Here is a 57671-nt window from a genome sequence, read left to right as displayed (position 1 = left end):
CACCGCATCGACTTGGCTAGTCGGCGCCTTGACCCAGATCGCCCCGACGCGATCGCGGTAGAGGCCGAAATTCTTGTCACAACTATAGGCGACGATCGCCGCGGGCACGCTCTCGACGAGCAGCCGCACCCCGGCGACGTCGGTTTCGATATCCTGTCCTAAGCCGTGATAGGCGAGGTCGACAAAGGGCAGCAGGCCGCGCTCGGCGCACAACGCCGCAATCGCCTGCCACTCGGACAGGCTGAAGGAAACGCCCGTCGGATTGTGACAGCAGCCGTGAAGGAGCAGGATATCGCCTGGTTTTGCCGCTCCCAGGTCGATCATCATCGCGGCGAAATCCAGGTCGGATTCCTCGGGATCGAAGAAGCGATGCGGGCGCACCGCCAGCCCCGCTCCCGCCAGCAATGGGACATGATTGGCCCACGTCGGCGTGCCCACCCAGATGCTGCGGCCCGGCGCCGCGCGCGCGAGCAGTTCGGCCCCGAGCCGGAGCGCCCCGGTTCCGCCTGGTGTCTGCAAACCGACCAGATCGCGTGAACCGCCGGTGCGTCGCCCAAGCGCCAGCTCGGCGAGGAGCTCCGTGAAACGGACATCGCCTTCCGGACCGAGATAGGATTTGCTCAGCTGGGTCTGGGCGAGCCACAGTTCGGCTTCCTTCACCGCCGCGAACACGGGGGTCGCACCGGTGGCATCGCGGAACACGCCGACCCCGACGTCAATCTTGGTCGGTCGCGGATCGGCAGCATGCAGGCCAATGAGCGCGAGCAGCGCATCGGGCGCTTCGGCTTTCAGCGTCGAGAAAATCGTGCCGTCGAGGGCCACACTGGTAAGCTCGCCGCTCAAGCCGCCGCCGCCTTGCCGGTCGCATAATCCTGCGTGCCCTGCGTGAAGACCCTGTCACCGGGGAGCAGTGTGTCCGTTGCGTAGGCACGCGCGTCGGCGAGGTCCGCGTAGAGCGGCGCGAAATCGGTATTCAGCGTCTGGCTCAGCAGATCCTCGAAACTGTCGATCACGAAGTAGCTTTGTTGATAATCGTCGATCCGATAATCGGTCTGCATCAGCCGCTTCAGGTTGAAGCCGATGCGATTGGGCGACGCATCGTCGAGGGCAAAAATCGACTCGCCATAGGAAGAGACGATACCGGCCCCGTAGATGCGCAGGCCATCAGCCGCCTGGATCAGGCCGAATTCAACCGTGTACCAGTAGAGGCGGGCGAGATTTTCCAGGCCCCCATGGCGCAGCGCTCGCTGCCCGCCTCTGCCATAAGCCTCCATATAGTCGGCGAACACCGGGTTCGCGAGCAGTGGCACATGGCCGAAGACATCGTGGAAGATGTCCGGTTCCTGCAAATAGTCGAGCTGTTCGGGGGTGCGGATGAAGTTCCCCGACACAAACCGGCGGTTTGCCAAATGGTCGAAAAAGACATCGTCGGGAACCAGGCCCGGCACGGCAACCACCTGCCAGCCGGTCGCTTTCGTCAGGCGCTCGTTGAGTTCCTCGAAATTGGGGATGCCTGGCTTCGAGAGCCTGAGGATATCGAGGCCGTCCAAAAACTCGGGCGCGACGCGGCCCACGAGCATCTTCGCTTGCCGGTCGAACAGCCGGTCCCACATCGCATGCTCGGCAGAAGAATAATTCTCCCATCCTTGCCGGACCGTCCAGTCTTCTCCCGCCCCTTCAGGGCGCTGTATGTTCTCGCTTGCCATGCGGGCTTTTTTCCACATTCGCTGCGAAAATTCATTTCAAACTGATCGATATATCGATATATTCTGAAAAGAATGATTCAGATTTCCATAGAATATGAAACATATTTATGATTGACCCGATTGATCGCCGCATTCTTGCAGAATTGCAGGCCGATGCATCGCTCAGCAATGCCGAGCTCGCCGAACGTGTCGGAAGTTCCGCGCCGTCCTGCTGGCGGCGTGTGAAGGCTCTGGAGACTGCCGGGATCCTTGGCCCCGCAGTCCGCCTCCTCGATGCCGCAAAGGTCGATTGCGGCGTCAGTGTCATCTGCAATATCCGAATGCGAAGCCACGCGAGCGACAGTACTTGCGCCTTCGAAGCCTTCGTGCATAGCCGCCCCGAGATCATGGACTGCTATTCGATGTCTGGCGACTGGGATTATCTTTTGCGGATCGTGGCGCCGGACGTCGCCGGCTATGAGCGCTTCCTGATGCGTGTTCTCCTCGGGCATCCCAGCGTCGCCACCGCGTCGTCCCACTTCGCTCTGTCCCAGACAAAATATAGCACGCGGCTCCCGCTTTAATATTCTCGCGCTTCGAACGGACATTGATCTCAGCCCCAACCGAGGAGGCGGCGTTGGTCGTCGCACGGATCGCTCCGCGGAAAGGTTCTGACATCGATGTAAAGCGAGCTGGAGCGCACTGCGTCGAGCTTGAACGTCCGCAGCCATAGGCAGAGCATCGGCTCCTTCCACTGAGGAGTCGGCGGACCACAGCTTGGGCGCGGATCGGTCGCATTTCGCGCTGTCTCAGACGAAACATATGACAAAGCTTCCGGGTATCTCGCAGTCATCGCCGCGAGAAATGGCCTTTGCGCCGCCGCCGAACGAATACGCTCGTCATTCACCGCCTCCAGGCCGCCAGGCGACTCCGAATGGAGTCCGCACATCCGGGATGGCGATGCAAGAAAGCGCCCCCGATGTCCCCCTAAGGGGCGCTTTGCCTCGGCGGCTGACCGATCTCGGCCACTACCCCTATGCCTCTCGAGCCCGATCAGCGAGCGGTTGAATATTATATTTGATCAAATTTGTAATTAGCCCTAACCTGCCCCCTTGTCGAGTCGAAGAAGTCCATCATGCGCTGAAGATGGGGCAAGTTTCGGTACGACATCGGGATCCCGCGCCTCGACGGCCGGCAATAATTATTTGATCTAAAGGAGAGCGAAATGCGACGCGCAAAAAAGGTCATCATAACCTGCGCCGTAACGGGGTCGATCCATACGCCGACGATGTCGCAACATTTGCCCATCACGCCGGAGCAGATTGCGCACGAAGCGGTTGCAGCGGCCGAGGCCGGCGCGGCAATCGTGCACCTGCACGCCCGAGAACCGCTAGACGGTCGTCCGACCGCCAACCCCGACCTCTTCATGGAATTCCTGCCGCGTATCAAGCAGCAATCCGATGTCATTATCAACACGACTACCGGTGGCGGTCCAGGGATGACTATCGACGAGCGGCTGGCCGGCCCGCTCCGCGCCGCGCCCGAACTTGCGTCGCTGAACATGGGCACCTTGAATTTCGGCGTGTTCGGACTAGCCGATCGCTATAGCAAGTGGCAGCATGACTGGGAAAAGCCGTTTCTGGAAAGCACGCGGTCCGGATTCCAGAGCAACACCTTTCAGCAGATCGAAGAAATTATTGTTCGCCTCGGTCACGGCTGCGGGACGCGCTTCGAATATGAATGCTATGACGTCGGCCATCTGTATTCGCTCGCACATTTTGCCGATCGCGGGCTGATCAAACCGCCTTTCCTCATTCAGTGCATTTTCGGCATCCTGGGCGGGATTGGGGCCGATCCTGCCAATCTTCTCCATATGCGGGAAATCGCCGACCGCTTGTTCGGCGATGATTATTATCTTTCCTGCTTCGGTGTTGGCCGTGACCAGATGCCGTTCGTGACCATGTCCGCGCTGCTCGGCGGCAACGTCAGGGTGGGGCTGGAAGACAGTCTCTATATCGCGCGCGGCGAGCTCGCCGAAAGCAACGCGGCACAAGTCGGCAAGATTGCACGCATTCTTCGTGAGCTGGGTCTGGAAATTGCCACGCCAGCCGAAGCGCGCGAAGCGCTCGAGCTCAAGGGCGGCGACCAGGTTGCCTTTTAGAGCCATGATGGAGACTTATCGAGGCGTTGCGCATCCCTGGCTTTGCGATGCGATGGGCCACCTCAACACGCGCCACTATCTGGCGATGTTTGACGACGCGCTGCATCATTATGTCAGCTGCTGCGGGCACAGCTTCGGCAATTCCGCGCGTGGTTTTGCCGACGTCAGCATCAGCCTGGTACTCCGATCCGAGGTGAAGCCTGGAAGTCTGCTCACGATCCGCAGCGAAACACTCAAGATCGGGCGTACGTCGCTGTCGTCGCGCCACTGGATGTCCGACGCGGAGAATGGCGAGGCGCGAGCCGTCTGCGAAATCGTCAGCGTGTATCTCGACATGGTTGAACGTCAGCCAACGCCGCTCACTGCGACCATCGTCGCAGCAGCGCGTTCGCTCCTGCCCGATGTTCAAGCGACAGAGGCGGGCGGGCCACGCTGAGAAGCGCCTCAACACGAGGTGCCTGAACAATATGTTATCAAGCGGAGTATCGGGCATGTCACGACTGCAAGACGTTCAGGCGGAGGCGGCAGCGGATAACGCGCTGGCACGTCACCTTGGTGCCTGGGACCTGGTTCTGCTCGGCATCGGCGGAATATTGGGCGCCGGTATCTTCGTGTCGACCGGTGTCGTCGCGGCAGACCACGCGGGACCCGCGATTGTCCTGTCGTTTCTCATTGCGGCTGCGGCCTGCTTCTGCGCGGCGCTATGCTATGCCGAGTTCGCCGCCATGGTTCCTGCGTCTGGCAGCGCCTACAACTATGCGCATGCGGCGTTCGGGCGCTTGGTTGGATGGTTCATCGGATGGTGCCTGCTGCTGGAATATCTGATGGCCGCAGCGACGGTCTCGGTTGGGTGGTCGGCCTATCTGGTCAATCTTCTGCAAAGCTTCGGTATCGTAATCCCGCCGCAACTGTCGAGCCCACCGATATCGGCCGAGAATGGCGCGCTCGCATTCGGCGCTCCGGCAATCAATGCGCCTGCCCTGATGATCATACTCTTGCTCACGTTCGTCCTCGTGCGCGGAGTCAAGCTTTCGGTTCGCGTCAACAGCATATTAGTGGCGATCAAGGTCACCGTGATTGTCCTGTTCATCGGGGTCGCGTCTTTGTCCATCGATGTTGCTAACTGGCAGCCCTTCCTGCCGCCGAACAGCGGCACCTCAGGCGAATATGGGTGGAGCGGGGTCTTTCGCGGCGCAGCCATCATTTTCTATGCTTATCTGGGGTTCGATGGCGTTTCGACAGCGGCGAAGGAGGCCAAGAATCCACAGCGCAGTGTCCCCATTGGGATCTTGGGTTCGCTGCTTTTCTGCACCGGGCTCTATATCCTGTTCGCCCTCACCCTTACTGGGATCGCGCCCTATCCCGTACTCGACTCGGCAAGTCCGGTAAGTACTGCGCTCGATTATGCTGGCAGCCATCTCGCCTGGCTCAAGATTACCGTTGCCGCGGGGGCCGTCATTGGACTGACGTCGGTGCTCGTCGTCCTGCTGTTCGGCCTTAGCCGAATTCTATTCGCCATGGGGGCTGACGGCTTGGTGCCTTCGTTATTTGCACGCATATCAGAGCGGAGCCGCGCGCCGACGGGAGGAATCGTCGTCGCAGGCCTCGTCGTTGCGGCAACCGCAGCGACATTCCCTATTCAAACACTCAGTGAGCTGATTTCGATGGGAACCTTAGTGGCCTTCGTTTTCGTGTGCGCGGGCGTGCTTTACCTGCGCCACCGCGAACCAGACGTCTCGCGCCCGTTCCGCGTTCCGTTCGCGCCCGTCGTTTGCACGACCGGCATTCTCGTTTGCATCTATATGCTTTTGAGCCTCCCGCAACGGACCTGGCTGGCGTTCCTGATCTGGACCTTGGCGGGCGCAGCTTATTATGCATTGCGACGGCGGCACAAGGGAGCGGCAGCGCGTCCGGCGACCCCATCGGTCTAAAGCGGCTCGGCTGCGAACTGATGATGGCGGTGGTACCACGCCGCCGAACCAAGGATGATTTCGCGAATTACGGCCTCTGCGGCCTTGCCGTCGCGTTGTTTTAGGGCATCCAGAAGCCGTAGCTGGTTGTGTTCGTGGCCCAGCACCCATTCGGCGCGCACCTTGGCGGGCTTCTTGAAGGGAATCGAGAGAAGCGGGCTCACGCGCAGCCAAAGACTGTCGATCATCGAAAGCAGGTGCGGCGATCGCGCCGCTTCATAAATCGCGAAGTGAAAGACATAATTGAGGTGAACGATCTCGCCCCATTCGGTGTTGCCCGTCGCCACTGACATCAGCCGCTGGTGGGATAATTCGATCCGGGCAAAATCTTCGTCGCTCAGTCGAATGGCTGCATTGCGTGCTGCAAGCCCTTCGAGCCGCAACCGGATTTCCTTAATTTCGTCGAACTCGTCCGCGGTGAAAAGCGGAACCTTCACCCGCCCGGTTGGCAGGTTGATGAGCGCACCTTCGGCCGCCAGTCGCTGGATCGTTTCGCGTATCGGCATCGTGCCGCCCCCGAGCTCCTGTTCGAGGAGCTTGACGGTGATCGACTCGCCGGGTTCGAATTTGCCCTCCTGAAGCGCTTTGCGAAGCTCCTGATAGATGCGCTCCTTGAGCGTCTGGCGCCGGATGACGCGAAGTCCGCGCGTGCTAAGTGCACCGCCAGCGTCGCTCGCTGGATGGTCCGAATTGTTCTCATCCGCCCGTTTCGCCACAGAAATTTCTCCTTTGATACCCTGCCAAGCTGCCTTCCTCCGACACAATCGGCAAGCCTCCATAGGCCGTGATCCATAAATTATCAATTATAGGAACATCCTTCCTTGAAAGAATAGCTCCATTGTGTATGATATTTGATCAAATATCTGGAGATTATGGAATGAGTTTGGGAAAGGCCGCAATCGTCGGCGTTGGCACGATCGGCCGGGGCTGGGCGCTACTTTACGCCAAAGCGGGATATCGCGTTTCGCTTTTCGACCCCAGTGTCGCTGCAATGGATGCTGCACTTGGCGCCATCGCGACCTCGCTCGACGATATGGCGGCGTTCGGCCTCGTGCGGGGGCGCGACAAAATCATGGCACGCATCTCCATTGCCTCCACCTTGCGCGATGCCGTTGCAGATGCCGAAATTATTCAGGAGAGCGCGCCGGAAAGCCTCGATGCCAAGCGCGAAGCGATTGCCGAAATCGGACGTGAAGCCGCCCCGTTATCAATCATCGCCAGTTCCTGCTCCAGTCTTTTGCCGGCCGATATATTCCAGGACGCTGCCGGACCCGATCGATGTATCGTCGCGCATCCGTTCAACCCGCCGCACCTGGTACCACTCGTCGAACTGCTTGCCGGACCTGCGACAAGCGACGAAACCATTGAACGCACCCGCGCGATCATGCTCCAGCTCGACCAGGCGCCGATCATTCTGCGCAAGCCGGTGCCGGGCTATGTCGCCAACAGGCTCCAGGCGGCCGTGATCAATGAATCGATGCATCTGGTTGCGAACGGCGTGATCAGCCCCGACGATCTCGATCTCTGCATGACGGAATCGCTCGGTCGGCGCTGGGCTTTTCTCGGTCCGTTCGCAACCATGGACCTCAACGCCGATGATGGTGTCGCGGGATATGCCCGGCGCTTTCGCGAAGCCTATCAGGAGCTCGGCCGCGATCTGGGTGTGGCAGAACCGTGGGAAGAAACCGCCATCGCAGCCGTGACCGAGGCATGCCGCGCGCGGACCCCAATGCTGGACCTGCGCAGCAAACGCGAGTGGCGCGACCGTCAGTTGATGTGGTCGCTGGTTCGCAGCCGGTTAGGCCCGCGTGACGATGGAACGGCTGCAAAGGAGAAGGCATGATGGCGGCGGGCTCCCAATTCTACCTCACGACGGCGACAGCGCTGCTGGCGATCGCCGGATTCCCGCTGACCAGCACAGCGGCGCCGGCGCCGATTACCGAGGTTCAAACTCCACGCGAGCCTGGCCCGCTGATGGCCCCGGGCAAGTCAAACATATTTCGCGACGAATGGGGCATGGCCCATATTTATGCCGCGCGTGAAGAGGATGGTTTCTTCGCACTCGGCTTTGCCACGGCCGAAGACAGGATCGATCAGCTGCTGTTGATTTATCTTGCCACCAAGGGCGAACTTGCCGCCAATTTCGGTCCGGGGCCGATCGGCGCCGACAAGGTCACGCCTCACCTGGCGAATGCGATCAAGGACAGCGTCGCCTCCGACGTCGCAGTCCGGCGGTTCCGGATCCTCGAAAGCGCCCGCGAGAATCTGGCGCAGCTACCCGAACAATACCGTCGCAACCTCGATGCCTATATTGCGGGAATAAATCGCTACCTCGCCGACAATCCCGCCAAACGCCCTGCCTGGGCACCCGTACTCGAGCCCGCAATGCCGCTTGCAGCATTCAGCCAGCTTGTCGCTGAGGCCGCACAAATCTGCCCGTCGCGGATCGCCGCACTCGAAAGCAAGGCGCCGGCGCCGGCAGAACCGGCGCTCAAGGGGTCGAACGCCTGGGTTGCTGGCCCAAGCCGCGTCGCGAACGGCGGCGTTCTATTTTCCTCAGACTCGCACGGTCCGTGGAGCGCGATCGGAACCTTGTTCTATGCCTGGCGCATGAAAGCCGGCGACTTCGACTTTCAGGCTTTCGAGCCCACGGGCACTGCGATGCCATTCTTTGGCCACAGCCGGGATTTCGCCTGGGGCTGGACCGAGGGTCCGCGATTTGCCGGCGATTGCTACCGCGTCGAAACGCTCGCAGACGATAGCTCGCGCTATCGGTTTGATCAGGAAACGAGGCGTTTTGAAACGATTCCCTACCGGGTCGAGGTCAAAGGTGCCGCGCCGGTGACCGGACAGTTCGAATATACGCGCCATAACGGCCTGCTTTCCCCCGTCGTCGAGCGGCGGGGCCGGAATGCTTTTGTCGCGAGCTATGCGAGCATCGACCGCGTCGGCTTGGGACATGGCCGGATGTACAATATGGCCAAGGCGCAGAACCTTGCGGAACTGCGGGCCGAACTTGCAGCGATGGACATTTATCCCGCCAATCTTCTGATCGGCGGCGCCGATGGATCCATATTCTACGTCCGTCCTGGACGGATTCCGATCCGCAAGCCCGGTATCGATCCGAGTGGGGTTGTCGACGGGAACAGCGCGCGCACGGCCTGGCAGGGCTTTGTGACGCTCGACCAGACGATCAAGGTCGAAAACCCCGCTCAGGGATATGTCGTGAATGACAATGTCAGTCCGGACATGATGTACCCTGAACGGGTCATCATACCCGATGAACACCCTCCCCATCTTGCGCTCGAGCCGGGCCAGACAACTTTGCGCCAGCTGCGGCACATGGAGCTGCTCGAGAGGGCGGAAAAACTGACCGATCAAGATGCAATCCGCCTGACGATGGACGAGAAGATCTATGCGTTCGACCGATGGGCAACCCGTTTGAAATCGATCGACGATGCGCAGTTCGGATCCGGCAACGGCATCGCCGAATTCCTGGCACAACTTCGCGCGTTCGATGGCCGTCTTGTCGAGGACTCAGGTCCGGCGCTCGCCTTCAGCCTCTTCATTGACGCGCTGAACCGGATTGACGGGAATGCAGCGTATCAGATGGCGCTCGAAATCGTCGACGGTAAGCCGATCGCGTTGGAGCGTGATGGATTGTTCGTTGCCGCGGTGAGAGCGGCGCAAGCCGATTATGCCGAATTTTATGGATCGCTACGCCATCCGGTTTATGGCGACCGGCACAAGTTGAGCCGTGGCGGCAAGCGATGGCCCGGCGCCGGCGGATCCTTCGTTTTCACCGGCATGGAACGGCACCTGGACCTGCAAGGCGGCTGGAACAGTCGGCCCTTTATCGCCGCGCCGCCGCGCACGATGCGTTACCGGGCAGCGACGGACCGGGCGTCTGAACTCACCGCCTTTTGCTGCCAGCGCGTGCCTTTCGTTGTCGCATTTCATCCCGGCGGACGCCTCAATTCCTACTCGCAGTTTCTGCCCGGGCTTAGCGACGATCCGGCATCGCCGCACTTTGACGACCAGCTTGCGTTGGCGAGTAGCGGCACGCTTCGGTCCAATCACTTCGAACTTCGCGAGCTCTTGCCTGCAGCGCAGAGCATGAAAATTCTGTCCGTCACCCAATAAGCGACGACGGAATCCGAACTGGAGGAAAAATGATGTTACGTTTCATACCGCTGACCCTTGCCCTCGCCGCGCTTCCGGCGTCTCCGTTGTCTGCGCAATCGGCGGGCAGCGCGGCAGCGCCATCCGCACCTGCCACCACTGCCGTCAGCGTTGCCGAGGCGCGCGCAATTGCCGAGGCCTTTGCCGCGACATTGGAGAGCAATTTCCTCTTTCCCGAAACGGCCACGCGCTATGCGTCGGCGCTGCGCACCAAGGTCGCGGCCGGCGGTTACGACAAGGCTGTGACCCGGGAGAAGCTGGCCGACATGTTGACGGCCGATGTTCAGGCGATCGCGCCGGACGGACATCTTCAAGTGTTTCCCACGGCATTTGATTTTAAAACGCCGGCCAAGCCGAAGACGCCATCGGCGCCCCCGCCGCCCGAGGTCGAACAGATGCGCTGGATCGCGCCCGAAGTCGCTTTTGTCCGATTCAACAGCTTTCTCGGTACGCCCGAGTCGATCGAGGCAACGCGACGCTTCGTCCGCGAATTTGGCGAAGCCCGCACGTTGATCCTGGATCTTCGCACGCACCGCGGCGGCGGGCTCGACGAAATGGATATCCTGCTTTCCGCCGTCTTCGCCAAACCAACCCGGCTTCTCATGATGGAAACGCGCGCCGCGATCATCGAACGGGACGGCGATCCACTGGCAGCGTTTCCAACCATCAAGACGATCCCCTCGCCTGCCGACGTCGTTCGCCAGGAACATTGGGCCTTGCCGTCAGCTGAGAAGCAGCCGATTGCCAGGGCCACTATCTATGTGCTGACCTCGGGCGCGACAGCATCGGCGGGTGAACATCTCGCGTTGGCGCTCAAGCGAACGCAGCGCGCCACGCTAGTCGGCGAACCAACGGCCGGCGCTGGCCATTTCGGTGACATCTTGCCGCTTGCGCATGGCTTTACCACCTTCATGCCGGTGGGGCGCACCTATGATCCTGAAACCGGCATAGATTGGGAAGGAGCCGGGGTTGCACCGGATATTGCGATCACCGCCGACCGGGCCCTAGCCGAGACGTTGCAACTCGCGGGAATTGAGAAGGTCGCAGCCGAGCAGCTTTCGGCCCAGCTGACCCCGCAGCGACCGATGGCCCGCCGCGCAAGGCGTGCTTTTTAAGCGGCGATGCGCTGCACTTTGCGGGCAACAATAAAGCGCAGCGCCTAGCTGCTGGCCCCAATTGCGACTGTTCGTCAAGTCGACCATTCGTCAGCGCGCGCAGGCTCCCCCGCACCACGGGCCGCAACCCCCACCCCCAGGATTGCCCACCCCGTCAGAACGGCCAGTTCCAATGGGAAGCCGCCCGCCTCGGCAACCGCATGGCCGAGCGAAATCACCATAAGACCGAGGCTGAGGGCCAGCGCGAGCCAGGCGGTCTTTACACCACCGGGAATTTTGAAGCTGCGGGGAGCATCGGGTTGCAACCGGCGCAGGCGGATCGCGGACCCGGCCGCGATTGCGAACATCGCAACGAGCCCCAGCGCCGACGTGGCGACGATCGGCCCCACCGCATTTCGGCCGCATATCGCCCCCAACGAGGCGAGGACTGCGCAGAATATCGTGGCATTGAAATAGGATCCGGTCGCAGCGCTCCGTCGGCCGAACCATGAACCGATCATGCCGTCTTCGGCGAGTACCGCCAGCACGCGCGTTGCGGCAAAGAAGGTCGCGTTCCATGCCGAAACCAGCCCGAGCAGTCCTGATATCAGGACGAGCTTGCTCATCAGCGACGACGAGAAGGCGTGATCGAAAGCGGCGGCTGCCGGGAGATCCGCATTGAGGAGCAGTTCGCGCGGTGCACTCATCGCCGCAGAAGCAATTACTCCGGCATAAAAGACGATCGCTCCCAGAATGGAGGCCACGAGCACGAGTCCGACGCCGCGAAGCGATACGCTCGCATCGCGTTCGTCCACGGCCTGCAGGGTGGTATTGAAACCCGCGTAGAACAGCGGGGTCATCGACAGGACCGAGAAAAAACCCGCCAGTTCGATTGCCCCATCACGGCGCACGAAAGCAGGCGCGAGATTGGCCGGATCGCCAAATGCCAACCCGGCCGAAATGAAGATAAGGGCCGCGATCAACTTGGTGATTGTCGAGAAATTCTGGAGCTTCTCGATCCATTGGCTGCCGCGGAGATGGAACAGCGCAATGATCAAGGTTCCACCAACGCCGATCAGCAACGCACCGAGATGGACGTCGGCGCCGAGAACCGAATAAAGCGTCGGGCCGAGCAGGGCTGGAAACAAAATTCCCGCAATCCACGCCACCGAGATCGCTTCGAAGGCCACGACGCCGAGAAAAATGAGCAAGAGGATCCAGCCCGCACACATGGCCGCGCGGCGCCCGCCCGCGGCGCGGGCAAAGGCAATCTCGCCGCCCGTTGCACCGGTGATCGACAGCGCCTCCCCATAGCAGAAGACAATCGGCAAGATGATCGCTCCGCCGAGCGCGAAGGCGAGAATTGCGCCGATCGAGCCTGCCGCACCCAGCCAGGTTCCGAGAAGTGTGATCCAGCCGACGCCGATGATGGTGCCGATGGACAGACAGAAGAGCGTGAGGAGTCCGATACCGCCCTTAGCGCCCTTGTTATGCATTGCAGATTCCTTTCCGGTGCGAACTGGATCGCACGCCTAGTTCTCCCAAGCCGCACACCGCGGCGGCAGACTTCGGGTCCACCGACGACCGCCTCCTAGTCATGCGTACGAAAAACCTGGAGATCGGGTTTGCGGACCGGCCAGATCTGCTCCAGATCGGCGCCGCGATAAAGAATGCCGCCCTTCGCAACAAAAGCGATGTCCAGCGTGTGACGAATATTCTCGAGCGGATTGCGGTTCAATATGACCAGATCTGCAAGCTTGCCGACCTCCAGCGATCCGATCTCCTGATCAAGGCCATGAAAATAGGCACCTTCGATCGTCGCTACCTTCAGCGCCTCGATGGGTGCGAGCGCCGTGGCATAGGACCAGATCTCCCAGTGCGAGCCAATACCGCCCTGCTCCGAATGCTCACCGATGGCGCCCCGGCCGCCGGCGGCGCGAATGGCAGCCAGTCCCGATGCGACGATCGGGAAGCTGTAGGCGGAAAAGCCCGTCGGGCCGGCTGCGCCGATGGGCGCCGGCAACGACCCGGCAGCGCTAAACCGACGATATTTTTCGTCGGACGCAAAATCATGGCGGTCGCGAAAAAAGTCCACTCCTCCGCGAGGATGTCCCGACACGCCCGACGTTGGAGAATAGACCATATTTGCCTGACCCAGGAATGTACTGACATCCTTATGGACCGGGAGATTGGCGATATAATGCTCCCACCCCGTCTGTCCGTCCATCGCCATGCCGATGACATATTCGATCGGTCCGCCTTCGGCGGTGATCGACAATCCCGCGCGGCGCGCGCCTTCGGTGAGCTGCTGCATCTGACGGCGGCTCGTCATGCGAAAGGATTTGAGCGCAACCGCACCCCATTCGGCATTGCGGCGGGCGATGCGCTCGGCGTCCGCCAGGCTGCGGATTTCAACATGATCGCCAAAGCCGGCAGCGCGGCCGGATGTCACAAGATCGCCGACACCATAGATGCGCGGCGCTGCGAGAAAGCCCGCATCGGAGAGTTCCGCCAGCGGCAGGATGGCAGCCGCATCCGATGCGGGATCGACCGTGGTCGTGACGCCATAGGCCAATTGCCGCGCCAGCTCGGGTGCGAAGCTTGGCACGACGCCTTCGGGCACTTCGGTATCATGGGTATGGACATCGATCAGTCCCGGAATGATCGTTTTCCCGGTGGCGTCGATGACCTTGTCCGATTTCCGCAAGGTGCATCGGCCGATACAGCGGATGCGGTCGCCCTCGACGACCAGCGTCCCGCGCTCGATTACGCCCTTCGAACCGAGCGATATAATCTTCGCGCCAACGAGAGCAAAGGCTCCATTGGGGACTGGGCGCGGCACTGAGAGTTCGACGTCACGTTCGCGGCAAATCAGGTTGTCCGCAGTGCACGAAAATAGCGTGCGGCCCGATACGAATTCGAGCGTCCCGTCGCGCTGCCATCGCGGATAAACGCCGCCCGCGCGAGATACACGGCGCGCATCAGGCGACGGTTGGTTGGGGTTCGTTTCGATGAAGGGCGCGGTTCCTTCGGCGGACCAGTTGGCGGGTGCTATATAAACCTCACGTGCGGCCTCGAAAGCGACCCACCGTCCATCTGGCGAAAGCAAGGGGCGGTTTCCGGCACCGAACGCGCGAGAATTCCTTGCCGGAAATGCCGCGATGCGCTGCTGCGGCGCGCCGGGATCAGGGCGCTGGGCGACGATCGATACTTTTGCATCATATGCATCGGCAGAAGGGAAAGGCTGATAAAGTCCTTGCGCCGCGGCGGCCTGCTCTTGCCGCTCGAACGCCAAGCGCCCGTCCGCCAGGAAGTAAACGGGCCGGGCCGCGGCAGCCGTTGCCAATATGACCCCGTCGCCCCCGGCGACGGGAAAGCGAACGACGTCCCACTTGCCCGCTTCCCAGCGACCGGCCGCCGCTTCATCCGACTGCCCCCGCATGGCGACAATCGATTTCCCGTCGGGCGAAAAGGTCGGAAAAATATATTCGCCCGCGGGCAGGGCGATACGGCGCGCGGAGTTTGCGCCTTCCTTGATCCATAACCCGCCGCGTTTGCCCGACTCCCAGTTCGCGAACACGAGCGCATCGCCGCTGGCGGACCATGACGGTGTCAACTGGACGCCCGGCACGTCCGGGGCGACGGGATGAAAACCCTTGCCCTCGCCCCCCCCGGTCCAGACCTTGCCGACCGCAACGAAAGCGATCCTGTCGTCCGTCGGCGACGAAGCGGGCCACCGCAGAAATTTGACGGGAAGACTATTCGTCATCCGGGCCAAGCGTCCGCGGACCTGTCCGGAGATGCGCCGGTGAACATGCGCCGTAAAGGGGATGCTCCGGAGGCTCCTGGACCGAAGATCGACGCGCGCGATCTTTCCGCCAACCGACAAAATGATCGCGCGTGAATCGGGCGTCCAGGAAAATCCGGGCAGGACGCGATGCGAATACATAGCGTGCGCCGACGACAGATCGCGCGTGATCGGCGCGAGCAGCAGCTGCTCATGCCCAGTCGCAAGATTTCTGATCCACAAGCCAGTGCTGCCGGCAAGTCGGTGCCCGGCAATCTGTTCATGCGTGCCGGGCATCCGGCGCGCAAAAGCAAGCCAGCGACCGTCGGGCGATACGCGCGGCTGAATGTCGGCCGAAGGATTTCCGGGCACCTCTGATGCGGAGAGGTCCGGCGCGGCGGGGGGCGACCCGATCACATCCCGGAGTTCGGCGCCCGAAAGTGCGACCGATTGGACATGGTGTCCTATTTGGGTGCCATAGCGATTGCCGCTGAAATAGGAGGTGTGGAAATAGATCCGGTCGCCATTCGGCGACGGCGATGGCCCATTATACTGCGCCTCCTTTCCGCCCACGAGTTCACGCGCCGGGTCCTTGCCATCGACAGGAAACAACCACACGCGCGTATTCTGCCGGTGCCACCCGCGGCCGGGCGTCGGAAAGGCACGCACAGCTGCAATATGCTTTCCGTCGGGAAGCCAGGCGGGCTCGGCAATGCGGGTTTCATCGTCCTGAAAAAGCAGCCGGGCATTGCGGCCATCGGCATCCATGACCCAAAGGGCATTCTGCCCCCCTCGGTCGGAAATGAAAGCAATCCGCGAGCCATCGGGCGAGAAGGTCGGATGAAAATTGAGCGCCATGCCACTGTCTTGGGTCAAGGCCTGTGCCTTGCCGCCTTCGATGCCCATGAGATAGATGTGCCCAAGCAGGTCGAAGGCGACCCGTCGCCCGTCGGGCGACACGTCGACCGACATCCATGTGCCTTCATCGGTTTCGAAATCGATCACGCGCGCTTCGCCGCGCGGCATCGTTGTGTCCCACGCCGACAAGTCCCCAGCCACAACAGGGGTGGAAGTACTCCCGGCAGCGGAGGCGCATATAAGCGCGGCAACAGCCTGGCCCAAAGGCGACCTCCTCGCGCATGCATTGATTGTTTTGATCATTTATTCCGACCCGATGATTGCCTTGATTACGCAATAATATGGCGCTCTCATGGGATTTTCAACGAAATATTCCAACTTGACATTTTGATCAAATAAATTGCAATCTGCCCTCAACTGAAACGGGAGACTTGACGATGCGGCGCTGGATGTTGGCGGGATTATGTTCGATTCTTGCCTGCGGCGGAGCCTTGGCCCGCGACGCAGTGCCGCTCACCGACCTGAATGCACCGGCGCGCGCTGTCGAAGCGAGGGACGCCGAGCTATTCCTCGACGGAGTCATGACCCAGATGCTCGATACCGAGGCGGTGGCGGGCGCAACTGTCGCGGTTGTCGAGAATGGGCGCCTGCTGTTCAGCAAAGGCTATGGTTTCAGTGATGTCGACGCGGGACGCCGCGCTGAGGCGGCGACGACCCGGTTCCGCATCGCTTCCGTAACCAAGCTATTTACGTGGACTGCGGTGATGCAGCAGGTCGAGCGCGGCAATCTCGACCTTGACGCGGACATCAACCAGTATCTCGATTTTCGCGTGCCTGCCACTTATCGCCAGCCGATCACGCTGCGCCATCTGATCAGCCACACCGCAGGCTTCGAAGACAAGCTATTTGGTCTCGCAACGCGCCAGCCCGTCCGCGCGGATATGACGCTTGGCCGCGCGTTGAAGGAGGGGCTGCCCGAACGCATCGCCCCGCCGGGTCAACAGATTGCCTACTCCAACTATGGAACCGCCCTCGCCGGCTATATTGTCGAGCGCGTCGTGAAGGAACCGTTCGACGCCTATGTGACAAAGAACATCTTTGCCCCACTCGGCATGACTCACACGACCTTCAGGCAGACAACCGGTGCGAAGCTGCCGCCCGACCTGTCGCGATCCTACCGCTTCGTCGATGGGGGGCTGGCGGCGGCCCCGGTCGAACATATCTACATCTATCCTGCCGGAGCGGTCACATCGACTGCGGATGACATGGCGAAGTTCATGCTGGCACATCTGCAGGACGGCGAACTGGGCGAAGCCCGAATCCTGCGTGCTGAAACGGCGCAGCAAATGCGCAGGCCGCTAGCCCGTAACGCGCCCGGCATCGAAGGCATGGCGCATGGCTTCTACGAAGTGAATATCGACGGCCGGCGCCTGCTTGCGCACGGAGGAAAAATTGCTGGCTTTACCAGCCTGCTAATTATCGCGCCCGACACGGGCACGGGGCTCTTTGTGTCTATGAATACGCTTGGCCGTGTCATGACCGTCGAGCAGGTCGCTCGCGCCTACATGCGGCGCTTCCATCCCGGGACCGCGGCGCGCGCCGCACCGATACGGGTCGCAGAGGCCCCTGTCGATGCCTACCTCGGCTCCTACCGCCCTAACATCAGCAATTTGTCGAGCATCGAACGCATCGGATCGGCCTTCGCGGCCGCTTATGTAACGAAGAGCGCGAACGGCGGCGTCGTCGTGAGCATTGGTCGAGATGTTTCTCGATGGATTCCAGTCGGGAAGGATCGCTTCGTCCGCGCCGAAGGGGCAGAGCGGCGAGACCAACTTGTCTTCACGCGCGACAATCGCGGCCGCATCGCCTCCTTCGCGATCGGATGGCGTCCATTCGTGGCGTTCAATCGCATTGCCTGGAAAGGGACGCCAACCACATTGTGGACACTGTTGGCGATTGGGATCTGCGGTGCTCTGGTGATCCTAGGTACCGCCATGACCGCCTTCCTTCGCCGTAAGCGAACCGCGCCCGGACGGATCGTCCGGATCTCACTGCATCTGGCAACCGTCTCGGCGGTCTGCATTATCCTGTCATCGGCTCTCGTCGCGGTCGGTGCCATGTCATTGTCGAACCTGCCTGTAGCCACGCCCGCTCCGCTGGTGATCGCCAAGTTCGTTGCGCTCGCCGCGCTATCAGGCATCATCACTGCGATTCTTCTCCAGATCGCGGCGCGCTGGACGAAGCGGACATCGACCCGTTCGGTCCTGATCCTCTTCATCGCATCGATGGCGACCCTGCCCTTCTTTGCGGCGCTGAACATGCTCAACTGGCTACGCTGGTAGCCCGCGGCCCAATTTCATCTTCGCTTGTCCAGAAAGGAATGCCAGCCCCGTGTCCGACAATGACAAACCGGTCCCCGCGAAGCTCTCGCTCGACGAGATCGAGGCAACTCGCCAGCGCCTAGGCGATCATATCATCGAGACCCCTGTCTATCGCTGGCAGGGTCCCGAAATTTCTGCGCTCGTCGGACAAGATACGCAGGTCATGCTCAAGCTTGAGCTTTTGCAATATGCAGGCTCGTTCAAAGTCCGCGGCGCACTTAACAACATCATGCAGCTCTCGGGCGCACAGCGCAAACGCGGCGTAACCGCGGTCAGTTCGGGTAACCACGCGGTTGCCACATCCTATGCCGCGAAGACGCTGAGCACCAACGCCAAGGTCGTGATGATGCGCGGCGCGAGCACGTTTCGCATGGCATTGTGCAAAAGCCATGGCGCCGAGCTTGTCATTGCCGACAATGTCCACCAAGCCTTTGAACGCGTCGCCGAATTCGAAAGGGACGAGGGCCGCTATTTTGTTCACCCGTTCGAGGGGCGGACGACTGCTCTGGGTTCGGCTACCTTGGGGATGGAGCTTTGCCAGCAGGTACGGGATCTGGACGCGGTGATCATCTCGATTGGCGGTGGTGGGCTGTGCGGTGGCATGTCGAGCGCGATCAAGCTCCTTTCGCCCAGCACCAAAATCTACGGCGTCGAGCCTGATGGCGCGGACTCAATGCATCGCAGTTTTGCCGCAGGCCGAGCGATGCCAATTGAGCAGGGTGCGACAATCGCCGACAGCCTGAATGCGCCTTATGCAGCTCCCTTCACGTTCAGCCTCTGTCAGCAGAATGTCGATACCTTGATCAAGGTTAGCGACGCAGACATCCGCCGTACTATGCGGCTCATGTTCCGCGAAATGAAGCTGGCGGTGGAGCCTGCGGCGGCGGCGGCAGCGGCAGCGCTGTGCGGTCCGCTGGCGGAACCCTTGCGGGGACAAAAGGTGGGCGTACTGGTCTGCGGAACGAACACCGATATCGAAACGCTTGCCGCCCATCTTCGCGAAGACTGATGCGAAAAAGGACCGCTTGTAACGAGAGAGAGGGCAAGTCGTTACAAGCGGCCCAAGCTGACCCTTGCAACTGGCCCCGTCAGTCTTTCATCAAAGCTTTTTTGAGCACGTAATGGGCCGCCGCGATATCCTCGACCGGCATGCCCAGGGACTTAAACACGGTAATTTCGCCCGCATCGCGGCGACCCTCGCAAGTACCTGCCAGCACCTCGCCGACCTCGCCGACGATGTGGTCCGCCGTCACCGCAGCCTCTTCGACCGCCTTTAGGAACTCACCTCCCTCGCGAAGGCACATCGGGCGATAATCGACGAAGAACCGCGAACGGACGACGGCGCGCGTGTCGATCTCGCGAAAGCGCGCCATGCTCGATCCAACGACGTTCAGATGGCAACCCGCCGGTATCCAGTCGCCTTTGAGAATGGGCTTTGCCGCCGCCGTCGTCGTGCAGACGATGTCGGCATGCGCAATCGCCTGCTCAACGTCTGGCGCAATCTCCACGGCGACCGCGTGCAGCCGTTGCTGTTCCTCGGCAAAGGCGCGTGCCCGCCCAGCGGACCGGCCCCACACTGTAAGCTTGTTGATTGGTCGCACGGCGCGCATCGACGCGACATGCATCGACGCTTGCCGCCCGTAGCCCAGAACCGCCAGATGGCTCGACTCGCCTCTGGCCAAAGCGTCCGTCGCTGCAGCGCTTGCCGCGGCTGTCCGAACGGCCGTAATCTCCCCCGCGTCCAGCATCGCCACGAGCTCGCCGTGTTGGCGCTCGAAGAGCAGCATGACACCCTGATGCGATGGATATTCAGTGCCAAAGTTGGCTGGAAAGACCGAGTTCACCTTAACACCAAAGACATTGGGTTCGGACATATACCCTGACATAGTCCCGAAGCATGCGCCATCATCGCCGGGCAGCATCAGTACACTTCGCAGCAACTGACCCGTCTCGCCCCGCGCAACCGCGAGAAAGGCGTCCCGCATCAGGTCGATACATTCCTCGACCGGTAGCAACTGCCGCACCTGCGGCGCGTCAAACATACGAATCTGCATAGCAAGGCCTCTCACATTTGCGGTGACGTGGCACCAAGAGGATGAACGACCCGCTCGAGCATCGGAATAAACTGCCGCGGCAGCGCCACCGAGGCTGAATGGCCGCCGTTGCGCAAGATCAGCACGCGCTTGTAGGGTGCACGAACCCAACCGACATATTGTTCGACCAGCAAGGTTGGCGTCAGATAGTCCTGATCACCCTGGATGAAAATCAAGGGCACCTCGAAGTCGCGCCCCAGCTTTCGCGCATCGGTTGTGCGATAGTCGTTGTAGAGCGCATCGAGGCTGAACTCGCTGCCGGAGATGATATCGCGAATGTCTCCGATGGAATATCCGGGGGCCACGGCCATCGCGGAAAGAAGATTCCACGTGCTGTTGAAGGATTTTTCTGAAGGCGGCGAGAATTCGGTCAACCACCGGCGGGCCACGGTCGACTCCGCAATGTCCTTGAACGGCGGCTTTCCGATCGCGCGCAGCTCCTGCAGCGCGTCCTGATTTTCGGTCTCCTGTGCACGACGCATCACAAAACCATAAAGAAGCTCATCCGCCTCATCGATCCCGATGAGCTGTCCGACGCCCACATAGGCATAGAGAAGATCGGGCCTGTGCTTGGCCACGCGAATGCCGAACCCTGAGCCGGCCGACGCGGCGACCAGACCGATCTTGTCCTTGCCCAACTCCTCTCTCAATATCTCGATCAGCTCTACGGTATCTGCCTCGAGCCGCTTCAGAGTCAGCGCCGACTTGGGCATTTTGCGATTGCGCGCGAAAGTCCTGCCGGCGCCGCGCTGGTCCCACTGGACGATGGTGAAGTTCTTTTCCAATGGTTGGAGGATGTCATAGGCAACCGGGTAGAGCGGGATGCCGGGACCGCCGTGCAGAAACAGCAGCACTGGATTTTTACGGTTCTCGCCGCGGATCGTCACCCATTGATCAATACCGCCGATCCGGATGTATTTTGCTTCCTGAATACCGGCCGGTGATTGAATTTTCGCCAGATCTTCATTCTGGCCCTGGACGTGACTTCGATAGCCGAACATCACAGTCGTGAAGCAGACAACCAATGCTGCGATTCCCGCAACGGTCCAGCCGAATATCCTGAGTAGTTTCATACGTTCCTCTTGGGAATTTGGGGCGAGCAAGCACCGCAAAGCACCTGCCCGCCCCTCCGGGGGTTCCAGCTATTTCTCTCAGAAGCGGACGGAGAGACTGCTTCCGAAGGCCCTCGGACGGATCGTTGTTCGCGAGGATGATGTCCCCGGAGCAAAATCCTGGAAACTGTCGAACAGGACGGGGCGGACGTCGAACAAATTGTCGACAAACAACGACACTTCCCAAGGGCCATTGCTAACCGCGGCGCGAGCCGAGACAACACTGTAAGATTTCCGGTTGTGGCTGCGCGGATCATCGCTCGGCGTGCCCAGATCGCGTGTGGTCTTGCCGACATGGTCGAACTGGGTTCGAACATAGGCACGCGTATCGCCCCCCAGCTCCACGTCATATTGCACGGCCGCGCCGACCGTCCATTTGGGCGTGAAGGGCAACGGTGTCCCCGCCGGCGCCGCCACGATAGGACCGGCGGCATTTGCGCCCGTAATCAGATCCTCTGTCAGCTGCGCGTCTGCGATGCCGAGCTTGAACTCGAGGCTCAGATTTTCGACGGGTTTGATGAATGCCTCACCTTCCACCCCGCGCACGCGGGCCTTTCCGACATTGTCCGTAAAGCCGAAACCGCATCCAGCCAGACCGATGGACTGCTGAATCTTGCTCCAATCGACCTGATAGGCCGCCAGGTTCACTCCTGCGCGGCGGTCGCGCGACTGAAACTTGCCGCCAATCTCATAACTCCACAGATTGTCGGAGCCATAGGAATCAGGCGCATCGTTCAACCCGAGCGCGTCGAGCGCGGCGCGGCAGGCCGGAATGGTGACCGGAACGGGGGCGTTCGGCCCGCCTTCGCGAAAACCCTTCGCCGCAGTTACATAGATCATCGAATCGTCCGAGGTGTCGTAGCTGACAGACATCTTCGGCGTGACCGGCGTTTCCTTGCTCCGCGCCGAAACCTGCGACGAACCGCCATTGAAGAACCCATTGGCGAAGCGGTCCAACTTTTGCTTGAGTTCGGTGACGCGCACGCCTGCGGTAAGCTTCAACTTATCAGTCAGCTTGAACTCGAGCTCGCCAAATCCTGCGATCTGCTCGGTCACCGGCTCAACGTCCGAGCTGAAGACGATGCCGCCAGGAAGGATGAGCGGGGCGAGCGGCGGGACGAGCGTCGCGAGGTTCGTCGTCGTCACGCGTTGCTGCCGATGCGCCTCCGACTTTTGGTAGTAGGCGCCAATCTGCCAGCTCAGTCGGCCATTGCCCTGCGAGGCCAACCGCACTTCCTGGATGACCGATTCAAAGAGGCGGTCATTGCTGCCGGCGACCACCAGCGGCGTTCCAACCGGATCGGGAAGGCCGAGCGCACGCTGCACAAAGAAGCTGAAGTCATTGCGAAGCTGAAAGCGGCGCCGCACATACGAGCTGGAAGAGGTCAGCTCGACGCCGCCCAGATCCGCCTTGATCGTCAGGTTCGGCATGAGGAACTTGTCATCGGAGTCGACGGGCGACCGCTGCGTCCGCCGGAACCCGTCGAGGGGAACGGTGGTGGTGACGCCGCGGCCCGTGAAATAGACCGGCAGATTGTTTCGCTGCTGCTGCTGGAAGAGCAGTGAGGCCGTTGCCTCGACCACTTCACCGATTTTGCCGCGCAGCGCGACGCGGCCACCGAAAGTGTCGGTCGAGTTAGCATTTTGATCCACCAGCGCCCCGGTCGTCTCGTCGACCACATCCACATAGCCGCCGTCCCGGCGGTAGAAGGCGGAGGCACGAAAGGCGAGCGTATCGGTTGCCAGCGGCAGCCCCAGCGCACCCTGCACTTCGTAATTCATGCCGCCGCCGTCGATTTTGCCGATTTCGACCTTGCCCGACCCGGTGACGCCGGAAAACCCTGGTTGGGGTGAAATATAGCGGATCGCGCCGCCCATTGCGCTCGATCCGAATAGCGTCCCCTGCGGCCCGCGCAGGACTTCAAGCCGTTCGACGTCGAACAGCTTGAGATCGGGCGTTTCAGTACCGATGGTGATCGGCGTGTCGTCCACATACAACGCGACCGTGGACGCCGTTCCCGACGAGGCCCCGATCCCGCGGATCAGAAAGCGCTTGCTGTCTTGTTCTGCGCCTTGCTCGACGACCACGTTCGGCACGCTGCGCGCCAGTTCTTCCATATCTTTCGCACCACGACGCTCGATCGCCTCTGCGCCCATGACGCTAATCGAGATCGGCACGTCAATGATCGTTTCGGTACGCTTGCGCGCCGTGACGATGATCGTGTCATCCCCCGCAGCTACCACCGGCGCTTCGGATTGAACCGTTTCTGCCGCCGCGGCGGACACGGCGATCCAACTTGCGCCCAGAAGGCAGCCGACGCGCGCCGCTGCCATGAATTGACCCACTCCCTTGTTCACAGACCGTCCTCCATACTTGATGTCATATTTGATCAAATATTAAAACTTGGATTATGTCAATAGGGGCGTTAAATATGGATATGCAGCCAAGGCGTCTGCATTGAAAATGATCAGTTAATTTTGAGGAACCCTGCCATGTCGCGGCGTAACCCGTCCCTTCTCGTCGTCTGTGCCGCCGTAAACATTATCGCCGGCAGCTGGCTGGCAGAGCCGGCCGACGCTAGGGATTCGCCGTCACCAGAAGCCTATGCGAGGCAGTCGTTGGCTGAAGCCCCGCTGATCGACGGCCACAATGATCTTGCCATCAGGCTCCGTGAGAGGCTTGGCGGAATCGTCTCGGAATTGGATTTCAAACACGGCACTGATACCGATCCACGCTGGCAAACCGACATCGCAGCGCTGCGCAAAGGCGGGGTGGGAGGTCAGTTCTGGTCGGTCTATGTTCCGTCAAGCCTGTCAGGCGATGCCGCAGTCCGCGCCACGCTGGAACAGATCGACATCGTCAAGCGCATTATCGGAGCCAACGCCGACGACCTCGCCTTCGCGACCAGCGCCAGCGATATCGAGCGCGCGCAGACCCAAGGCAAGATCGCATCGCTGGTCGGCGCCGAAGGCGGACACGCAATTGGGGGGTCACTTGGTGTATTGCGACAACTGTACGAACTCGGCGTCCGCTATATGACGCTGACGCATAATCGGACGATCGACATCGCCGATGCGGCAACCGATACAGCGAAGCATGATGGGCTCTCGCCGTTCGGAGAACAGGTGGTTCGCGAAATGAACCGTCTTGGCATGCTAGTCGACCTCAGCCACGTCTCGCACGCAACGATGCACGACGTCCTCGCCGTCAGCGAAGCGCCTGTCATTTTCAGCCATTCGAGTGCCTATGCCATCGTTCCGCATATGCGGAACGTACCTGACGATATTTTGAAACAACTTGGCGCCAATGGCGGCGTAGTAATGGTCAGCCTGATCCCACGCGCGACCAATTCCGCCGTCAATCAGTGGGCTGCGGCGGAAGCCGCGGAAAGCGCAAGACTGACTGCACTTTACCCCGGCGAACCCGAGCGCGTCGCGGCGGATTTGCTACGATGGCGCCGCGAGCATCCCGTTCCGGCAACGACATTGGCGCAGGTCGCCGACCATATCGATCATATCCGAAAAACCGTCGGCGTCGAACATATCGCCATAGGGTCGGATCTGGAGGGCGACCGGTTCCGGATTGTCGGAATGGACACGGCCGCAGGATTTCAAGAGCTATTCGCAGAGCTTGCGCGGCGTGGCTATCTTCAAGCCGAACTAAAACTGATTTCCCGCGGGAACATACTGCGCGTCATCCGAGAGGCCGAGAATATCAGCGCACGACTCCGCGTACAGTGCGGCCCGAATGAGCAGCGACTGCAATAGTATAGGACATCGGGAAGTCCATGCCCCGAAGATATTCGACGAAATCGGGACCTTTAGAAACTCGCCGCCGTCAGTCCTTCCCTAACTCGACGACACGCTCGACCCTGATCGCTTCCAGAAAGCTTGTGTCATGGCTGACGACAAGCAGCGCGCCGTCGTAGGCGGCGAGGCCGGTTTCGACCGCCGTAAGAGATTCAATGTCGAGATGGTTACAGGGTTCGTCGAGTATCAGTAGTTGCGGTGGGTGCGGCGCGCCCAGGACGCAGGCGAGACCGGCGCGAAGCATCTGACCGCCGCTCAGTGTGCCGACGGTGCGGTCGGCAGCATCGGCCCGAAAGCGGAAGCGCGCTAACGCTGCGCGGCACTGGTTGTTCGTTGTTCCCGGATTGCGCGCGAGAAAATTGGCGGCGATGGAGAGCGCAGGGTCGAGCAGACCGACGCTCTGATCGAGCAGGGCGACCGGAACGCCGACGCGCACCTCCCCCGACCAGGGCGCCAGTGTCCCGGCGATAAGGGCGAGAAGCGTCGATTTCCCCGCGCCATTGGGGCCGGCGATCGCAACGCGCTCTGGACCGACAAGGGTCAGCGACAGATTTTCGATAATCGGTCGGCCTTCGGCATAGCCCGCAGTTACCCGGTCGAGCGCCAGCACGGTGCGCGAGACTGAAAGCCCGGTCGATGGAAGGCCGATCGCCAACGGATCCACGATCTCGATCCTCGCTCGCGCGATGGCGAGCTGCGCTTCGACTTCGCCGCGGTGGCGCACGGCGAGGCGGCTGCCAGCTGCCCGCGTTTCCTCCGCGCGCCGCTTGAGCGCACCGATGAGGATTTTGGGCATGTCACCGCGTGCAGCTTTGGCGCGTCCGCGAGAATCGCGGCGGTCCTGTTTCTCGAGCGCCGTCTGCGCCTGCCGCTGCGCGGCGCTTATGCGTTTTTCTACGCTAGCCAGTTCGGCTTCAACCGCCATCTGCTCGATGTCCTTGCGCGCGCGATAATCGCTCCAGCCGCCCCCATAGCGCGCGGCGCCACGCTGGGTGAGCTCGACGATCGCATCCATTTCCTCAAGTAGCTCGCGATCGTGGCTGACGACGATAGCGCCGCCGTGCCAGCCAGCCAGGAGGTTGCGGATCACCTTGCGTCCTTCGAGATCAAGGTTGTTGGTCGGCTCGTCGAGCAAGAGAAAGTCGGGCGCGGTAAACATCGCGCCGGCAAGCGCGGCGCGGGTACGCTGACCTCCCGAAAGCGCCGAGAGAAGCGTGTCGCCAGGGAGAGGCAGGCCGACACCCGCAAGCGCCTCGGCGATCCGCGCGTCCAGCGTCCAGTCCGCGTCGACCATCTCCTCGGCGCTCGCTGCGCCGGCTTCGGCCTTGCGCAACAAGGCGAGGTCGTCCCGGGCGCCGAACAGGTCGGCAATGCTGTCGTCCGCCCCGACCTGCACCGTCTGGCGCAGCATCGCAATGCTTCCATCGACTGCAATGCTACCCGACGCGGGCGAAAGCTCGCCGGTCATCAAGCGCAGCAGCGTCGACTTGCCTACGCCGTTGCGCCCGACGATTCCGATGCGTTCACGCTGGAAATTAATGTCCAGAGCTGAAAGGACGGCACGGCCGTCAGGCGTGGACCAGCCGAGGTTGGAGATCGTGATGGCAGGCATGGGCTTTCCTGATAGCAAAGCGAGGGCGGTGCGGTCAGATGGTTGTCGATCGGGAAAAGCTCCGGCTCGATCGAGAGCCCGATATCACGGGTCCACCATTTTGGCACAAATTCTTGCCATTTGCCGTCGCAAAGCGAAGGAAGCAGGAATGAACGCACTTTAATTATGATCTGAAACGAAAAATTCATCCGACCGGGGCCGAAATTTGATCTCGGTTGCCACTCGCGGCCGCTTGAAGCTCAGATCTGATCTCAAAAGAGGCAATATTAGATCTCACAAACACCCAGATTCGTTCTGGACAAGGGATTTGCTGGGTAGGTTTTGGGCAAGATTGGCCGCTTGCGGCCTGCCTGCTTCTGGAGCCGGTAGGATCAATAGCTGGCCTTCGGCCTACCGTATGATTGGCTGATCCCCGCGGACGCACAGGCAGCAAGCGCAGCGATACCAAAAGCAATCGAAGCCGCTATTGCCACGGGGGTGACGGACAGCAAAATCGACGCAATTACCCCGCCCGTTACCTGCCCAGTAAGCCTTGCAGTCCCCTGCACCCCTCCAGCTGAAGCGGCCCGGTCAAGGGGCGCTGCGAGATACATCGTGCGATTGTTCGGGGTCTGAAATAGCCCAAAACCGATCCCGCAAAGAATGATGCCCGCTATATACGCCGGAACGCTCCAGGCGAAGGGGGCCGCAGCCAAAACCACCAACCCGAACGCCAAGACCAATGCTCCGACGGCGCACAGCCGCGCCGGGTGAATGCGATCAAGAAGCCTCGCGGTAAACGGCGTCGTCAGAAGCACCGCGAGCGGCCACGGTGTCATCATAAGGGCAGTGGCCCGCGCCGATAGTCCGAGCCGGTCGTGCAATGCGAAGGGCAGGATCAGCAGCGCCAGGCCCAATGCCGTAAAGCAGGCCACCGACGCCAGGACCGATCGCGTGAAGCTGGGTGACCGAAAGAGCGCCAGCGGAAGAAACGACGAGGCTCGCCGAACGTCGCGACGGACAAGAAACCCGAGGCCGGTCATGCCGGCCGTCAAAACCAAAGCACCGAGAAGAACCGATACGCGGGCAAGCCCGGCCGCCACCACGAAAGCGGGGACGGCGGCGGCGTAAGCCAATATGCCGAGGGCATCGAGCGCCCTGCGCTCTCGACGATGTTCCGGCAGCCCGCGCGACGCCATCAGCGCTACTCCCGCCAAGAGCAGGCTACCAGCGAACACGAAACGCCAGCTTCCGAGACCGAGCAACAAGGCGCCGATCGTTGGTCCCGCCGCAGACAGTAGCGCGACCGTCATCGCGTTCCAGCCGATCGCCTTGCCGAACTCTTCTTCGGGGACGGCCTGGCGAAGCAGCGCCACGCCCAAAGCCATGATGCTCGCAGCACCAATCCCCTGCAGGACGCGCAAGATGACGAGCAAGACAATGCCGGGAGCCATGGCGGATGCCGCAGCGCTGAAGCCGAACAAGGCGGTGCCGGCGACGAAGGTCGAACGGTAGCCGAAGCGCTCGCCGATCGCGGCGAGCGGCAACAAGCCTGCGACCAGTGCTCCCTGATAGGCGATCACCAGCCAGGCCGCGAGCGATGGCTCGATATCAAGCGCGTGCGCGATCGAAGGGAGCGCGATGTTGATGCTGGACGCGTCGAGCACCGCTGCCGCCATCGCCGCAAGCACGCTGGCGATGGCAGCCCGTCGGCGCATGCCGCTCGGCGGGACAGAGATCGTCGACACGATGACGGTCTCAGGCCGAAGGAACCCAGGTCCCGCCGACATCGGCGTAGCGGACCATGGTCGTTTCGCGGCGGAGATCGCGGGCCGTAAAGCGGAACTGGATCGCAGGACCGCCGACGCAAAACGTGTCGTGGATATCGCCCGGCAGATAGACTTGAACATCGCCTGGCCTGACGAGCGTCGATCCGCGCTTCACAAGACGCGCGCCTTCGCGCGGCTCGTCGACGCGCGCGTAGGTTCCCATCTCTATTTCACCGTGCAGAACACCGTAGATGACCCAACTCCGGCCATGGTCGTGCGGAACGCGATATCGCCCGTCGGCCTCGGTGTGCGCGAGCAGGACAAATCCATGCACCGGATCGCGATAGAGTTCGCGGCTCTCGGGACGTTCGTGGCACAGGTCTGCGAGCCACGCCTCGGTCCGCGGAGTCTGAAGCAGCTCGGCCACGCGCGCGCTGCAATCGGCAATCAGCTTGGAGGTCAGCGGTCCCCAATTATCGCGGATGCGTCCGGCGAAGAGGTCGAGGGCTGTCTGGGTCATGGCAAATTCCTGTCTCGTGGAGGTCGAGACCGAAAATAGACCGCCACCCGCATGGCGGAAGGCGCAGCATTTGCAATATATCGTTGCGCTTGACGCTATGTCCGAGAGACAGCCTATGGTAAGGCGGGCGCCATGAGCGGTCCCGATCTCAATCTGCTGTTCACCCTGGACGCGCTGCTTCAGCAGGGCAGCGTTGCCGGCGCGGGACGCAAGCTCGGCCTCAGCCCCTCCGCGATGAGCCGCGCCCTCGCCCGCCTCAGGACGGTGACCGGCGACCCGCTTCTCGTGCGCGCGGGTCGCGGACTAGTCGCAACCCCGCGCGCTGAGGCGATGCGCGGGGAGGTCCACCGCCTCGTCGAGGATGCCCGCGCAGTCCTGCGACCTGCGGACACGGTCGATCTCTACCGTCTCGACCGGACCTTCGTACTCAGGACGAGCGACGGGTTCGCCGAGTCGATCGGCCCGCGCTTGATCCAGCAGGTTGCCGAGGAGGCGCCGCATGTCCGCATCCGCTTCATCCGCAAGCTGGACAAGGACAGCGCAGGTCTTCGCGACGGGGATATCGACCTCGAGACGGGCGTCGTCGGCCGCTCGATCGGCCCCGAGGTGCGCGCGCAGTCACTGTTCGTCGATCGCTACGTCGGCGTCGTGCGCGCCGGGCATCCTCTGGCCAAGGGCAACATGACCGCCGAGCGCTATGCCCAATGTCGCCATGTACTGGTAACACGGCAAGGGCTCGATCTGGGCGCGATCGACGCGAAGCTCGAGACGCTCGGCCTCGCGCGGACGATCGTCACCACCGTCGACGGGTTCGCCGCCGCCCTTGCGCTGGCCAGGGGATCAGACCTCATCGCCACGGTTCCCGAGCGGCACACCATGGGTCTTCGAGGCGGGATGACGACGTTCACGCTGCCCGTCGAAACCGAACCGTTTACCATATCGCTGCTCTGGCATCCACGCATGGAAGGCGACGCCGCGCACCGCTGGCTGCGCCAGCTGGTCCGGCAAGCCTGTGACAATGCTCTTCGTGCAACACCGGGGAGCTAGGCAAAGCGGGACATGGCGTCGGACGCACGAACCTAATGCAAATGATGCAGCTTCCGCCGTTCCGAGGGAGAAGATATTGATGGTGCACCGCCCGAAAAGGGGCGGTTAGAAACTGGGTTGGCCGCCAATCGCTGGGAGGGAAGCTCATGAATGTAAAAAGCAGATTGTTCGCGCCATTGCTGATGGCGACCGTCACAGCCGCGGCGGCTCTTGCCGTCCTGCCCGCGCCCGCTGTCGCGGCCGAGCAGATGTATCAGGTGGGCTTCGAGCAGGCCGCCATTCCCGATGCCGACCACGCCCCGATTGCCGCGATCATCTGGTACCCGACCGCCGCAGAGGCGCGCGACATCCAGGTCGGGCCGGTCGCTATCAAGGCGGCGCCCAGTGCGCCCATCGCCAGATCGGGTTTGCCGCTGCTGATCATTTCGCACGGCACCGGCGCCGGAGCGATCAGTCATGTCGACACCGCCATAGCGCTCGCCCAAGCCGGTTTCGTCGTCGTGACGCCGACCCACAGCGGCGACAATTATGAGGATGAAAGCAATGTCGGAAAGCCAGCGTGGCTTGCCGACCGCTCGCGCCATATCGTCCGGACGATCGACTTCATGCTCGGTAGTTGGCGCGGATCGTTAAATATCGACGAGAACAAGATCGGCATCTTCGGCTTCTCTGCCGGCGCGACGACCGCGCTTATCTCCATTGGCGGCGAGCCGGACCTCGGGCGCCTCGCACCGCATTGCGCTACGCAACCCGAGTTTGTGTGCCGGCTTTACCCAGCTCCGGCCGCCGCGGTGGAAAATCCGTCCTGGTCGCATGACCCGCGCATATCGGCTGCAGCGATCGCGGCGCCGGGGCTGGGATTTCTTTTCGGGCCGGACAGCCTCGCGAAGGTGAAGACACCTGTTCAGATCTGGGCTGGAAGCGATGACAAGATAGTGCCCTATGCCAGCAATACGGCCAATGTCCGTGCCCTCCTGCCCAAGACCACGGAATATCGCCCGGTTCAAGGCGCGGGACATCTTTCCTTCCTTTCGCCCTGCCCCGACCCAAGCGTGATGCCGGCGATCTGCACCGACAAGCCCGGCTTCGACCGGACGGCGTTCCATGCGGAGCTCAATGCCGCGCTTATAACCTTCTTCCGCGCCCACCTTGCCGCGCCCTAGCGACGCGCTCACGCCCTGCTTTTCATTTCCACTGGAATGCGGTCGCCCCACCGACCCAAAGGATGTCTCATGTCCAACACAGCTGCACCGATTCCCACCTTCCATTCGTCTCTCAAGATGATAGCCCGCGGAACCACGAGCCTCTTGGCAGCGCTGGCGGTCTCCGCATCCGCTTCCGCCGTATCGGCGTCGGAAAACACGCCTCTGGCTTTCGAAAGCGCGCTTCGACGCACAATCGCGATCGAGGGGTCCGAAACCCAGCGCTTCGACCTCGCCGAGCGCATGGCACATTATCGCGTCCCCGGGCTGAGCGTCGCGGTCATCGAGGATTGCCGCATCGTCGACGCGCGGGGGTTCGGCTCGACGATCTGGGCCGGTGCCCCAGTGACCCCCGAGACGCGGTTCCAGGCAGGTTCGATCAGCAAATCCGTCACTGCGATTGGGGCGCTACGGCTGGTCGAGCGCGGAACGCTTTCGCTCGATGGCGACGTGCAGCTTCAGATCCAAAGCTGGTCTTACGACAAGGCGCGCGGCCCCGTTACACTTCGGCAGCTGCTGAGCCATACGGCGGGCACAAATCTTGAGGGAATGAAAGGTTATCTGCCCGGCGAACCTAGGCCGACGCTGGCGCAGATTCTGCGCGGCGAAGCGCCAGCCAATACGCCGGCCATCGTCGTCGAGAGCGATCCCGGCAGCCGCTGGAATTATTCGGGTGGGGGCTACCTCGTCACGCAGGCGCTGATGGGCGAAGCCACGGGTAGGGACTTCGCGCCGCTGATGCGCGAGCTCGTGCTGAAACCGCTTGCCATGGCGAGCAGCAGCTTCGACCAGCCGCCTTCGGACGCCGATGGCTTTCGATCGGCACAAGGTACGAGTGCCGACGGTTCGCCGCTGCCGGGCAAATGGCGCGTCTATCCTGAAATGGCGCCCGCCGGGCTCCGGTCGACACCGAGCGACCTCGGCCGTTTCGTGATCGGCCTCGCGCGCTCGGTGCGCGGCGAGACCGGTGCGATCATCGGGAAAGATGCCGCCGCCCAGCTCATGACGCGCGGGCCGGGCAACTGGGGTCTGGGTGTGGACCTTGGCCCGGCCGATGGTGCGCGCCAGATCAGTCACACCGGCAAGAATATCGGCTTTACCTCGATGTTCATCATCTACCCGGACAGCTGCCAGGGCGCAGTCGTCATGACGAATGGATATGACGGCGGTTGGTTGATCAACGAGGTCATGCGCGCGATCGGCGACATCTATCGCTGGCCTGCGCGCAAGCCACTCCCCGCCCGCGCTGCGCTCTCGCTTTCCGGCCCGATCGCCGAGCGGTTCGTTGGCACCTACCAACTCCGGGATTTCGCAGCCGAACGCTTCAGGATAACACGGGGTTCTGGCGGCGAACTGATATGGGCGCGCGAAGGACATGTCGGGCGCTCGTTGCTACCCGAGACAGAAAACAAGCTTTTCTCACCGGACAGCGTCATGACCATCGAAGCGCTGTCACCTTCCGAACCTCGCGCCAGGGCGGTCAAGCTGAGCTTCGGTGGGGGCTCAAACATCGCCGAGCGAACAGATTGAGCGACTTCGCCTTTTGGTCGATAGCGGAATGCGCTTCGAAACGCCGAAGCCCACGAAGCGGCCGCCCGCTCGACCGATCCCAGATGAACTGGCCGCACTGGAAAACCAGCAGCTCAAGATTCGAAACGACCAAGGCAAGCAGCGGTTTTCAAATACTGCCGACGCGCTCCATAACCAATATGCGAGCAGGTCCGATCGGGACGGCACGATGGGCGTCGCCCTCGTCCGCATAAAAGATGACACCGGGTTTCAGTCGGCAGGTTACTTCGCGTCCGTCGCGGCGGCATTGCATATCGACCTCGCCATCAAGGACGACAAAAACTTCGGGTCCGTCGTTTACGTGCCAGATATAAGGTTGATCGGTCCAGTGAAGGCGCACGGACGCACCGTCAAACCGCGCGATATCGATTGCACCCCATGCTCGCTCCGCAGTAAATTCATGCGCGTCGATGATATTCATGAACCGTCTCCAATTGAGAGCCACTCCTTGGATCAAAAGTGGTTGGCAAGCGAGATGGCAGTTCGCCGTTTATGGTGTCGATTGGAAGGAAGCTTAGCGTGAACCGGCTGGACGAGCGCCTCGATGAAACGGACCGCAAACTGGTATCGATCCTCCAAGCGCATGGTCGCAAACCAACAGCTTCCATCGCCCGCGACCTCAATCTGTCGCGTACCGCCGTCCAAGCGAGGATTGCACGATTGGAACGGGATGGCATCATTCTGGGCTATTCCGCCAATCTTGCGTTTCATACCGGCGGCAACGTCGCCGCTATGGTTATGCTGCGACTCAGTGTTCGCCCTTGCAGGCTCGTTTTGGACATTGTTCTGCAGTGGCCTGAAGTATTGCGCGCCTACTCAATATCCGGTCAGCACGACGCCGTTCTGATCGTGTCCGCGCCGACGACCCACTCCCTGTCTCGGCTATCGGATCGACTTCTTGCCGTTGACGGTATCCAATCCGCCGAGACAACGATCATTCTGGCCGAACACCGCAGATGAAAACTGGCGCTTCGCTACGCCGGGCAGAATCGCAAGCTTGGCGACACGCAGGCCTTTGCGTGAAATCGCCGGTTTGCCGGCAAGCTACAGGCCATGCACTTCGCCCAATGCGGAGGCAGAATGAAGAATTGGAAAGGATGCGCTACCATGTCTCTACGATTTAGTCTGCGCCGACCGCGCGGCCGGAAGCGGACTTTCGGTGGAGGAGGCGTCGACGGTTTCTGCTCACCGATGTTAAGTCGAACCAACCCACACGACCGAAGCCTCCTATCTGCCGCCGAAGAGCAGTTTGACATGATCATGCATCAGGCGCGCCTGACGTCCGATGATGGTCTTGTCGCCAAGTGCGCGTGACGTGATGATGCCGCCATCGGCGATGACGTTGAAATGGTCGGCAAGGGCTTCCAGGTCGACGGGCATGCACGGATCATACTGGTCGGCAATTTTACTGAGCCAGTCGTGAAAGCGGGTCCGCCAGCCCAAGACAGCAACGCGGATAAGCCGACTGGTTTCGGCATCGAACACGCGATCCTGATAGGTCACCGACGATGCGAGGCAGCCCGGGTGCAGTCCGGGGAGGTCGTCCATCATCTCGGCGAACAGCTTCACGAAGATAAGGAAGCTCTGCAGCGGATCGTCGGACAGCGCCTGCGCACGCTCGGTCAGTTGGTCGAGAATGGCATTGTCCCGATCGATGAAGCGCGAGACGATCGCCCGGGCGAGGTCGTTCTTGTCTTTGAAATGATAGAAGAAGCCGCTCTTTGTGATGCCGGACGCCTCGACCAGTTCTTCGATCGATGTCGCGGCAAAACCTTTGTGGAGGATCGAATCCTCGGCAAAGTCCATGATCCGCTCGCGCGTGCGCGCGCCTTTTGTGGCCTCCGGGCCAAACTTTACCGCAGGTGTGGTTTTCGCGATCAGCTTCTCTGCCACGCTGGTTTCCCCCTTCCCTTGCGTCCAGAAAAGAAAACTGAAATCAAGGGCTAGCAGTAATTTCCCGGATAACCGACCGCGCCCTTGCTAGAGCACCATATGTTACTGCCGTAAATGAATTGCCGTCTTCGAATCAGAAAGGACGGCAATGACTATCTATCACTATATCGCATTCGGGCTGTTTGCGACATTCGCCGCGGCCGATATGTTTGTGTCCGCCCGGCGCTTTCCCAGTGTCAGAATGTGGCGGACAATGGGGATTGCCTCGACAATCCTTTATTTCACTATCGCGACCTATGCGCCCTTCATGTGGGACGCGTGGCTCGGAAGTCACCAGCTCGTCGATGCGAGCGGGTTGAATTTCGGGATGCAGGTCGCGCTCGGCTTTCTGCTGCTCCAGCTCGGCGTTTACCTGTGGCATCGCACGATGCACCGGACCGACTTCCTGTGGCGCACGATGCACCAGATGCACCATAGCGCCGAGCGCGTCGACATCTGGGGCGCTTTCTATTTCCATCCGCTCGACATGCTCGGCTGGGCCTTTCTCGGCTCGCTCTGCCTTGTCGGGGGAGTTGGCCTGACCCCCGAAGCGGCGCTGGTAGTGAGCGTCCTCGCGACCTTTTGCTCGATGTTCCAGCATTCGAACCTCGCGACCCCGCACTGGCTAGGCTATCTGGTGACGCGTCCTGAAAGCCACTCGCTCCACCACGAGCGCGATGTCCATGCCTGGAATTATGGCGACATTCCGCTTTGGGACATGGTTTTCGGCACCTTTCGCAACCCTCACCAATGGGATGGACAGGCCGGCTTTCATGACGGCTCCACCCGGCAATGGTCGATGCTGCTCGGCCGCAAGATTTCCTGACTCGATTTTTAAAGGACAAACATATGCAAAATATTCTGCACCGGATCGACGAGCGCCCGTTCCTCACGGACGGAGGCCTCGAGACCACCCTCATCTTTCTCGACGGCATCGAGCTGCCGCATTTCGCATCGATCGCCATGCTGCGAACGGCCGATGGCCGGGCCCACCTGAAGCGCTATTTCGAACGCTATATCGCGATCGCGCGCGGCGCCGGCGCGGGCTTTATTCTGGAAGCCGCGACGTGGCGCGCAGGGCCCGACTGGGCCGGGCCGCTCGGCCTCGAACTCGCCGAGCTTGACGCTCTGAACCGCGACGCCATCGCGCTGCTGCACGAGCTTCGTGCCGAACATCAGGGCGAAGCGCTGCCCATCCTCATTTCGGGATGCATCGGCCCGCGCGGCGACGGCTATGTCGCCGACCGCACGATGCTGGCGGATGAGGCCGAAGCTTATCACGGGCATCAGGTCGCTGTGATCGCCAAAGCCGGCGTCGACCTGATCACGGCGCTCACGATGACCAACGTGCCCGAAGCGATAGGCATTGCGAAGGCCGCCCTGCGCGCCGGCTTGCCGGTCGCCATTTCGTTCACGCTGGAAACCGATGGCCGTCTTCCGACCGGCGATGGTTTGAAGGACGCGATCGAGGCCGTCGACGCCGCGACCGCCGGGGCACCGGCCTATTATATGATCAACTGCGCGCACCCGAGCCACTTCGAGGCGGTTTTGGCCGACGCGGGAGAATGGGTGAACCGGATCCGGGGACTGCGCGCCAATGCGTCGCGCCTCAGCCACGCCGAACTGGACGAAGCGACCGAACTCGATCCCGGCAACCCTGCGGAACTTGCGCGCAATTACGCCGAGCTGAAGGCGTTGCTGCCCGCGCTTCGCGTGTTCGGCGGCTGCTGCGGAACCGACGACCGGCATGTGGCCGCGATTGCCGACACCTGCGCGGCGCACGCCGACCGGCGCTGACACCCGAACGGCACCGGCGCGCGCATGGCCCCTCACCTGCGCTCGCTTCGGCCGCCGTCCAATGAAAGGAAATCGCAATGCAAAAAGAAATCGCGTCACCGACGCTGGAAGCGTCCGCCACCTACTCAATTTCGAGCGGACAGATCGCCGCACGCTCGGGTGGCCAAATCAGTTTCGACACCTATGGCGATGGACCGCCGTTGGTTCTTGTCCATGGCGCGTTCAGCGACCACCAAACAAACTGGACCTATGTGAAGTCGCTGCTCGCGCCTCATTTTCGGGTCTACGCAATTGCCAGGCGCGGCCGCGGCGCAACCGACGCGGCGACCGACCGCGCCCTCGAAGACGAGTTCGAAGATGTCGCCGCCTTGATCCGCCTGATCGACGAGCCCGTCTTCCTTCTCGGCCATTCCTATGGCGCGCATGTCGCGCTGGGCACCGCTGCGGCCGTGCCCCATCTCGTCCGCAAACTGATCGTCTATGAGCCGGCCTGGCCGCAACTTCTCGAGGCAGCGGCGATGGAGAAACTCAAAAATCTGGCCGATTCAAATGGCTGGGATGCGTTCGCATTGGCTTTCTTTGGCGACTTGCTACTGGTGCCGCAGGCCGATTTGCAGGCACTCAGAATGAGCGACGATTGGCCGCCTATCGTCGAGGACGCAGCCGCCAGCTACGCCGACATCCGGGCGTTGGCGGGCTATGACTTCGATATCGAACGGTTCAAAGACTTGCCCATACCGGTCCTGTTGCAAACCGGCGGCGAAAGTCTGTCCGAGCTCTGGGCTACGGACGCACTCGCGGCGATTCTACCTGACGGGAAGGTCAGCGTCCTGCGAAGCGCAGCCCATGAAGCGATGACGACTGACCCCGAGCAATATGTCGAGGACGTGCGACGATTTCTAAAGGGATAGAAGCCAATACGGGCCGAAGTCAGCCTGCTCTCGGGACGTTCCCCTGGCGCGCAGGCTGGCTTTGTTTTTCTGCTATTCGACAATTGGAGACCTGCGCGGCGAGGCGAGGCGCGATGGGACTGGATTCGGAGCGGCAGATTCCCAATATGTCGTCGGCGCTTGTTAAAATGAGAAGCGCGTTGCCGAGAGGCCGTGTGTCAGTTCGAATTGGCCGGTTGCTGACCGGCAGATTGTGGAGAGGCTGGAAGCGATAGCTGACAATTACAGTTTGGCTGAAGCCACGGACAATCCAATCGTTTCCGTGGTCGCCTGCGCCACTTCGGAGCAGACGTTCATTTATTAGGCGCGTAGAACCCTTTCCCCTTTTTCGAAGCGGCTGAGACAGCGGCCTTTGTGCGGAGAGGCTCAATGATGGACAGTGGCTAAATGGATCTCGCCAAGAAGCGGTGCATCCGCTCTGCAACCTCGCTATCATGGCCCAGCCAGATATGCCCGCCATCGGGCAGGATGGTCAGTTCGGCCTGAGGGACAACTGCCGCGATCTTGCGCGCGGTGGCGGCGGTGCCGAAGCGGTCGTCCTCCGCCGAAATTAGCAGCACCGGCATGCGCAGTTGCGAAAAATCCGTCGCTGCCGGATGTCCAGCCTGCCGCGCATCGTTCAGCATGCCTTTTGCCCGCGCGCCAATAGGCATGATGTCGACCAATATGGCAAAGGCGCGCGCCCGTTCGGCTTGGCTGACTGTGGCCAACAGTGCCGGGTCGGTCGCAAGCAGTGTACCGATCAGCGTTTCGGGCGCGGTATTGAGCGCTGACCAATAGGCGAAATCAGAGGTCAGCAGCGTGCGCACGGCCGCTTCCTGCAACCCATTCATTTCGACCGGATCGCTGCCATCGACATTGGCTGCGGGCACGAGCAGCACCAGCGCCGAACAGCGGTCGGGATGCCGCAACGCAAACGCCGTTGCAGACAGCGCCCCTGCCGAACCACCAGCGACCGCCAAGCGATCAATGGCGAGATGATCGAGCAGTTCGGCCAAGGCATCGGCCTGATTGTCTAGCGATGGGTCCTCAGGAAATTCGCTGCGCAAATAGCCGAAGCGCGAAGGCGCAATGATTTGGTGTCCAAGCCGCTTCAGCACCTCGGCGAAGCGCAAGCCTTGGTCGAAGCCGCCGCCGGTGCCATGGATCATCAGCAGCGGCGGACCTGAGCCGGCGATAGCATATTCGAGCGTACCGAAGGGTGTGGCCATGGTTGAACTGCGCCCGGTAATGCGCCGACTGGCGGCGCTAACCGCCTGACGAAAACGCGACCAGACATAGCCTCCTCCGATCAGCGCGCCCGCGCCCGCGCCGAGCATCCACTGCCGGCGGGTCGGACTCGTCATTGCCGCCAGGTCCGGCCGACGAAGATCGGCAGTAACGCGGCGATGGCCTGTGCAATCAAGCCGATCAGCTCAGCAGGGGTGGCCAGTCCCGACCATGTTCCGGCCAGCGTACGTCCGAACAAGGCAACGCCGACCAGCGTCTCGAACAGTGCCAGCAGCACCAGAAACAACAGTGCCATCGTCCCGCGCGCCGAAAGGGTGGGCGGCACCTGCCAGCGGCTAATTGCCCAGCGGCACGTAAAAAATGCCGCAATCAGCATCAGCGGCACCTCCGCTAGCGTTGCGCTCAGCACCCCTATCCGTGGCACGACGAACAGCACCCGAACAGTGCCAAGGACAAAGCCCAGCGCGAACAGCATCAGGAAATAGACGGTGGCAGCGCTCAGAAATCGTTTCATAGCATGTCGCCACGCACCAGATAGCGCCCGTCGATCCGCATTGGCACCGGCTTGCCCGAAAATGGCGCAGCCGCGGTCCCGGGACGCTGGGCATGGATGTGCAGGTGGGGCATGTCGGAAGCGCCAGAATTGCCAAGCGCGCCAATAGGCTGTCCTTGGCGGACAAGGTCACCGGGCGCAACCGGCAAGCTGCCCTTGCGAAAATGCGCGAGCAAAATATCGAAATGCCCGCAACGAATGAGTGCGTAATTGCCCGCCCTTGCTGTCGGGCTGGTCAGATCGACCGGGCCGCCATCGGCTTCTCCGCTATGCGCGCGAACCACGCGCCCTGCGCACGGGGCAAGCACCATGGTTGGTTCGCTGGCCATCAGACCCCAGCGGTTCATTGCCGTGATATCGACGCCGTAGCTTTGCCCCCAATAATTGCGCTGGCCTATCGTGGCTCTTGGAAGTGTCCGCAAATGCGAGCTGACGATTTCTCGCGAGCCACCATTAGTGACATAATAGCGGCCAGCAACTAGCGGCGCGGCGAGATCGACGATTTCGCCGGGCGGCGGCGTTCTGGCGTCAAGCGCTTGCATGGAAACCCATCCGCCAAAACCGGACAGCCCCGCCCAAAAGAGGATCAGGGCGTAATCAACCGCAGCGAAGTCTGGCCGGGTTTGCATGCGCCACACGCGCGACACGGCGATCGCGAACAGCCCCCAATAGATCCACGGCGTCCACCAGGGTGGCGTGATCCACAATCCCGCCAGATGCAGCCCCAGCAGGATCGCAGCTATTCCGAAACTTTGGAAAATTCTTGTCGGCATGTGCCGCGCAGGCAGAAATGCCAGCCACAGCAACAGCGCCAGCGGGAACAGCAGCTGGATCAGCCAGAGCATGGGAAATTCACAGCGCGGTTATAACATCGGGCAGCGGACGCTGCATCAACATGGGCATGTCGGGACCATAAGGCCAGCCGCTTGTCCTTACTTCCTGCCCTGTAGCGATAGCGCCATAACCTGGTACCGGTAAGAGAGACTTCCAGGTAGAGACCGCCAACATCATACACCTTGTAGGTGGACCGGGCCGCTTTCAGCGTCCTGAGCCTTGTATCCGACAACGCCATACCAACCACCTGCCAATCCGCACTTGGCGCAGAGAAGATTCGGATCTCAATTTAGGTAAGTGGGGTCATGAGATTCTGGCGTCGGCAAATGACCCCACTCGATGACCCCACTCGATGACCCCACTTGCGATGAGATTGAGTGAAATCAACTCGGACGCCGCAAGACAGAACCAAGCAGAAAATGCCAGATTTCTGCCATTTTTTCAAGAGTTCTCGGATGTCATGAGAAGGGTAAATGGTGCCCAGAAGAGGACTCGAACCTCCACGACCTTGCGATCGCCAGCACCTGAAGCTGGTGCGTCTACCAATTCCGCCATCTGGGCACGGGGTAGGAGCGGGCGCTTAGCGGGGGGGCTGGCGGCTTGTCAACCGCGGTCCGCGGATCGTGGCATATTTTATCGCAAAGGTTCCAGTTTCAGGCCATCGGGTGGCCGTCGCCCCTTGCCCCCTCCCCCGCTTCGCGGCATGGGGAAGCGATCGGGCGCACGCTGCGCCACCCACACAGAATCGATCACAGGCGGATGCAATGCAGAAACTCGACGGGCAATTGATCACGGTGCTGGGCGGTGGCGGCTTCGTCGGCCGCTATGTCGTGCAGCGCCTGCTCGCACGCGGCGTCCGCGTCCGCATCGCGCAGCGCAACCCGCGCGCCGCGACCTTTCTGAAACCGCTCGGCGGGCTGGGCCAGACGCAGTTCGTCACCGCCGATGTCCGCGACCCCGCCAGCATCGCGCGTGCGGTCCAAGGCAGCGACGCGGTGATCAATCTGGTCGGCGCGTTCGACAATATGCAGGCAGTGCAGGCCGATGGCGCGGGGCATGTTGCCGGGGCAGCCAAAGCCGCTGGTGTCCGCGCACTCGTCCATATCTCGGCGATTGGCGCCGACCGCGACAGCGCGTCGGCCTATGGTCGCAGCAAAGGCGATGGCGAAGCCGCGGTGCGCGCGGCGTTTCCCGCTGCCGCGATCCTGCGCCCGTCGATCATCTTTGGTCGCGAGGACCAGTTTATCAATCGCTTTGCGGCGATGATCCGCATGGCGCCGGTTATCCCGGTGGTGGCGCCGAACGCGAAGTTCCAGCCGGTCTATGTCGGCGACGTCGCTGATGCTGTCGTCGCCGCGCTGGGCGATGCCGCGGCGGGGCAGACCTTTGAGCTGGGCGGGCCGCAGGTGCTGACCATGGGCGAATTGCAGCGCTGGATCGCCGATGCGACGGGCCGCTCGCCACTGTTTGTCGATGTGCCGGATGCAGTCGCCGGGGCGCTTGCATCGGGTCTCGGCTGGGCGCCGGGCGCCCCGATCACCAAGGATCAGTGGCTTATGCTGCAAAAGGACAATGTCGTCGCCGCTGGCGCCGCAGGGCTGGCTGAGCTTGGCGTTGCGCCGACCTCGCTGGCTGCGGTCGCCGACGACTGGCTAGTGCAATATCGCCGCCACGGCCGCTTTGCGGTGCAAAAGCCCGCCTGAGCCAACCAACCCGGCGACGCCCGCCCCCACCCGATCGTTGGGTCGTCCGGGGTGATCAACCTCAGGACCATATATGCACGACCTTGCGACCATCATCCTGCTTGGCATCATCGAAGGGTTGACCGAGTTTTTGCCGGTGTCGTCGACCGGCCACCTGATCCTCGCCGCCGAACTGCTCGGCTTTACCGGCGAAGGGTCGGCGGCGTTCAAGATCTCGATCCAGCTCGGCGCGATCCTTGCGGTGCTCGTCGCCTATCGGCAGCGGTTCTGGAATGTCGGCATGGGGCTGCTGCGCGCCGATCCTGACGCGATCGCCTTTACCCGCAACATCCTGATCGGTTTCCTGCCCGCGATGCTGATCGGCGCTGTCGCGTACGAAGGGATCCGCGCACTGCTCCAGTCGCCGACGACCGTTGCGGTCGCGCTGATCGCTGGGGGCGTCGTGATCCTCGCGATCGAGCGTATGGTCAAGGTGGTGAAGGTCGAAAGCGTCGAGGCGATGCCGCTTCGGACCGCGATCATCATCGGCATCGTCCAGTGCATCGCGATGATCCCCGGGGTCAGCCGCTCGGGCGCAACGATCATGGGCGCGCTGCTGATGGGGGTCGAGCGTAAGACCGCGGCCGAGTTCAGCTTTTTCCTCGCCGTCCCGACGATGATCGGCGCCACCGTCTATTCGCTGTGGAAAGACCGCGATGTGCTGGTGATCGACGACCTGACTGCGATCGCGATCGGTCTGGGCGTCGCATTTGTCGTTGCGCTGGTCGTCGTGAAGGCGCTGGTGGCGATCGTCGGGCGCTTCGGCTTTGCGCCCTTTGCCTGGTATCGAATCATTCTTGGCACCATCGCGCTGATCTGGCTTAGCCTGAGGTAGGACCGAAATGGGACTAGATGTGAAAGATAATTACGCCCGCGACACCATCTCTCTCGATCGGGTGTAATTTTAGGACAGTTTAACTTACCTAACTGGCAATTCTTTCGTGACAGAGCCCGTCCGACCATGCATCTGGCCCGCATCGAAGGGGAAATTGCATGGCTGCCGATCGCATGCTTCAATTTGTGGAGCGCGAACAACATTATCCGGACAAGCGTTCCGCCGACGACCGCGCGCAGGATTTTCGCGAGATCGCCGAGCGCTACGCCGCGCCCGACGCCGACGAACAGGCTGCGCGCTGCTCGCAGTGCGGCGTCCCCTATTGCTCGGTGCATTGCCCGCTGCACAACCATATCCCCGACTGGCTGCGCCTGACCGCCGAAGGGCGGCTGCGCGAAGCCTATGAACTCAGCAACGCCACATCGACGATGCCCGAGATCTGCGGCCGCATCTGTCCGCAGGATCGCCTGTGCGAAGGCAATTGCGTCATCGAATTTTCGGGGCATGGCGCGGTAACGATTGGCAGCGTCGAGAAATATATCACCGACACCGCCTGGGCGGAAGGCTGGGTCGAGCCGCTGCACCCCGGCAAAGCGACCGGCCAGTCGGTCGGCATCATCGGCGCCGGTCCCGCAGGGCTGACCGCCGCCGAATATCTGCGCGTCGCGGGGCATGAGGTGCATGTCTATGACCGCCACGACCGCGCCGGCGGGCTGCTCACCTATGGCATCCCCGGCTTCAAGCTGGAAAAAGACGTCGTGATGCGGCGCATCGACCGGCTGGCTGAGGGCGGCATCCATTTTCATCTGGGCTTTGAGGTCGGCGGCGACGCGACGCTCGACGCGCTGCGCCAGAAGCATGACGCGTTGCTGATCGCCACCGGGGTATACAAGGCGCGAGAGATCAAGGTCCCCGGCAACGAGGCCGAGGGCGTGATCGCAGCGCTCGACTATCTGGTCGCATCGAACCGCAAGGGCTTTGGTGATGCGGTCCCCGCCTTCGACGACGGCCGCCTCAACGCCGCGGGCAAGCACGTCGTCGTCATCGGCGGCGGCGACACCGCGATGGACTGCGTCCGCACCGCGGTACGGCAGGGCGCCAAGTCGGTGAAATGCCTCTATCGCCGCGACCGCGAGAATATGCCCGGCTCGCTGCGTGAAGTGTCGAACGCCGAGGAAGAAGGCGTCGAATTCGTGTGGCTGTCTGCCCCCGCCAGCTTCACTGCTGACAAAAGCGTCAAGCATGTCGCGGTCGCGGGCATGCGCCTTGGCGCGCCCGATGCCAGCGGTCGCCGCAGCCCTGAGGTCGATCCCGGCCGCACCTTCGACCTGCCCGCCGACATGGTGATCAAGGCGCTGGGCTTCGATCCCGAGGAACTGCCCAATTTGTTCGGCGCTCCCGACCTCAGCGTCACGCGCTGGGGAACGCTGCGGGTCGATCATCAGACGATGATGACCAGCCTGCCCGGCGTTTTTGCCGCCGGCGACATCGTCCGCGGTGCCAGCCTGGTCGTGTGGGGCATCCGCGACGGCCGCGATGTCAGCGACCAGATGGCAAAGTGGTTGAAAGCCAAAGCCAAAAGCGAAAAGAAGGCAGCATGACCAACAGGGGAAAGAATTCATGATGTCTAAATTCAAAACGATGCTGCTCGCGGGTTCGTTCGCGCTGGCACCCCTGGCCGCTACCGCGCAGGAAGCACCCGTGGCCGAAGTCGTCGCCGATGATGCTCAAGCTGATGTCAACAGCGAAGGCTTTGCCGTCGATGCCAAGGCGAAGATGCAGAAGGACATGGATGCGGCAATCGCACTGGTCGAAAAGATGTTCGACACCAGCAGCTTGCCGCCGATCGAGCCCGCTCGCCTGACCCTCGCGCAGCAGACGATGGGGGCGCTGATCCCCGCCGGCAGCCTCGAGAAGATGATCGACAACCTCTATGGCAAGATGTTCAAGACGATCATGGCCGAGCTTGGCGGCCAGTCGGACCTGATGCTGTCGATCAAGACCGGGGTCGAAAGCGACAAGATTGCCACGCTCGACGAGGCGACAAAGAACAAGATCGCCGATATGTTCGACCCGCATCGCCAGGAACGCGAAAACCAGATCACGCGAGTGATCAAGCCGCTGATCAGCGAAGCCTTGACCGATCTGGAGCGGCCGATGCGCGACGGCATGGCCAAGGCCTATGCCCGCAAGTTCAGCGCGGCGCAGCTCACCGACCTCAACAGCTTCCTCGCGACGTCCACAGGCCGCCTCTATGCCAGCGAATGGATGGCCTTGCAGGCCGACCCCGAAGTGATGGTCGCGGTGATGAAGGCGCTGCCGCCCATGGTCACCAAATTCATGGACCGCGGGCCGCAGATCGAAAAGGACATGAAGGAACTGCCCAAGGAAAAGCAGCTGTCCGACTTTAGCGACACGGAACTCGCGTCGCTCGCCAAGCTGATGAAGGTCGATGTGAAGGTGCTGAAAGAGCAGCGCGACATGTGGAAGACCGATGTGATGGAGGCGACCGATGCGGTCGCCGATGCCTCGTATGACGGCAGCGCCACCGACGCTGCGGCAGACGCCGCCGATGCCTCGTATGACGGCAGCGCCGCCGACGTTGCGGCAGACGCCGCCGATGCCGCAGCAAATGCCGCTGTGGCCGCAACTGATTATGCCAGCGAAGACCCAGCCTACGACCGCAGCAACTGGTCGGCCGCGGATCTGAAGCGCGTCGAAGATCTGGAGGCTGCCTCGGCCGCCGCCGCCACCGCCTATCTCGAAGCCGAGGCCGAAGCCGCGAACAAGGCGCGCGAACGGCTGGACAAAGCCCCCTCCGAATAGGCGCCAGCCTATACCGCCAGGACGACAAAGATGACCCACTACCCCACCCCCGAACATGCCCGGCTTACCGAGCACGGCATGTATCGCCCCGACCTCGAATCCGATGCCTGCGGCGTCGGCATGGTCGCGGCGACCGACGGCAAGGCGTCGCGCCGTGTCGTCGAGGCGGCGATCGAGGCGTTGCGTGCCGTCTGGCACCGCGGCGCGGTCGATGCCGACGGCAAGACCGGGGATGGCGCGGGTATCCATGTCGACCTGCCGGTCCGTTTCTTCGACGATGCAATCGCCGCGTCGGGCCATAAAGTGCGCCCGAACCGCCTCGCCGTCGGCATGATCTTCCTGCCGCGCACCGACCTCGAGGCGCAGGAGCATTGCCGCACCATTGTCGAGGCCGAGATCATCGACGCGGGTTTCACCATCTATGGCTGGCGCCAGGTGCCGGTCGACGTATCGGTGATCGGCGACAAGGCGCAGCGCACGCGCCCCGAAATCGAGCAGATCATGATCGCCGGGCCACTCCCCGAGGAAGCGTCGCTCGCCGAGTTCGAAAAGCAGCTCTATCTGGTCCGCCGCCGGATCGAGAAAAAGGTGATCGCCGCCCAGATCGCCGATTTTTACGTGTGCAGCCTGTCGTGCCGTTCGATCATCTACAAGGGGCTCTTCCTCGCCGAAAGCCTCGCCGATTTCTATCCCGACCTGACGAGCAAGCTGTTCGAAAGCCGCTGCGCGATTTTTCACCAGCGTTATTCGACCAACACCTTCCCGCAATGGTGGCTGGCGCAGCCGTTCCGCTGTCTTGCGCATAATGGCGAAATCAACACGATCCGCGGCAACAAGAACTGGATGAAAAGCCACGAGATCAAGATGGCAAGCCTCGCCTTCGGCGAGCATTCGGAAGATATCAAGCCGGTGATCCCCGCGGGCGCATCGGACACGGCGGCGCTCGACGCGGTGTTTGAAACATTGTGCCGCGCCGGGCGCGACGCGCCGACCGCAAAGCTGATCCTCGTCCCCGAGGCATGGGTCAACGAACCCGAAATGCCCGATGCGCACAAGGCGATGTATAATTATCTCGCCAGCGTGATGGAGCCGTGGGACGGCCCCGCGGCGCTCGCGATGACCGATGGCCGTTGGGCCGTTGCGGGCATGGACCGCAACGCGCTCCGCCCGCTGCGCTTCACGCTGACCGCCGATAATCTGCTCGTCGTCGGCTCCGAAAGCGGCATGGTCCTGCTACCCGAGGCGAGCATCCGCAAAAAAGGCCGTCTCGGCCCCGGCCAGATGATCGCGGTCGATCTGGAAAGCGGCACCCTCTACGAAGACCGCGCGATCAAGGACAAGATCGCGGGCGCGCATGACTATGGCGCACGCGTCAAAGGCTTCCGCACCATGGCCGACCTGCCCAAGGGCGGCAAATCGAGCCTGCCGACCTTCGAGCGCAGCGAATTGCTGCGCCGCCAGGTCGCCGCGGGCCTGACCATGGAAGATATGGAGCTGATCCTCTCGCCGATGGTCGAGGACGCCAAGGAAGCGATCGGGTCGATGGGCGACGACACCCCGCTCGCGGTCATCTCCGACAAGCCGCGCCACGTCGCGCAGTTTTTCCGCCAGAATTTCAGCCAGGTCACCAACCCGCCGATCGACAGTCTGCGCGAACGGCATGTCATGAGCCTGAAGACGCGCTTTGCCAACCTCGCCAATATCCTCGATGAAAAGGGCCAAAGCGACCACGTCCTCGTGATCGACAGCCCCGTGCTTGTCGGCGACGACTGGGATCGCCTGCGCGCCTATTTCGGCGATGCGGTCGCCGACATCGATTGCACTTTCCCCGTCGGCGGCGATGCCGCGAGCTTGCGCGAGGCGATCGCGCGCGTCCGCCGCGAGGCCGAGGATGCGGTGCGCGCCGGACGCAGCGAACTGTTCCTGACCGACCAAAGCATTGGGGAGGATCGCGTCGGCATGGCGATGGTGCTCGCCGCCGCCGCCGTCCACACCCATCTCGTCCGCAAGGGGCTGCGCAGTTACGCCTCGATCAACGTCCGCTCCGCCGAGGTGCTCGACACCCATGCCTTTGCGGTGCTGATCGGGGTCGGCGCGACCACAGTCCACGCTTATCTATCCGAAGCCGCGATTGCCGACCGGCACGCGCGCGGACTGTTCGGCAGCGCGCTGTCGCTCGACGATTGCCGCCTGCGCTTCCGCAAGGCGATCGACGACGGGCTGCTCAAGATCCTCGCCAAAATGGGGATCGCAGTGATCTCCAGCTATCGCGGCGGCTATAATTTCGAAGCGGTCGGCCTCTCCCGCGCGCTGGTCAACGATCTGTTCCCCGGCATGCCGGCGAAGATTTCGGGCGAAGGCTATCAATCACTGTTCATCAACGCGACCGAAAAGCATGAGGCCGCGTTCGACCAGCGCGCCACCACCCTGCCCATCGGCGGTTTTTATCGCCAGCGCGCGGGCGGCGAGACGCATGCCTATTCGGCGCAACTGATGCATTTGTTGCAGACCGCGGTCGCGACCGACAGTTATTCGACCTATCTGCAATTCTCGCGCGGGGTCGCCGACCTGCCGCCCGTGTACCTTCGCGACCTGATGGAATTCAACTATCCGGCGCAGGGCGTGTTGCTCGACAGCGTCGAGGCGATCACCGAGATCCGCAAGCGCTTCGTCACCCCCGGCATGTCGCTCGGCGCGCTGTCGCCCGAGGCGCATGAAACGCTGGCGATCGCGATGAACCGCATCGGCGCCAAGGCGGTGTCGGGCGAAGGCGGCGAAGCGCGCGAACGCTACCAGCCCTATGCCAATGGCGACAACGCCAACAGCAACATCAAGCAGATCGCGAGCGGCCGTTTCGGGGTCACCGCCGAATATCTCGGTGCCTGCGACGAGATCGAGATCAAGGTCGCACAGGGCGCCAAGCCTGGCGAAGGCGGCCAGCTTCCGGGCTTCAAGGTCACCGAGTTTATCGCGCGTCTACGTCATGCGACGCCGGGCGTGACGCTGATCAGCCCGCCGCCGCATCACGACATCTATTCGATCGAGGATCTCGCGCAGCTGATCTACGACCTCAAGCAGATCAACCCGAAGGCGCGCGTCTGCGTGAAGCTCGTCAGCTCGGCGGGCATCGGGACCGTCGCGGCCGGCGTCGCCAAGGCACATGCCGACGTCATCCTCGTCGCCGGCAACACCGGCGGCACCGGCGCCAGCCCCCAAACTAGCGTCAAATATGCCGGCACCCCGTGGGAAATGGGCCTGTCCGAAGTCAATCAGGTGCTGACCCTCAATGGCCTGCGCCACCGTATCCGCCTGCGCACTGATGGCGGCCTCAAGACCGGTCGCGATATCGTGATCGCCGCGATTTTGGGTGCCGAGGAATATGGCATCGGGACGCTCAGCCTGGTCGCGATGGGCTGCATCATGGTGCGCCAGTGCCACAGCAACACCTGCCCCGTCGGCGTCTGCACGCAGGATGAAAAGCTGCGGGCGAAATTCACCGGCAGCCCCGAGAAAGTCATCAACCTGATGACCTTCATCGCCGAGGAGGTGCGCGAAATCCTCGCCAAGCTGGGGGTGACCAGCCTTGACGAGGTCATCGGCCGCACGGAATTGCTGCGCCAGGTCAGCCGCGGCGCCGAACATCTCGACGATCTCGACCTCAACCCGATCCTCGCCAAAGTCGACGCGCCCGACAACCAGCGCCGCTCGCACGGGCTGCTTCGCAATCCGGTCCCCGACAGCCTCGACGCTCAGATCCTCAGCGACGCAAAACCGCTGTTCGAACGCGGCGAGCGGATGCAGCTGACCTATAATGTCCGCAACACTCACCGCGCTGTCGGCACCCGCCTGTCGGCCGAGGTCACCGCGAGGTTCGGCATGAACGGGCTCGCCGACAATCATGTTCAGGTCCGCCTGCGCGGCACCGCGGGCCAGTCGCTCGGCGCCTTCCTGTGCAGCGGCATCACCCTCGAAGTGTTCGGCGACGCCAATGACTATGTCGGCAAAGGTCTGTCGGGCGGCCGCATCGTAGTGCGCCCCACCGTGTCGAGCCCGCTGGTCAGCCAGCACAACAGCATTATCGGCAACACCGTCCTCTACGGCGCGACGTCGGGCACCTTGCTCGCGGCGGGTCAGGCGGGCGAGCGCTTCGCGGTCCGCAACTCGGGCGCAAAGGTCGTCGTCGAGGGCTGTGGCGCCAATGGCTGCGAATATATGACCGGCGGCACCGCGGTGATCCTCGGGCCCGTCGGCTCCAACTTCGGTGCCGGAATGACCGGCGGCATGGCCTTCATCCTCGACGCCGACGGCCAGTTCGAACGCCGCGCCAATGCCGAATCGATCGTCTGGCAGCGGATCGACAGTGCGCATTGGGAAGCGGTGGTGAAGGATCTGGTCGAAGATCATGCCAAGGCGACAGGAAGCAAATGGTCGAGCGAAATCCTTGCCGACTGGGATCGCTGGAAAGACCAGTTCTGGCAGGTGTGTCCGAAGGAAATGCTCTCGCGCCTGACTTGGCCGCTAAGCGATGCCGAGGCCGAGGTCGTCGCGGCAGAGTAATCTTCCCTGTCGCACAGCAATGGAGGTGGCAGCGCGAAGACGCTGACGGAGGGTTCATGACGCGATGTTGCTGCCCCTCCACCATTCGCTCCGCGAACGGTCCCCCTCACGATGGCTTCGCCACAGCGAGGATCGATCACCCCGTTCCGGCTGCAGTTCATCGCAACGCGGTGGCACGTTCAGCCCAGCGAAAGCGTTACATCGCTAAACATAGCGCCTTTACCGAATCTTGCGTCCTCTGAAAGGATGACAGCCATGACCCGCTTCGCCTTGATCGCCCTCCCCCTGCTTGCGGTCGCCGCGCCGCTGCCCGCGGCCGCCGCCGACCCCGAACTGCGCGATACCGTCGCAACGCTGAACGATCCGGTGGCACAGGACCGCATGGCCGACACGATCACCGCGATCGTCGGCGCGCTGATGCAGATGCCGGTCGGCCCACTCGCCGACGCCATTGCCCGCGTCGACCCCGAATCCGATGCCGCCTATATCCCCCGCGATGCGACGCTGGGCGAGGTCGCCGGGCGCGATCCCGATTACGCTGATCGCATGGGCGCCGACGTCCGCGCGACCACGCGGATGGCCGGACAAGCCGCCTCGGCACTCGCGGTTTACGCGCCGGTGCTCAAGGACATGGCGCGCGATATGGCCGCGCAATGGGAACGCGAACGCACCGTGCCACGCCGCTAAGTGACAATCCACCACCAGAACGGCCGCACCGCGCCATAGCCGTTGCGCGGGGCGCCCCGCTGCCGCTATGCCGGATCCATGTGGCAACTCTATCAATTCCCGCTCTGTCCCTTTTCGCGCAAGGTTCGCCTGTTGCTGGGCGAAAAGGGCGTCGGTTATGAGTTAATCCGCGAATCGCCGTGGGAACGCCGCGACGAGTTCATCGACCTCAATCCGGCGGGCCGCACCCCCGTGATGGTCGATCAGGCGCGCGGCCAGGTGCTGATGGACAGCATGGCGATTTCCGAATATTTCGAAGAAACCGTCGAAGGCAAGGCGATGATCAACGGCACTGCGGCTAACCGTGCCGAAATCCGCCGCCTGACAGCGTGGTTCGACCATGATTTCTATTACGAAGTCACCGGCCCGTTGCTGTTCGAGCGGATGCAGAAACGCATCGTCCACCGCCAGCCCCCCGACGGCGGTGCGCTGCGCGAGGCGATGAAGGCGGCGAACAACCATCTCGACTATGTCGATTATCTCATCGACCACCGCACTTGGCTCGCCGGCGCAACGATGAGCCTCGCCGACCTGACCGCCGCGGCGCATATCTCGGTCGCTGACTATCTGGGCGGCATCGACTGGACCGGTCACGAGCAGACGAAAGGCTGGTATTCAGGCCTGAAATCCCGCCCCAGCTTTCGCCCGCTGCTGGCCGAGCGGATGGAAATCGTGACGCCGCCGAAATATTATGAGGATGTCGATTTCTGAGCTCCGTCATTGCGGGGAGCCGAAGGCGATGCAGCAATCCGGAGCCCGCGTAAACCGCCATGGATTGCTTCGCTACGCTCGCAAGGACGATTTGATAGGGAAATCTATCAGCCCGGCCACCGTGCCGCGACCAGATAGTTCAGCGCCTCACTGCCACCCAGTTTGAAGCCCTTCGCGGGCGAAGGCGACAGGCCGGTGCGATCAACAACCTCTAACCCCGCGCCTTCGAGCAGCTTGGTCAGCTCCTCAGGCTTCAGAAACTGGTCCCAGTCATGCGTGCCGCGCGGCACCGCGCCAACGCGTTCGGCCGCCTCGACGAGCAGCAGCTTCGACAGCATCGTCCGGTTCGGGGTCGAGAGGATCATCAACCCGCCGGGCGCCAGTCTTGCCGTGAGGCCGGCGATGAACGCCGCCGGGTCGGTAACATGCTCCACCACCTCCATCGAGGTGACGAGATCAAATGTCGCAGGCGGAAAGGCAGCCAGCTCGCCCGCAAAATAGTCGATCTCCAACCCCTGCCCCACCGCATGCGCGCTCGCCGCCGCGATGTTCTCCGGCGCCGCATCGACGCCCGTCACTTGTCCGCCCATGCGCGCCAGCGGCTCGGCCAGCAGCCCCGCGCCGCACCCGACATCGATTGCCGTTCTGCCAGCCAGCGCAAAACGCTCGCGCGCGCCGACATGCCAATGCGCGTCGATCTGCGCGCGGATATAGGCCAGCCGCACCGGGTTCAGCTTGTGCAGCATCGCCGAAGAGCCGTGCGGATCCCACCAGTCGGCGGCGAGCGCGCCGAAATGGGCGGCTTCATGGGGGTTGATTGTGGCAGCGCTCATGCCCCGCGATGTGGCACTCCCCCTCGCCCCATGCAAGAAATTCTATCCGCTGCGGCGCGGGCTCCTCTTGCCTTCCCGCGCCCCCTTCCCTAACAGCCGAGCGCCGCGGAATTGTTCGAATGTTGCGGTAGAAACCAGTTTCTTGAAAGCGGGGCGAGATGGCGCGGATCGTGATGAAATTCGGGGGCACGTCGATGGCGGGCACCGAGCGGATTCGCACCGTCGCGAAACTCGTCGCGCGCGAAGTTGCGCAGGGCAACGAGGTCGCGGTCGTGGTGTCGGCGATGGCGGGCGAGACCGACCGTCTCGTCAATTTCTGCCGCGAGGCGAACCCGCGCTACGACCCCGCCGAATATGACGTCGTTGTCGCCGCGGGCGAACAGATCACCTCGGGCCTGCTCGCACTGACGTTGCAGGCGATGGGCACCCCAGCGCGCAGCTGGCTCGGCTGGCAATTGCCGATCCGCACCGAAGAAGCGCATGCCCGCGCGCGCATCGCCGACATAGACACCGGCGCGCTCGGCGCCGCGTTGGGGCGCGGCGAGGTTGCGGTGATCCCCGGCTTCCAGGGCCTGATGGACGATGGCCGCGTATCGACGCTCGGACGCGGCGGGTCAGACACCAGTGCGGTCGCCGTGGCCGCGGCACTCAAGGCCGATCGCTGCGACATCTACACCGACGTCGACGGCGTCTACACCACCGACCCGCGCATCGTCGCGCGCGCGCGCAAGCTCGACTATGTCACCTATGAAGAAATGCTCGAACTCGCGAGCGTCGGCGCCAAGGTGCTCCAGACCCGCTCGGTCGGACTCGCGATGAAAGAGGGCGTGCGCGTGCAAGTGCTCTCCAGCTTCGTCGAGGGCGACGAAGCCCCCGCCCGCGGCACGATGATCGTCAGCGACGAGGAAATAGAGGAACATCAGATGGAACGGCAGCTGATCACCGGCATCGCCCACGACAAGAATGAAGCGAAGGTCATCGTCACCCGCGTGCCCGACCGGCCCGGCGGCGTCGCCAACATCTTTGGCCCGCTCGCCGCGGCGGGGATCAACGTCGACATGATCATCCAGAACGTCGGCCGCGACAAGGGCGAGACCGACGTGACCTTCACCGTGCCCCAGACCGACCTGCTGCGCTCGATCGACCTGCTCGACGCCGCGAAGGAAAAGATCGGCTTCAACCGCATCATCAGCGACGACAAGGTGGCAAAGATCAGCGTCGTCGGGGTCGGTATGAAGAGCCACGCCGGGGTTGCGAGCACGATGTTCCGCGCGCTTGCCGATCGCGGTATCAACATCCAGGCGATCTCGACCAGCGAGATCAAGGTCAGCGTGCTGATCGACGAGGATGAAACCGAACTCGCGGTGCGTGTTCTGCACACCGCCTACGGCCTCGACGCCGACTAGGCCTGCCTAACACCCATCTTCCGTACGCCTTGAGCTTGTCGAAGGGCCGTTCTTCTTCGGTAACGCTGAAAGGAAGAACGGTGCTGCGGCAAGCTCAGCACGAACGGGTTTGCGAGGATCGGTTCAATTATTCTGCGGCGAGCGGTTCCAACTGGCCGCCCGCACCACGCCGCAGCCGCGCTTGTCCGATGAAATGTACCACCGCAATGTGGACCGCGAACAGACCGAATTTCGACGCCAGCGGGAATATCCCGATGAACAACGGCCACGATGCGGTGAAAAACACCGCGACGACCAGGTTGAGTCCCGCGCTCGCAAACATCATCGCCGCCCAGATAAAACCGAACCGGTCCATCACGTCGCCGACCAGCGCCAGTCGCTTGGGCTGAATATAGCGGTTGAGCCAGCCCTTGCGCAGCATCACCGTTCCGACGATCAGATAGACGATCGTCGGCTTCGCCATCACGAAACGCGGATCGCCGGTAAACAGCGTCGCTGCAGCGGCGAGGAGCACCGACGCCAGGCTGATCCACTGCAACGCCGCGACCTTGTGCCCGCGCGCGAGTTCATAGCCGCCGACCGCAACCGCGACGACCGTCCCGGCGACCGTGGCGGTGACGATCCCGGCACCCAAGGCCAGCAACACCGCGAAGACGATGATGCCGAGCGAATCGAACAGCATCGGCCCGATGGCATAGAGCAAGGTTCGCATGGCACATCCGTTCCGCGACTCAATGTTGTCGCCGTCAACATGACCCGGGGCGGCCCAGGCGGTCAAATCCAATTTTTCATTGTTAACATTGAGCGCAATGGACGCGCGCTCAACGGCGTCACCATCGTCCGCGTCGTGAAACGCAGGGACCCATCCCCGGTGGGTTCAACATGAACTAGCAGGAGATGGGCTCCCGCCTTCGCGGGAGAACTCGCTGCTTTTTACGAAGCGGCGAGCCCATGCCCCAAAAAGAAAGACCCGCCCCCAGGCCCATGTCCCCGGGGGCGGGGCGCGGCCCGTCATCTGTTCGGCTGGTCCCGATCAGACGAGGTCGAACCGATCGGCGTCCATCACCTTGGTCCAGGCCTTGACGAAGTCCTTGACGAACTTTTCTTCATGACCCGTTTCGGCATAGACTTCGGCCACCGCGCGCAGCTCCGAATTGGAACCGAACACCAGGTCGGCACGGGTGGCGCGCCAGGTCTCACCGCCGCCCTTGCGGTCGGTGGCGACATATTCCTGATTGTCCGACCCATCGACAGCCTTCCAGACATTGGTCATGTCGAGCAGGTTGACGAAGAAGTCGTTGGTCAGCTGGCCCGACCGCTTGGTGAAGTGGCCGTGGCCGCGTTCGCCATGATTGGCGCCGAGTACGCGCAGCCCGCCGACCAGCACCGTCATTTCGGGTACCGACAGGCCGAGCAACGAGGCGCGGTCGAGCATCATTTCCTCGGTCTTGATCGCCAGCTTCTTCTTGCCGAGATAATTGCGGAACGCATCGGCCTCGGGTTCCATGACATCGAAGCTGTCGGCGTCAGTCTGTTCCGCAGTCGCATCGCCGCGGCCGCCGGTGAACGGCACCGCGACGTTGAATCCCGCATCCTTGATCGCCTTTTCCAGCCCAACCACACCGCCAAGCACGATAGCATCGGCGATCGATAAATTGCCGCGCAGCCCGTCGAGGGTTTCGATCACCTTCGCCAGCATCGCCGGTTCGTTAACCTCCCAGTCCTTTTGCGGTGCCAGCCGAACGCGCGCGCCATTGGCACCGCCACGATGGTCCGACTTGCGGTAGGTGCTGGCAGAGGCCCAGGCGGTCTTGATCAGCTGGCTGACGGTCAGGCCGCTATTGGCAATTTTTTCCTTCACCGCCGCGACTTCGGCGTCCGAAGGCATCGTGCCGGCGGGGATCGGATCCTGCCAGATCAGGTCTTCGGCCGGAACTTCGGGGCCGAGGTACCGGACCTTCGGTCCCATGTCTCGGTGACACAGCTTGAACCAGGCGCGCGCAAAGGCGTCCTTGAAGGCTTCGTGATCGTTGCGGAATTTCTCGCTGATCGCGCGGAACTCGGGATCCATCTTGAGCGCCATGTCGGCCGTCGTCATCATGGTCGGAACCTTGATGTTCGAATCCCACGCCGCCGGAGCCATATCCTCCGCCTTCTGGTTGATGGGTTGCCACTGCTGTGCACCGGCAGGCGAATGGACGAGCTCATAATCATAGTCGAGCAACAGGCGGAAATAATTCTCCGACCATTCGGTGGGGGTGTTGACCCACGATCCTTCGATCCCGCTGGTCACAGTGTGTTCGCCGATGCCGCCGCTCTCATGGCTGCTGACCCAGCCGAAGCCCAAGGCGGCGAGGTCACCGCCGGAGGGCGCGGCGCCGAGCAGCGAAGCGTCGCCATTGCCATGCGCCTTGCCAAAGGTGTGGCCGCCCGCGGTCAGCGCGACCGTTTCTTCGGAATTCATCGCCATTCGCTCAAAGGTCGCGCGCATGTCGCGCGCCGACTGCAGCGGATCGGGATTGCCGCCCGGCCCTTCCGGGTTGACGTAGATCAGACCCATCTGAATCGCGGCAAGCGGGCCTTCGAGGGCCTCCATGCCCTTGTCGAGGTCGATACGCGTCTGGACGCCTTCGTTGACCCACTTGTCTTCGCTGCCCCAGTAAATGTCGCGTTCGGGCTCGAACACATCGGCGCGGCCACCGCCGAAGCCGAACACCGGACCGCCCATGCTTTCGATCGCGACATTGCCGGTCAGAATGAACAGGTCGGCCCAGCTGATCTTGTTGCCGTATTTCTGCTTGATCGGCCACAACAGGCGGCGCGCCTTGTCGAGGTTGCCGTTATCGGGCCAGCTGTCGAGCGGCGCAAAACGCTGCTGCCCGCTGTTGGCGCCGCCGCGGCCGTCGGCGGTGCGATAGGTACCCGCCGCGTGCCAAGCCATGCGGATGAAGAAGGGACCGTAATGGCCATAGTCGGCCGGCCACCAGGGCTGGCTGTCGGTCATCAGTGCGGTCAGATCGGCCTTCAGCGCCGAATAGTCGAGCAGCGCGAAGGCCTTCGAATAGTCGAAATCGTCGCCCATCGGGTTCGACGGGCCATTGGGAGTGAGGACTTCGGTCGCCAACATGTCGGGCCACCAATCCTTGTTGGTGCGGCCAAGCAGCGAACGCACGCCGCCGGGCTGATGGACCGGGCAGCCGCTGCCGATGGGGGTCTGGTCGTTCATACAGTCTCTCCTTTGGGTTTATCGTTGAATAGAGTGGCGCGGCAGGATGACGGGCGCGTGACGCTGGGGCGACCGGCGGGTCACCGCTAGCACTTCGGTTGGGGCCGGTCGCGAGTCGATTGGCTCATCCTTTCACCTTAGGATGGAGAGGATAGGCCGCCCTCGCCCATCGACCTAACCGAATAAGCTGAACATAGTCATTGAACGAACCGATCACCGCCGCACAGGTTGCCGCAAGGAAATAACATTGGTCGCACCGTCGTCACGCTCCGGCGAAACGCCGACATCGAAGCGCAACATCGTCCCCGGCCGAGGGGTTGACCTGATGTCCCGCATGTCCCGCACGCAACGGCGGGACGCAAATGGAGAGAGAAAGTGGCAAACCAAAACCCCAATGAGCAGCAGCAGCGCGACGAAGAACAGCGTCGCAAACAGCATCAGCAACAGCAGAATGGCGGCCAGGATCGCCAGCAGGGCGGTCAGCGTTCCGATCAGGACCGCAACAACCCGCAGCAGCGCTGATTTTTCGGCTGCATCAGCAGGGGGCCCGCCCGTTTGTGACGCCCCATTAAAACGCAACAACCATTAAACCCATAGAACGGCATCAACCCCCAAAAACCCCCACGAATTGAACCCCATACCACTTAATGACAAAACAACACAAAATAAAAAAAAAAAAACA

General features: G+C 62.2%; 46 protein-coding genes and 1 tRNA gene (1 of these 47 running past the window's edge). 25 read left to right on the top strand and 22 right to left on the bottom strand.

Going from position 1 to position 57671, the window contains the following annotated elements:
• A protein-coding gene (locus K0M74_RS09795; protein ID WP_293971240.1) for an amino acid aminotransferase crosses the window boundary here: on the bottom strand, nt 1-843 show its 5' portion. It extends 399 nt beyond the left edge of the window; 843 of the gene's 1242 nt are visible here — the first part of the coding sequence; the start codon lies at nt 841-843; its stop codon lies beyond the left edge, outside the window.
• Nucleotides 840-1706, bottom strand: coding sequence for a phenylalanine 4-monooxygenase (phhA, locus tag K0M74_RS09790; RefSeq protein ID WP_293971297.1), 867 nt, complete (start codon nt 1704-1706; stop codon nt 840-842). The genes K0M74_RS09795 and phhA overlap by 4 nt, the downstream gene beginning before the upstream one ends.
• Nucleotides 1707-1813: 107 nt before the next feature.
• On the opposite strand from phhA, the gene K0M74_RS09785 reads away from it, so the two are divergent.
• The 4 genes from K0M74_RS09785 (at nt 1814) to K0M74_RS09770 (ending at nt 5777) form a co-directional block, all read left to right on the top strand.
• Complete coding sequence (locus K0M74_RS09785; RefSeq protein WP_293971237.1) at nt 1814-2269, top strand: Lrp/AsnC family transcriptional regulator; 456 nt, start codon at nt 1814-1816, stop codon at nt 2267-2269.
• 641 nt (nt 2270-2910) lie between these two features.
• Complete coding sequence (locus tag K0M74_RS09780; RefSeq protein WP_293971234.1) at nt 2911-3846, top strand: 3-keto-5-aminohexanoate cleavage protein; 936 nt, start codon at nt 2911-2913, stop codon at nt 3844-3846.
• A 7-nt stretch (nt 3847-3853) separates the two neighbouring features.
• Nucleotides 3854-4282, top strand: coding sequence for a thioesterase family protein (locus K0M74_RS09775; RefSeq protein ID WP_293971232.1), 429 nt, complete (start codon nt 3854-3856; stop codon nt 4280-4282).
• Between the two features lie 55 nt (nt 4283-4337).
• A complete protein-coding gene (locus K0M74_RS09770) occupies nt 4338-5777 on the top strand; it encodes an amino acid permease (protein WP_293971229.1) in 1440 nt (479 codons plus the stop codon).
• Here the strand turns inward: K0M74_RS09770 and K0M74_RS09765 are convergent.
• Entirely contained in the window at nt 5774-6532 is a 759-nt protein-coding gene (locus K0M74_RS09765) for a GntR family transcriptional regulator (protein ID WP_293971226.1), read from the bottom strand. The genes K0M74_RS09770 and K0M74_RS09765 overlap by 4 nt on opposite strands.
• A gap of 68 nt (nt 6533-6600) precedes the next feature.
• Between K0M74_RS09765 and K0M74_RS09760 the strand changes: the two genes are divergently transcribed.
• The 3 genes from K0M74_RS09760 to K0M74_RS09750 all read left to right on the top strand — a co-directional run bounded on the left by K0M74_RS09760 (nt 6601) and on the right by K0M74_RS09750 (nt 11113).
• Nucleotides 6601-7659, top strand: coding sequence for a 3-hydroxyacyl-CoA dehydrogenase NAD-binding domain-containing protein (locus K0M74_RS09760; RefSeq protein ID WP_293971223.1), 1059 nt, complete (start codon nt 6601-6603; stop codon nt 7657-7659).
• Complete coding sequence (locus K0M74_RS09755) at nt 7659-9959, top strand: penicillin acylase family protein (RefSeq protein ID WP_293971220.1); 2301 nt, start codon at nt 7659-7661, stop codon at nt 9957-9959. The genes K0M74_RS09760 and K0M74_RS09755 overlap by 1 nt, the downstream gene beginning before the upstream one ends.
• An 86-nt stretch (nt 9960-10045) precedes the next feature.
• On the top strand, nt 10046-11113 hold the full coding sequence (locus tag K0M74_RS09750; RefSeq protein ID WP_293971217.1) for a S41 family peptidase: 1068 nt from the start codon (nt 10046-10048) through the stop codon (nt 11111-11113).
• Nucleotides 11114-11187: 74 nt separating this feature from the next.
• On the opposite strand, the gene K0M74_RS09745 is transcribed toward K0M74_RS09750, so the two are convergent.
• Together K0M74_RS09745 and K0M74_RS09740 are read right to left on the bottom strand one after the other, a co-directional pair.
• Nucleotides 11188-12588, bottom strand: coding sequence for an APC family permease (locus K0M74_RS09745; RefSeq protein WP_293971214.1), 1401 nt, complete (start codon nt 12586-12588; stop codon nt 11188-11190).
• 95 nt (nt 12589-12683) lie between these two features.
• Nucleotides 12684-15905, bottom strand: coding sequence for an amidohydrolase family protein (locus tag K0M74_RS09740; protein WP_293971211.1), 3222 nt, complete (start codon nt 15903-15905; stop codon nt 12684-12686).
• Between the two features lie 323 nt (nt 15906-16228).
• Between K0M74_RS09740 and K0M74_RS09735 the strand changes: the two genes are divergently transcribed.
• A complete protein-coding gene (locus tag K0M74_RS09735) occupies nt 16229-18079 on the top strand; it encodes a serine hydrolase (RefSeq protein ID WP_293971208.1) in 1851 nt (616 codons plus the stop codon).
• A 49-nt stretch (nt 18080-18128) separates the two neighbouring features.
• Nucleotides 18129-19127: a threonine/serine dehydratase gene (locus K0M74_RS09730; protein ID WP_293971205.1), complete on the top strand. Its 999-nt coding sequence runs from the start codon at nt 18129-18131 to the stop codon at nt 19125-19127.
• Nucleotides 19128-19206: 79 nt separating this feature from the next.
• On the opposite strand, the gene K0M74_RS09725 is transcribed toward K0M74_RS09730, so the two are convergent.
• From K0M74_RS09725 to K0M74_RS09715, 3 genes are all read right to left on the bottom strand, one after another.
• Nucleotides 19207-20160: an ornithine cyclodeaminase family protein gene (locus tag K0M74_RS09725; RefSeq protein WP_293971202.1), complete on the bottom strand. Its 954-nt coding sequence runs from the start codon at nt 20158-20160 to the stop codon at nt 19207-19209.
• 23 nt (nt 20161-20183) lie between these two features.
• Entirely contained in the window at nt 20184-21284 is a 1101-nt protein-coding gene (locus K0M74_RS09720) for an alpha/beta hydrolase (protein ID WP_293971199.1), read from the bottom strand.
• A gap of 78 nt (nt 21285-21362) precedes the next feature.
• On the bottom strand, nt 21363-23681 hold the full coding sequence (locus tag K0M74_RS09715; protein WP_293971194.1) for a TonB-dependent receptor: 2319 nt from the start codon (nt 23679-23681) through the stop codon (nt 21363-21365).
• A gap of 135 nt (nt 23682-23816) precedes the next feature.
• On the opposite strand from K0M74_RS09715, the gene K0M74_RS09710 reads away from it, so the two are divergent.
• Nucleotides 23817-25091: a dipeptidase gene (locus K0M74_RS09710; protein WP_293971191.1), complete on the top strand. Its 1275-nt coding sequence runs from the start codon at nt 23817-23819 to the stop codon at nt 25089-25091.
• 70 nt (nt 25092-25161) lie between these two features.
• Here the strand turns inward: K0M74_RS09710 and K0M74_RS09705 are convergent, their stop codons facing one another.
• From K0M74_RS09705 to K0M74_RS09695, 3 genes are all read right to left on the bottom strand, one after another.
• Complete coding sequence (locus K0M74_RS09705) at nt 25162-26745, bottom strand: ABC-F family ATP-binding cassette domain-containing protein (protein ID WP_293971188.1); 1584 nt, start codon at nt 26743-26745, stop codon at nt 25162-25164.
• A 371-nt stretch (nt 26746-27116) separates the two neighbouring features.
• Nucleotides 27117-28403: an MFS transporter gene (locus K0M74_RS09700; RefSeq protein ID WP_293971184.1), complete on the bottom strand. Its 1287-nt coding sequence runs from the start codon at nt 28401-28403 to the stop codon at nt 27117-27119.
• A gap of 79 nt (nt 28404-28482) precedes the next feature.
• A complete protein-coding gene (locus K0M74_RS09695) occupies nt 28483-29013 on the bottom strand; it encodes a hypothetical protein (RefSeq protein ID WP_293971181.1) in 531 nt (176 codons plus the stop codon).
• A gap of 132 nt (nt 29014-29145) precedes the next feature.
• Here K0M74_RS09695 and K0M74_RS09690 point away from each other — a divergent pair, with 132 nt between their 5' ends.
• The 3 genes from K0M74_RS09690 to K0M74_RS09680 all read left to right on the top strand — a co-directional run bounded on the left by K0M74_RS09690 (nt 29146) and on the right by K0M74_RS09680 (nt 32792).
• Nucleotides 29146-30060, top strand: a complete 915-nt coding sequence (locus K0M74_RS09690; protein ID WP_293971178.1) for a LysR family transcriptional regulator — start codon at nt 29146-29148, stop codon at nt 30058-30060.
• A 176-nt stretch (nt 30061-30236) separates the two neighbouring features.
• A complete protein-coding gene (locus K0M74_RS09685) occupies nt 30237-31223 on the top strand; it encodes a dienelactone hydrolase (RefSeq protein ID WP_293971175.1) in 987 nt (328 codons plus the stop codon).
• 69 nt (nt 31224-31292) lie between these two features.
• Nucleotides 31293-32792, top strand: coding sequence for a serine hydrolase (locus K0M74_RS09680; protein ID WP_293971172.1), 1500 nt, complete (start codon nt 31293-31295; stop codon nt 32790-32792).
• 148 nt (nt 32793-32940) lie between these two features.
• On the opposite strand, the gene K0M74_RS09675 is transcribed toward K0M74_RS09680, so the two are convergent.
• Nucleotides 32941-33084 carry a hypothetical protein gene (locus K0M74_RS09675; RefSeq protein WP_293971294.1) on the bottom strand — a complete coding sequence of 48 codons (144 nt, stop codon included), beginning with the start codon at nt 33082-33084 and terminating at the stop codon, nt 32941-32943.
• 266 nt (nt 33085-33350) lie between these two features.
• On the opposite strand from K0M74_RS09675, the gene K0M74_RS09670 reads away from it, so the two are divergent.
• Entirely contained in the window at nt 33351-33791 is a 441-nt protein-coding gene (locus tag K0M74_RS09670; RefSeq protein ID WP_293971169.1) for an Lrp/AsnC family transcriptional regulator, read from the top strand.
• Between the two features lie 267 nt (nt 33792-34058).
• On the opposite strand, the gene K0M74_RS09665 is transcribed toward K0M74_RS09670, so the two are convergent.
• Nucleotides 34059-34724, bottom strand: coding sequence for a TetR/AcrR family transcriptional regulator (locus tag K0M74_RS09665; RefSeq protein ID WP_293971166.1), 666 nt, complete (start codon nt 34722-34724; stop codon nt 34059-34061).
• Nucleotides 34725-34872: 148 nt separating this feature from the next.
• Here K0M74_RS09665 and K0M74_RS09660 point away from each other — a divergent pair, with 148 nt between their 5' ends.
• The 3 genes from K0M74_RS09660 (at nt 34873) to K0M74_RS09650 (ending at nt 37471) form a co-directional block, all read left to right on the top strand.
• Complete coding sequence (locus tag K0M74_RS09660) at nt 34873-35589, top strand: sterol desaturase family protein (protein ID WP_293971163.1); 717 nt, start codon at nt 34873-34875, stop codon at nt 35587-35589.
• A 23-nt stretch (nt 35590-35612) separates the two neighbouring features.
• On the top strand, nt 35613-36560 hold the full coding sequence (locus tag K0M74_RS09655) for a homocysteine S-methyltransferase family protein (RefSeq protein ID WP_293971160.1): 948 nt from the start codon (nt 35613-35615) through the stop codon (nt 36558-36560).
• A gap of 77 nt (nt 36561-36637) precedes the next feature.
• Nucleotides 36638-37471: an alpha/beta hydrolase gene (locus K0M74_RS09650; protein ID WP_293971157.1), complete on the top strand. Its 834-nt coding sequence runs from the start codon at nt 36638-36640 to the stop codon at nt 37469-37471.
• Between the two features lie 422 nt (nt 37472-37893).
• Here the strand turns inward: K0M74_RS09650 and K0M74_RS09645 are convergent, their stop codons facing one another.
• The 5 genes from K0M74_RS09645 to K0M74_RS09630 all read right to left on the bottom strand — a co-directional run bounded on the left by K0M74_RS09645 (nt 37894) and on the right by K0M74_RS09630 (nt 40688).
• Entirely contained in the window at nt 37894-38856 is a 963-nt protein-coding gene (locus tag K0M74_RS09645; RefSeq protein WP_293971154.1) for an alpha/beta hydrolase, read from the bottom strand.
• Nucleotides 38853-39254 carry a hypothetical protein gene (locus tag K0M74_RS09640; protein WP_293971151.1) on the bottom strand — a complete coding sequence of 134 codons (402 nt, stop codon included), beginning with the start codon at nt 39252-39254 and terminating at the stop codon, nt 38853-38855. The genes K0M74_RS09645 and K0M74_RS09640 overlap by 4 nt, the downstream gene beginning before the upstream one ends.
• Nucleotides 39251-40138 (bottom strand): peptidoglycan DD-metalloendopeptidase family protein, encoded by an 888-nt coding sequence (locus K0M74_RS09635; protein WP_293971148.1) that lies wholly within the window; start codon nt 40136-40138, stop codon nt 39251-39253. Before K0M74_RS09635 ends, K0M74_RS09640 begins: the two co-directional genes overlap by 4 nt.
• On the bottom strand, nt 40126-40365 hold the full coding sequence (locus K0M74_RS19835; protein ID WP_366932646.1) for an Arm DNA-binding domain-containing protein: 240 nt from the start codon (nt 40363-40365) through the stop codon (nt 40126-40128). Before K0M74_RS19835 ends, K0M74_RS09635 begins: the two co-directional genes overlap by 13 nt.
• Nucleotides 40366-40601: 236 nt before the next feature.
• Nucleotides 40602-40688, bottom strand: a tRNA-Leu gene (locus K0M74_RS09630).
• A 203-nt stretch (nt 40689-40891) separates the two neighbouring features.
• Here K0M74_RS09630 and K0M74_RS09625 point away from each other — a divergent pair.
• The 7 genes from K0M74_RS09625 (at nt 40892) to K0M74_RS09595 (ending at nt 51524) form a co-directional block, all read left to right on the top strand.
• Nucleotides 40892-41830: a complex I NDUFA9 subunit family protein gene (locus tag K0M74_RS09625; RefSeq protein ID WP_293971145.1), complete on the top strand. Its 939-nt coding sequence runs from the start codon at nt 40892-40894 to the stop codon at nt 41828-41830.
• A 73-nt stretch (nt 41831-41903) separates the two neighbouring features.
• Nucleotides 41904-42704: an undecaprenyl-diphosphate phosphatase gene (locus K0M74_RS09620; protein ID WP_293971142.1), complete on the top strand. Its 801-nt coding sequence runs from the start codon at nt 41904-41906 to the stop codon at nt 42702-42704.
• Nucleotides 42705-42862: 158 nt separating this feature from the next.
• Nucleotides 42863-44305 carry an NAD(P)-dependent oxidoreductase gene (locus K0M74_RS09615; RefSeq protein WP_293971140.1) on the top strand — a complete coding sequence of 481 codons (1443 nt, stop codon included), beginning with the start codon at nt 42863-42865 and terminating at the stop codon, nt 44303-44305.
• 22 nt (nt 44306-44327) lie between these two features.
• Nucleotides 44328-45530 (top strand): DUF2059 domain-containing protein, encoded by a 1203-nt coding sequence (locus K0M74_RS09610; protein ID WP_293971137.1) that lies wholly within the window; start codon nt 44328-44330, stop codon nt 45528-45530.
• 30 nt (nt 45531-45560) lie between these two features.
• Nucleotides 45561-50087 (top strand): glutamate synthase large subunit, encoded by a 4527-nt coding sequence (gene gltB, locus K0M74_RS09605; RefSeq protein ID WP_293971134.1) that lies wholly within the window; start codon nt 45561-45563, stop codon nt 50085-50087.
• Between the two features lie 255 nt (nt 50088-50342).
• Nucleotides 50343-50774: a hypothetical protein gene (locus K0M74_RS09600; RefSeq protein ID WP_293971131.1), complete on the top strand. Its 432-nt coding sequence runs from the start codon at nt 50343-50345 to the stop codon at nt 50772-50774.
• A 78-nt stretch (nt 50775-50852) separates the two neighbouring features.
• The gene (locus K0M74_RS09595) at nt 50853-51524 is read left to right on the top strand and encodes a glutathione S-transferase family protein (protein ID WP_293971128.1); all 672 of its coding nucleotides are present in this window, start codon (nt 50853-50855) and stop codon (nt 51522-51524) included.
• Nucleotides 51525-51631: 107 nt separating this feature from the next.
• On the opposite strand, the gene ubiG is transcribed toward K0M74_RS09595, so the two are convergent.
• Nucleotides 51632-52357 (bottom strand): bifunctional 2-polyprenyl-6-hydroxyphenol methylase/3-demethylubiquinol 3-O-methyltransferase UbiG, encoded by a 726-nt coding sequence (gene ubiG / locus K0M74_RS09590; protein ID WP_293971125.1) that lies wholly within the window; start codon nt 52355-52357, stop codon nt 51632-51634.
• Between the two features lie 158 nt (nt 52358-52515).
• Between ubiG and K0M74_RS09585 the strand changes: the two genes are divergently transcribed.
• The gene (locus tag K0M74_RS09585; protein WP_293971122.1) at nt 52516-53763 is read left to right on the top strand and encodes an aspartate kinase; all 1248 of its coding nucleotides are present in this window, start codon (nt 52516-52518) and stop codon (nt 53761-53763) included.
• Nucleotides 53764-53890: 127 nt separating this feature from the next.
• On the opposite strand, the gene K0M74_RS09580 is transcribed toward K0M74_RS09585, so the two are convergent.
• From K0M74_RS09580 to K0M74_RS09570, 3 genes are all read right to left on the bottom strand, one after another.
• Complete coding sequence (locus K0M74_RS09580) at nt 53891-54475, bottom strand: septation protein IspZ (protein ID WP_293971119.1); 585 nt, start codon at nt 54473-54475, stop codon at nt 53891-53893.
• Between the two features lie 321 nt (nt 54476-54796).
• Complete coding sequence (gene katG, locus K0M74_RS09575) at nt 54797-56989, bottom strand: catalase/peroxidase HPI (RefSeq protein WP_293971116.1); 2193 nt, start codon at nt 56987-56989, stop codon at nt 54797-54799.
• Nucleotides 56990-57202: 213 nt separating this feature from the next.
• A complete protein-coding gene (locus tag K0M74_RS09570) occupies nt 57203-57571 on the bottom strand; it encodes a hypothetical protein (protein WP_293971113.1) in 369 nt (122 codons plus the stop codon).
• Nucleotides 57572-57671: the final 100 nt, after the last annotated feature.

The organism is Sphingopyxis sp. (genome assembly GCF_019459305.1).
Classification (GTDB): Bacteria; Pseudomonadota; Alphaproteobacteria; order Sphingomonadales; family Sphingomonadaceae; genus Sphingopyxis.
Note: the sequence above shows the minus strand (reverse complement) of the source record. Positions and strands in the feature narration are given on the sequence as shown.

Coding starts and splice junctions, on each gene's coding strand:
- phhA (WP_293971297.1), bottom strand. CDS start 1,706: ATGGCAAGCGAGAACATACAGCGCCCTGAAGGGGCGGGAGAAGACTGG.
- K0M74_RS09785 (WP_293971237.1), top strand. CDS start 1,814: ATGATTGACCCGATTGATCGCCGCATTCTTGCAGAATTGCAGGCCGAT.
- K0M74_RS09780 (WP_293971234.1), top strand. CDS start 2,911: ATGCGACGCGCAAAAAAGGTCATCATAACCTGCGCCGTAACGGGGTCG.
- K0M74_RS09775 (WP_293971232.1), top strand. CDS start 3,854: ATGGAGACTTATCGAGGCGTTGCGCATCCCTGGCTTTGCGATGCGATG.
- K0M74_RS09770 (WP_293971229.1), top strand. CDS start 4,338: ATGTCACGACTGCAAGACGTTCAGGCGGAGGCGGCAGCGGATAACGCG.
- K0M74_RS09755 (WP_293971220.1), top strand. CDS start 7,659: ATGGCGGCGGGCTCCCAATTCTACCTCACGACGGCGACAGCGCTGCTG.
- K0M74_RS09745 (WP_293971214.1), bottom strand. CDS start 12,588: ATGCATAACAAGGGCGCTAAGGGCGGTATCGGACTCCTCACGCTCTTC.
- K0M74_RS09740 (WP_293971211.1), bottom strand. CDS start 15,905: ATGCCGCGCGGCGAAGCGCGCGTGATCGATTTCGAAACCGATGAAGGC.
- K0M74_RS09725 (WP_293971202.1), bottom strand. CDS start 20,160: ATGTTTGACGCGCCGCAGGTGCGGCAGTTGCTACCGGTCGAGGAATGT.
- K0M74_RS09720 (WP_293971199.1), bottom strand. CDS start 21,284: ATGAAACTACTCAGGATATTCGGCTGGACCGTTGCGGGAATCGCAGCA.
- K0M74_RS09710 (WP_293971191.1), top strand. CDS start 23,817: ATGTCGCGGCGTAACCCGTCCCTTCTCGTCGTCTGTGCCGCCGTAAAC.
- K0M74_RS09705 (WP_293971188.1), bottom strand. CDS start 26,745: ATGCCTGCCATCACGATCTCCAACCTCGGCTGGTCCACGCCTGACGGC.
- K0M74_RS09700 (WP_293971184.1), bottom strand. CDS start 28,403: ATGGCGGCAGCGGTGCTCGACGCGTCCAGCATCAACATCGCGCTCCCT.
- K0M74_RS09695 (WP_293971181.1), bottom strand. CDS start 29,013: ATGACCCAGACAGCCCTCGACCTCTTCGCCGGACGCATCCGCGATAAT.
- K0M74_RS09690 (WP_293971178.1), top strand. CDS start 29,146: ATGAGCGGTCCCGATCTCAATCTGCTGTTCACCCTGGACGCGCTGCTT.
- K0M74_RS09680 (WP_293971172.1), top strand. CDS start 31,293: ATGTCCAACACAGCTGCACCGATTCCCACCTTCCATTCGTCTCTCAAG.
- K0M74_RS09675 (WP_293971294.1), bottom strand. CDS start 33,084: ATGCAATGCCGCCGCGACGGACGCGAAGTAACCTGCCGACTGAAACCC.
- K0M74_RS09660 (WP_293971163.1), top strand. CDS start 34,873: ATGACTATCTATCACTATATCGCATTCGGGCTGTTTGCGACATTCGCC.
- K0M74_RS09655 (WP_293971160.1), top strand. CDS start 35,613: ATGCAAAATATTCTGCACCGGATCGACGAGCGCCCGTTCCTCACGGAC.
- K0M74_RS09650 (WP_293971157.1), top strand. CDS start 36,638: ATGCAAAAAGAAATCGCGTCACCGACGCTGGAAGCGTCCGCCACCTAC.
- K0M74_RS09645 (WP_293971154.1), bottom strand. CDS start 38,856: ATGACGAGTCCGACCCGCCGGCAGTGGATGCTCGGCGCGGGCGCGGGC.
- K0M74_RS09640 (WP_293971151.1), bottom strand. CDS start 39,254: ATGAAACGATTTCTGAGCGCTGCCACCGTCTATTTCCTGATGCTGTTC.
- K0M74_RS09635 (WP_293971148.1), bottom strand. CDS start 40,138: ATGCTCTGGCTGATCCAGCTGCTGTTCCCGCTGGCGCTGTTGCTGTGG.
- K0M74_RS19835 (WP_366932646.1), bottom strand. CDS start 40,365: ATGGCGTTGTCGGATACAAGGCTCAGGACGCTGAAAGCGGCCCGGTCC.
- K0M74_RS09625 (WP_293971145.1), top strand. CDS start 40,892: ATGCAGAAACTCGACGGGCAATTGATCACGGTGCTGGGCGGTGGCGGC.
- K0M74_RS09620 (WP_293971142.1), top strand. CDS start 41,904: ATGCACGACCTTGCGACCATCATCCTGCTTGGCATCATCGAAGGGTTG.
- K0M74_RS09615 (WP_293971140.1), top strand. CDS start 42,863: ATGGCTGCCGATCGCATGCTTCAATTTGTGGAGCGCGAACAACATTAT.
- K0M74_RS09610 (WP_293971137.1), top strand. CDS start 44,328: ATGTCTAAATTCAAAACGATGCTGCTCGCGGGTTCGTTCGCGCTGGCA.
- gltB (WP_293971134.1), top strand. CDS start 45,561: ATGACCCACTACCCCACCCCCGAACATGCCCGGCTTACCGAGCACGGC.
- K0M74_RS09600 (WP_293971131.1), top strand. CDS start 50,343: ATGACCCGCTTCGCCTTGATCGCCCTCCCCCTGCTTGCGGTCGCCGCG.
- K0M74_RS09595 (WP_293971128.1), top strand. CDS start 50,853: ATGTGGCAACTCTATCAATTCCCGCTCTGTCCCTTTTCGCGCAAGGTT.
- ubiG (WP_293971125.1), bottom strand. CDS start 52,357: ATGAGCGCTGCCACAATCAACCCCCATGAAGCCGCCCATTTCGGCGCG.
- K0M74_RS09585 (WP_293971122.1), top strand. CDS start 52,516: ATGGCGCGGATCGTGATGAAATTCGGGGGCACGTCGATGGCGGGCACC.
- K0M74_RS09580 (WP_293971119.1), bottom strand. CDS start 54,475: ATGCGAACCTTGCTCTATGCCATCGGGCCGATGCTGTTCGATTCGCTC.
- katG (WP_293971116.1), bottom strand. CDS start 56,989: ATGAACGACCAGACCCCCATCGGCAGCGGCTGCCCGGTCCATCAGCCC.